This is a genomic window from Lachnobacterium bovis, assembly GCF_900111325.1.
Classification (GTDB): Bacteria; Bacillota; Clostridia; order Lachnospirales; family Lachnospiraceae; genus Roseburia; species Roseburia bovis_A.
In genome coordinates this window covers 1-57671 of record NZ_FOGW01000009.1, presented here as the reverse complement: position 1 = coordinate 57671, position 57671 = coordinate 1, and the positions used below count along the sequence as shown (strand labels likewise).

The window sequence follows — 57671 nt, the reverse complement described above, 5'->3', positions numbered from 1 at the left end:
CATTTGGTCTTAAAGGATGGGTTGCAGTTATTTTACTTGCATTCACAATGATTCCAGTTGACATTGTAAGAAAATTTATTACAAAGTCATATAAAGAAGCATAAAAAGTCTGTTGTTATTAAATAGAATTAAAAAAGATGGCGTGTTAATTTCAAATTGGAGTTAATGCGACATCTTTTTTATGTAAGTGGAGGATAAAGTTATGACAATATTATTTTCAGATTTAGACAAAACATTAATATATTCCTATAAGCATGATATTGGGAAACAAAAAGAATTAGTAGAGATGTATCAAGGCAGAGAAGTATCTTATATGTCGAAAAAGAGTGTTCAAGCAATGAAAAAAATAATGGGGACAAGAAAAATTGCCAAAGAAAATGATGTACTTTTTGTTCCAACAACAACTAGAACAATCATGCAATATAACAGAATAAATTTGCCAATCGAAAATCCTAAATACGCATTAGTTTGTAATGGAGGTATTTTATTAGAAGAAGGAGAAATTAATAAAAAATGGTATCAAGAATCATTAGAGTTAATTGAAGATTCAAATGAAGAAATGAGAAAGGCAATAGAAATATTAGAAAATGACGAATTAGTTAACTTTGAAATTAGATATATTGAAAAATTATTTGTATTTACAAAAAGCAAAGATCCCCAAAAAACTATAGATAAATTAAAAAAGAAAGTAGATTCTGATAAGGTTGATGTATTTTTTAATGGTGTTAAAGTGTATGCTGTGCCTAAAGAACTTACAAAAGGAAATGCTTTAAAAAGATTTGTAGCATTCTATGAGAAATTAAAGGCAGAAAAAAATAATGTAGATAAAAACAACACAAAAAAAATAAATCCGGTAAAATTAAACGGCAAGCATATAAATACGATAGCAGCGGGTGATTCGTTGTTTGATATTTCTATGTTAGAGAGTGCTGATAAAGCTTTTGCGCCGATTAATCTAGCTGATAAAATAAATAAAAAAGTTAACGTGTGCCCTGAAAATGAACTGCTTTCTGAAAGAATACTTTGCTCTATAATAAAAGATATCAGACAATAAAAAAATAAAATTAAAAAAATCAGAAAAAGATGTTGACATTATTAATAATGCATGTTACATTATATATAACAAATCACTTAGTAAAAAGAAAAGAGGTTGAGTTTAGAAAAAGAATAGTTTATTAAATCACTTAGGAATGAAAAAGAAGTACTAAGTGAAATCTAAAAAAGGAGGTACGGTCCAAAAGGAACGTTACTTAGGCAAGAAGCAACCATGTAAACTAAAATCAAATTGGAAACCAATAGACGAAGGAATAATGGAAGATAAAAAGTGATGTTAATGTAGTGATATCATTTGGTAGTAAGTCTATTAGGGGAACGAAAGAAGAGATTTTAGAATGTTTTTTAACTGATGGATGAGACAATACTCAAGCCATTAAGAAAAGGCATAACGGAGGTATAGGCCATTGGAAATAACAGTTAGATAGGCGTCGTTCGAATAAGAATAATTTTCGAACGACGCCTATCTTATTTTGTAAAAAAATGGTACAATTAATCCGATAAATAAAATAACTATTTTTTTTAGGAGACAAATATGAAACTTATATCATGGAACGTTAATGGCCTTAGAGCTTGCGTAAAAAAAGGTTTTGAAGATTTTTTTAATGAAATAGATGCAGATGTTTTTTGTATTCAAGAGTCGAAATTACAAGAGGGTCAAATAGATTTACAACTTGAAGGATACCATCAATATTGGAATTATGCTGAAAAAAAAGGATATTCAGGTACGGCTCTGTTTACTAAAAAGGAACCATTGAGTGTTACTTATGGAATGGGAATAGAAGAACATGATAAGGAAGGACGAGTTATTACAGCAGAATTTGAAGATTTTTATGTAGTAACATGTTATACACCAAATGCAAAAAGAGAATTAGAGCGTCTCGAGTATAGAATGGTTTGGGAAGATGATTTTAGAAAATATTTAAAAAAATTAGAAGAAAATAAACCAGTTATTATGTGTGGAGATTTAAATGTTGCTCATAAAGAGATTGATTTAAAAAATCCAAAAACTAATCGTAAAAATGCCGGTTTCACAGATGAAGAAAGAGGCAAAATGACAGAACTATTAGATGCTGGTTTTATAGATACATTTAGATATTTTTATCCTGATAAGGAAGAAATATATTCATGGTGGTCATATAGATTTAAGGCAAGAGAAAAGAATGCAGGATGGAGAATTGATTATTTTATAACTTCTGATGCATTAAAAGATAAATTAGTTGATGCTAAAATTCATACAGAGATTTTAGGTTCAGATCATTGTCCTGTTGAATTAGATATAAAAGCCGAAAATTAAGTAACAACATTTTTTGGAAAAATAGTCAAGTAAAAAAACAATAATTATACATCGCTTTTTTTGGCAAATAGTCTATAGAAAACTTTTTTCATATAAGATATAATTATTCTCGTTGTGAAAACGAAGAGGAGAGTGTGTATATGACAAAAGAAGTATTAGACGATGTAATGCTTAAAGGAAAATGCAAGGGAAAGGCGGAAGCTGTGGTAAGGTGTCAGTGTAATATTGAAAATGCACCTAAAAATTGTCCACAAGCTCAAAATTGTATGATTTATTCGTATTATAAATGTGCTAAGTATTGGAAAAGATTAGCTTAAGTTTTATAGGAGGCTCTTGAGGTGGCAAAGCGGCCACACAAGGGCTTTTTTTGTAATTTTTTATATATAAAATTTATGATATAACGGAGGAAATAAAAATGAAAATATTAGTATTAAGTGATTCACACGGAGATGTTGCTTCAATGTGCGAAGCAGTAAGACAAGAGATGCCTGATGTCATTTTTCATTTAGGTGATCTTATAAGAGATGCCAAAGAGTTACATAATGAATTTAAAGAGATACCTTTTTTCATGGTGCCAGGAAATTGTGATGGATATGGTTATGATGATATAGAATTATCAGAGAAAGTTGTTGAATTAGAAGGTAAGCGTTTTTTACTTTTGCATGGACATACTAGAGGTGTAAAATTAGGATATATGTCACTTGAATACCGTGCAAGAGAATTAGAAGTCGATGCAGCTTTATTTGGACATACACATGTACCTTATGCAGATTATTTTGGAGAAACATTAATTTTTAATCCGGGTAGCATAGGTCAACCTCATTATGGTCAAGAACCAACCTATGGAATTTTAGAAATAGTTGATGGTGAATTAGAGTATGAGCATGTTGAATTTTCTGGGGTGTGTTCCAGGTAAAAAAAGTTCTCGTAAGCTGTCAGATAAAATAAAAAAGACAATAAAAGGGTTTCTAAAGAAACAATAAAATATTATCGCTCCTTTTAAAAAAATAATTTTATAACCTTAAGTTATAGGCGAAATAACAATAAAAAAATTGACTGTATAGGGTGTTATGGTTTACAATATTGTTTGAATTTTATAAAAATAACGAGGAGCGAAAAATGGTTAAAGTAGTCAAATTTGGTGGAAGCTCTTTGGCAAATGCTGAACAGTTTGCTAAAGTTGGAAAAATAATACGTGCAGATAAAACAAGACAATATGTTGTACCTAGTGCACCTGGAAAAAGACACGCAAAAGATACTAAAGTTACAGATATGCTATATAAATGTTATGGATACGCAGAAGCAGATGAAGACTTTCGTGTTTTATTAATGAAAATAAAGGATCGTTATGATTCTATTATTAATGGTTTGAGAATAAAAGTAAGCTTAGATAAAGAATTTAAGATTATAAGTGATAATTTTAAAAATAAAATTGGAGAAGACTATGCAGCTTCTCGTGGTGAATATCTAAATGGTATTGTAATGGCTGCATATTTAGGATATACATTTATTGATGCAGCAGAAGTAATTTTCTTTAATGAGAATGGTGAACTTGATATGGATAAAACCATAAAAGTTTTAAGAGATAGATTATCAAAAGAAGAAAATGCTGTAATTCCAGGTTTTTATGGAAGTTTACCGGATGGTACAGTAAAAACATTTTCAAGAGGCGGATCAGATATAACTGGATCAATAGTTGCAAGAGCTGTACATGCGAGTTTATATGAGAACTGGACAGATGTATCAGGATGTCTAGTTGCAGATCCTAGAATAATTGATAATCCTGTACCAATTGAAGTTATTACATATAGAGAATTAAGAGAATTATCATACATGGGGGCATCTGTTTTACATGAAGATGCAATTTTCCCTGTAAGAAAAGTTGGTATTCCAATTAATATTAAAAATACAAATGCACCAGAAGATCCAGGTACATTAATCGTGGAAAGCACAGTTCAAAAACCAGACTATACAATAACAGGTATTGCTGGTAAAAAAGGATTCGTAGCTGTAAATATAGATAAAGATATGATGAATGGAGAGATAGGATTCTGCCGTAAAGTATTACAAGCATTTGAAGAGGCAGATATTTCTATCGAGCATATGCCATCAGGAATTGATACTATGACAGTATTTGTTCAGCAAGATGAGTTTAAAGTAAAAGAGCAGCAGATTATTAGTTCAATTAGAAGAAATCTTGAGCCAGACGTAATTGATATGGAAGGTGACTTGGCACTTATAGCTGTTGTTGGGAGAGGAATGAAATCTACAAGAGGTACAGCCGGTAGAATCTTCTCAGCCCTAGCACATTCAAGAATCAATGTAAAAATGATAGATCAAGGTTCATCAGAGCTTAATATCATTATTGGTGTAAGTAATTGTGATTTTGAAGAAGCAATAAAAGCAATTTATGATATCTTTGTTGAAACAAGATTATAAAATAATATATTTTTTATAAGAACCGTTGAGTATAAAAACCGTTGGGTACATAATGTTACTTAGCGGTTTTTTCACATAAATCTATGAAGTCTTATGATTTTTTATTATTTCATTCTAGGATTGTGAAAGTTTTTTTAAAACTTTTTGATTTTTCTGTAAAAAACTATATTTTCTTGCAAAAAAAATAATAATGATGTAAAGTTATAATTTACATAAAAAAGAATCAATTAGCATTTGATTATAAAATAAAAAGGGCTTTAGAAACAGGACTATAAAAGCACGATACAATAAGATTTATAGAAAGAGGAAAAAAATGAAAAAAAAATTTTGTGAAATTACAAGAGAGAAAAGAATCAAGCATAAAATATGTATAATAGTTGCAATTGCTATTATGTGTATTTTTTTTGGAGTATTTTTTTTGGATGCTAAATTAGCGGATGAGGAAAGGCTTAATCTTGACAAGAATTCGATTAATGACTGTAAAAACTATCAAGCAGTAAAATTAACAACAACTTCAGTACCAAATGAAATCGGAGTAAAAGAAAAGTCATCAACAGTATATAGTACAATAGAAGTAAATAAAAAGCTTTATATATTAGAATCCGAAGAAGATGAATTAGCTAATATTAAAGAAGAGATACAAAAACATGGAAAATATGTTATTAAAGGAGCTGTAAGTGAAATATCTGAAGAAAAAGAACTATATGAATTCCTATTAAGGAAATTATATGAGTGGAATGGTAAAGATAGTGACTCATTTATCAGACTTAGAGATATTTTTGGTGAATACTATATTGTGAATGAAAGCACAGGCGAAAGTAAAATAGGATTTTTATCTAGAATAGCATTTAAATTATTAAAATATGATGTTTTGTTTTTAGTGTACGGAGTTTTACGTGTTATGCTTGATAGAAAGTATGGTAAGTACATGAAGAGATATACAGAATATGAAAGAGAAAAAATAGATGCAGAAGTATGTGGCGGCAAAAAAGAGTATATAGGCAAAATATATTTGACACCTACTTATTTCGTTTCAGATTTAGTAGCAGTACCGTATGAAGATATTTGTTGGATGTATTGTAAAACTGTTAAAGTGAATTTTATAAAAGTAAGTGAGCAATTAGTGGTTTCTACAATTGATGGTTTTACTTTTGCAGTAACTTGTTCTAAAAACAGGGATTATGATCCCAAAATTCTTGTAATGAGAAAATGTTTAGAAAAAAATCCAAATATTGCAATAGGATATGACAGACATAAAAAAGCTAGATATTCGAAACTAAAAAAAGAAATAAGAAGACTAAAAAGAGAAGGTAAAGATCCTATTAAGGAATATAGAAACAAGGATTTTGTAGTATATTTTGGATAAGATAATAGAAATTGAATAGTAAAATAATCCCTTATTAATACATATTTTAAATAGCCTATATTTTTACGATAATTTGTAAAAAAAGGATACATATCACTGAAAATATTAGTAAGGGATTTTTTACATAAAGTAATTATTTTTATATGATATTATATACAACTTTATATATAATATTATGCTTGTTTACTTTTTTCATAAGCTTCAAGACATGCGATTGCAAGTTGATCACCACATGATGTGTTTTTAACACCACATTTAATGCCTTTAATACGTTTAACAACTTCTTCAACAGTCATACCTTCAACGAGTTGTGGAATGGCTTGAAGATTACCAGGACATCCACCAGTAAAAGTTACATTTCTGACGATATTTCCATCTAATTCTAATTCGATTTTACTAGAACAAGTACCTTTTGTTTTATAAGTGTATTTAAACATATTTCCTCCTAAGATGAATAGAATTTATGAATCATTATAACAAGCTTTATTGTTTAATACAAGTTATTTATAGTGATATAACAGAATAGACAAAATGTATTTACAAATATGTGAATTGTTAAAAAAAAGTTAACAATTAGTTAATTGCTTTTGGTTGAGAATAAAGTGATAAAGTGTTATAATTTTGTCATTGTTTATGATAGGAGTAGGTATAGTATGAGTACAATTACAAAGATTTTTGGCACACATAGCCAAAGGGAACTTAAACGAATCAAATCTAAGGTAGATAAAATTGAATCATACCACGATTCAATGAGAGCTCTTTCTGATGATGAGTTAAAAGGAAAGACATTAGAGTTTAAAGATAGACTAAAAAAAGGAGAAACCCTAGATGACATTTTGCCAGAAGCATTTGCTACTGTTCGTGAGGCAGCAAAGCGTGTATTAGGCATGGAACATTATAGAGTTCAACTTATTGGTGGTATTATTCTTCACCAAGGTAGAATTGCGGAGATGCGTACTGGTGAAGGTAAGACTTTAGTATCAACATTACCAGCTTATCTAAATGCACTTGAAGAAAAAGGTGTACATATCGTAACAGTAAATGATTACTTGGCAAAACGTGATGCTGAGTGGATGGGAAAAGTACATGAATTCTTAGGACTAAAAGTTGGTGTTGTATTAAATGATATGGACAACGACGAAAGAAGAGAAGCCTATAATTGTGATATTACTTATGTAACTAACAACGAATTAGGTTTTGATTACTTAAGAGACAACATGGTAATCTATAAAGAACAGTTAGTTCAAAGAGGATTACATTATGCTGTAATCGATGAGGTCGATTCTGTATTAATTGATGAGGCAAGAACTCCACTTATTATTTCAGGACAAAGTGGCAAATCTACTAAATTATATGAAGCATGTGATGTTTTAGCCAAACAGTTACAAAGAGGTGAAGACTTACCAGAGTATTCAAAGATGGATGCTTTAATGGGTATCGAGCAAGAAGAAACTGGTGACTTTATCGTTAATGAGAAAGATAAAATTGTTAACTTAACACAAGAAGGTGTTAAGAAAGTTGAAAGATTTTTTAACATAGATAACTTAGCTGATACAGAAAATTTAGAGATTCAGCACAACGTTAACCTTGCACTTAGAGCACATAATTTAATGTTTAAAGATCAAGATTATGTAGTTAAAGATGATGAAGTTTTAATCGTTGATGAATTTACAGGAAGAATTATGCCAGGTCGTCGTTACTCAGATGGATTACATCAGGCGATTGAAGCTAAGGAACATGTAAAAGTTAAACGTGAAAGTAAGACTCTTGCAACTATTACATTCCAGAACTTCTTTAACAAATATGAGAAGAAATCTGGTATGACAGGTACAGCGCTTACAGAAGAAAAAGAGTTTAGAGATATTTATGGAATGGATGTTATTGAAATTCCAACTAATAAACCAATTGCACGTATTGATCATGATGATGCTGTATACAAATCTAAAGATGAGAAATTTAAAGCTGTAGTTGAAGAAGTTGTGGAAGCACACAAAAAAGGACAACCTGTTCTTGTTGGTACAATTACAATTGAAACTTCAGAATTGATTAGTGAAATGCTAAAAAGACGTGGAATTAAGCATACAGTATTAAATGCCAAATTTCATGAGCAGGAAGCTGAAATTGTAGCACAAGCTGGTCAGCATGGTGCGGTTACAATTGCAACAAATATGGCTGGTCGTGGTACAGATATTAAGCTTGATGATGAAGCATTAGCAGCTGGCGGATTAAAAATTATTGGTACAGAAAGACATGAATCTAGACGTATCGATAATCAGTTAAGAGGTCGAGCTGGTCGTCAAGGTGACCCAGGTGAATCACAGTTCTTCTTATCACTTGAAGATGATTTATTAAGATTATTTGGTTCAGAAAGATTAATGTCAATTTTTGAAACATTAGGTGTTCCAGAAGGTGAACAAATCAAACATAAAATGTTAAGCTCTGCAATTGAAAGAGCACAAAAGAAAATTGAAAGTAATAACTATGGTATTCGTAAGAACCTTCTTGAATACGATCAAGTTAATAATGAGCAAAGAGAAATTATGTATGCTGAACGTCGTCGAGTATTAGATGGCGAAAATATGAGAAACGTTATCTTCAAGATGATTCAAGATAGAGTAGAAGCAGCAGTTGATACATGTATTTCTTCAGAAATCGATAGAAGCGACTGGAATCTTAAAGAATTAGATGAATTGTTACTTCCTGTTATTCCAATGGAACCAATAAGACATATGGATTTATCAGAAGTTAAAAATGAAAAACAATTAAAGCAATTCTTAAAAGAAAAAGCAGTAAAATTATACGAAGAAAAAGAAGCTGAATTCCCTGAAATAGAGCAATTTAGAGAATTAGAGCGTGTAGTATTACTTAGAGTAATGGATAGAAAATGGATGGATCATATTGATGATATGGACCAATTACGTCAAGGTATTGGTTTACAAGCATATGGTCAAAGAGATCCAAAAATTGAATACAAAATGGTTGGCTTTGACATGTTCTCAGAAATGACATCAGCTATTCAAGAAGATACAATTAAACTTCTATATCATGTAAATGTAGAAGAAAAAGTTGAAAGAGAAGAAGTAGCTAAAGTTACTGGAACAAATAAAGATGCAGAAGCACCAAGAGTTCCTAAGAAGAGAGAAAATGCTAAAATCTATCCAAATGATCCATGTCCTTGTGGATCAGGTAAAAAATATAAAAACTGCTGTGGCAGAAATTAGAATCTAATATGTGATAATCATGTATTTAAGCTAAAATAAAGTCACAGATAATAATCAAAAATTAATGTAGGATGTGAAATGATATGTTCATGGTTTAAATATGAATATATCGTTTTCACATCTTTTTTTATAGTAATACAGAGGTTTAAAAAGAAGCGTAATTAACAAAAATTTTATAAAAATAAGTCAAATTAACGAAAAATAATAAAAATATCATTAAATTATGTTGCAAAATACCATATAAAGTGATATATTAAAGATATCTTAAAAATATGCCTATGAGAGAAGAGAATGTGGCAGATAGCAGTGATTGTTGTGCATCTTTTTGTTACATTCTCTTTTGTGTTGTAGGAAGAATACTAATAAAAAGATGGAGTAAGGGTTTATGTGTAGGGAGTTTGTAAAAACAGTCGAAAATACGCCAATTGTAGCTGCTATTAAAAATAAAGAGGGTTTGGAGGTGTGTTTAAAAACAGATATTGATGTTATTTTTGTTTTATATGGAGATGTGTGTAGCATACCGCATATAGTAAAAAAAATAAAAGACGCGGGCAAAATTGCAATGGTGCACATTGACTTGATAAATGGTTTAAGTGGGAAAAATGTTGCAGTAGATTATATTAAAAATAACACGCAAGCGGATGGAATAATAACCACAAAAAACAATTTGATAGCACATGCTAAAGAAGTGGGGTTGAATACAATTTTAAGATATTTTGTATTAGATAGTATGGCACTTTTAACAATAGAAAATCAAGCAAAGCAAAGTAACATACAACCAGATATAATTGAAATTATACCAGGGGTAGTTGTTCCAAAAATTATAAAATGCATTGATAAAATAAGTAAAGTTCCGGTTATGGCTGGGGGGCTAATTTCGGACAAAGAGGACGTTATGAATGCATTATCGAGTGGAGCAATTTCAATATCTACAACTAATCAAAATGTCTGGTTCTTAGATTAAATCTCAAGGCAGGTAGAGGAGGAAAAAAATGGCAAAATATGTAATGGCATTGGATGCAGGTACAACTAGTAACAGATGTATTTTATTTAATGAAAAGGGAGAAATGTGTAGTGTTGCTCAAAAAGAATTTACACAATATTTCCCACAGCCAGGTTGGGTTGAGCATGATGCAAATGAAATTTGGCAAACACAATTATCAGTTGCTCGTGCTGCAATGAATAAAATTGGTGCAAAAGCAGAGGACATTGCGGCAATTGGTATTACAAACCAACGTGAAACAACAATTGTTTGGGATAAAAAAACAGGTCAGCCAGTATATCATGCCATTGTATGGCAGTGTCGTAGAACTGCTGATTATGCAGAAAGTTTAAAAGAAAAAGGATTTGTAGATTGCTTTAGAAAGAAAACTGGTTTAGTAATCGATCCTTATTTTTCAGGAACAAAATTAAGATGGATTCTTGAAAATGTTCCAGGTGCTAGAGAAAGAGCTGAAAAGGGAGAATTATTATTTGGTACAGTTGATAGTTGGTTGATTTTTAAATTAACAAAAGGAAAAGTTCATGTAACAGATTATTCAAACGCTTCTAGAACAATGTTATTTAACATTAATACACTTGAATGGGATGAGGACATTTTAAAAGAATTAAATATTCCAAAATCAATGTTGCCAGAAGCAAAACCATCAAGTTGCGTTTATGGAGAATCAGATCCAGAATTCTTTGGAGGACCAATTAAAATTGCAGGAGCTGCAGGAGATCAACAGGCTGCATTATTTGGTCAAACATGTTTTACAGCTGGTGAAGCAAAAAACACATATGGCACAGGTTGCTTTATGTTGATGAATACAGGTGAAAAACCAATTTTCTCTAAAAATGGATTATTAACAACTATTGCATGGGGATTAGATGGAAAAGTTAATTATGCATTAGAGGGTTCAGTATATGTTGCAGGTGCTGCAATTCAATGGTTAAGAGATGAAATGAGAATTATAGATACATCTCCTGATTCAGAATATTTTGCAACACAAGTAAAAGATACAAATGGTTGTTACGTAGTACCAGCTTTTACAGGATTAGGAGCACCATACTGGGATCCATATGCTAGAGGTGTTATTACAGGCTTAACTCGAGGCGTTAATAAATATCATGTAATCAGAGCGACTCTTGAGTCATTAGCTTTCCAGACAAACGATGTTTTACATGCAATGGAACTAGATTCTGGAATTCATCTATCAGCATTAAAAGTTGATGGTGGAGCTTGTAAAAATAACTTCTTAATGCAGTTCCAGTCAGATATTATTGGAGCACCAGTTAGAAGACCTGAGTGTGTAGAAACAACAGCTATGGGAGCATCTTATCTTGCTGGTTTGGCAGTTGGATATTGGAAGAACAAAGAAGATGTTATGAAAAACTGGACAATTGATAAAACTTTTGAACCAGAAATGACAGAAGAACAAAGAAAAGAAGAAATAACTGGATGGGATAAAGCTGTTAAATGTTCATTTAACTGGGCAAAAGAAGAATAATAAATATGGGGGTATAGAATATGCGAATATTTATTTGTGAATTGATAGGAACAGCTATGTTATTGTTATTAGGTAACGGAGTTAACTGTAATGTTTCACTTAATAAATCCGGCCAAAAAGGTGGAGGAAGTGTTCAAACAGGACTTGCATGGGGTCTTGCGGTTTTACTACCTGCTTTTATTTTTGGAAGAACAACAGGAGCGCATTTTAACCCAGCTGTTACATTAGCACTTGCAGTTGAAGGATCTGTAAAAGCTAGTGATATTCCTTACTACCTTTTAGGACAATTTGTAGGAGCATTTATCGGAGCAGCAATTGTTATTTTATTATTCTATGATCACTTTAAAGCAACAGATGATCCAAGTGTTAAACTTGGTTGTTTTGCAACAGGCGGAACAATTAGAAATACTTTTTTGAATTTCTGTTCAGAATTTGTTTGCGGTTTTGTTTTATTGTTTGCAATTAAAGGAATTGGACAGGTTAGTGGCGCTGATAAAGTTGGCTTAAATTACTTACTTGTTTATGCTATCATCGTTTCAATTGGTATGTCACTTGGTGGATTGACAGGATATGCTATGAACCCAGCTAGAGATTTTGGACCAAGACTAGCATATGCAGTTTTACCAGTTCCAGGAAAAGGTGATGCAGATTGGGGTTATGCATGGATTCCGGTTGTAGCACCAGTATTAGGCGGTATTGCGGCAGTATTATTATATTCAGCAATACCATTTGCTTAAAAATATTTTAAATAAATATTGAATTGTGGAGATAGGAGTCAAACAATTATCTACTTGCCTAATAGGCAGGATATTTGTTGACTCCTATTTTTGAAAGGAGAAGGGTATGAGAGACGTAGTAATTATTGGTGCAGGAGTGACAGGATCTGCAGTAGCAAGAGAATTATCAAAATATGATTTAGATGTATGTGTTTTAGAAAAAGAGGAAGATGTATGTTGTGGAACATCAAAAGCTAATAGTGCAATTGTACACGCAGGATTTGATGCTAAGGCCGGGTCATTAATGGCAAAATTAAATGTTAGAGGAAATGAAATGATGGATGAATTAAGCAAAGATCTTGATATTCCGTTCAAAAGAAACGGTTCGTTGGTTGTTTGCATCCATGAGGAAACAAAAGAAGGATTAAAAGATTTATATAATAGAGGAATCGAAAATAATGTCAAAGGACTTAAAATTATAGATAAAGAAGAATTAAGAAAACTTGAGCCAAATATTTCAGATAATGCAGTAGCAGCTTTATACGCACCAACAGGTGGAATTATTTGTCCATTCGAATTAAATATAGCTATGGCAGAAAATGCCAATGAAAATGGTGTTGAGTTTTATTTTAATACGCAAGTAGAAAAAATCTATGCTGATGAAGATGGTATCTATCATATAAAAACAAATAATGGAGAATATAAAACACGTTATGTGGTTAATGCTGCAGGCGTATATGCAGATGTGATTCATAATATGGTAAGTGAGAAAAAAATAAAGATAACTCCAAGAAGAGGAGATTATTGTTTATTAGATAAAGAAGTTGGGGGCCATGTATCTCATACTATTTTTCCACAACCAACAGCGCTTGGTAAAGGCGTTTTGGTATCACCAACAATCCATGGAAATCTAATAGTTGGCCCAACTGCTGTTGATATTGAAGACAAAGAGGGAGTAAATACAATGGCAGATGGTATAAGTGATTTGATTTCAAAAGCTAATGATCATGTCAAAAATTTACCAATGAAAAAGGTGATTACAAGTTTTGCAGGATTAAGAGCGCATGAAGATAATCATGAATTTATTATAAAGGAAGTAGAAGATTCACCTAACTTTATAGACTGTGCGGGAATTGAGTCACCAGGTTTAACAAGTAGTCCTGCAATAGGCGAGATGGTTGGTAATATTTTTAAAGAAAAATTAAATCTAAAAGAGAAAGAAAATTGGAAAAAGACCAGACGTGGTATATTAAACCCAAGTGCGTTATCAATAGAAGAAAGAAATGAGTTGATAAAGAAACAACCAGCATATGGAAACATAATTTGTAGATGCGAGTCAATTTCAGAAGGAGAAATAATTGACGCTATACATAGACCATTAGGAGCTAGATCACTTGATGGTGTAAAGAGAAGAACAAGAGCAGGAATGGGTAGATGCCAAGCAGGTTTTTGTTCCCCTAAAACTATGGAAATTATTAATCGAGAATTAGGATTAAGCTATGAAAAAATTACAAAGTGTGGTGGAAAATCAAATATTGTATTAGGAAGAACAAAGGGGGAAAAATAAATGAAGGCATATGATATTGTTGTAATCGGAGGAGGCCCTGCAGGTTTAGCTGCAGCAGTATCTGCAAGAAAATCTGGGGTTAAAGATATATTAGTTTTAGAAAGAGATAAAGAGTTAGGCGGAATTTTAAACCAGTGTATTCATAATGGATTTGGACTTCATACTTTTAAAGAAGAATTAACAGGTCCTGAATATGCATATAGATTTATGGAGCAGTTATATGAGGAAAAAATACCATACAAACTTAATACAATGGTTATGGATATTTCAAAAGATAAAATTGTAACTGCAATGAATCGAGAAGATGGAGTTTTTCAAATTAAGGCAAAAGCAATTATTTTAGCAATGGGCTGTAGAGAACGTCCAAAAGGAGCATTAAATATTCCTGGATATAGACCAGCTGGAATATATTCTGCTGGAACAGCACAAAGACTAGTAAACATTGAAGGTTATATGCCGGGAAAAGAAATTGTTATTTTAGGTTCAGGTGATATCGGATTAATTATGGCAAGACGTATGACTTTAGAAGGAGCAAAAGTAAAAGTGGTTGCTGAACTTATGCCATATTCAGGTGGGTTAAAGAGAAATATTGTTCAGTGCTTAGACGATTTTAATATTCCTTTAAAATTATCTCACACAGTTGTAGATATTGAAGGAAAAGAAAGAGTAGAAGCCGTAACAATAGCTAAAGTAGATAAAACAGGAAAACCAATAAAAGGAACAGAAGAAAGATATACATGTGATACATTGTTATTATCTTGTGGTTTGATTCCAGAAAATGAATTGTCTAGAAATGCTGGAGTAGAAATGAATCTTGTAACAAATGGTCCAAAGGTGAACGAAAGTTTAGAGACAAATATTGAAGGGATTTTTGCCTGTGGAAATGTTTTACATGTACATGATTTAGTAGATTATGTTTCTGAGGAAGCTAAAAAAGCAGGGGAAAGTGCTGCAAAATACGTCAAAGATGAACAGGTTGAAAGTGATGAAAGCAAAACTATAGAGATTGTTGCAACAGATGGTGTTCGTTATACAGTTCCATCAACATTAAATGTAGATAGAATGGAAGATATGCTTACAGTAAGATTTAGAGTTGGAGCAGTGTATAAAGGCAAATATGTAAGTGTTTATCTTGATGGGGAAAGAATAATGCATAATAAGAAAAAAATCATGGCACCAGGTGAAATGGAGCAGGTGATTTTAATTAAAAATAAATTAAAAGAACAAGATAACTTGAAAACTATAACTGTTAAAATAGAAGAAAATTAGGGGGGAAGATGCTATGGAAAAAAGAGAATTAACTTGCATTGGATGCCCAATGGGCTGCCAAATAACAGTTGAATTAGACGGAAAAGAAGTGAAATCAGTCCAAGGAAATAGTTGTGCAATAGGTGATAAGTATGCAAGAAATGAAGTTGTTAATCCAGAAAGAACAGTGACATCTACTGTTGTAGTTTTGAAAGGAGATAAAACAAGAGTCTCAGTAAAAACGAAAAATAATATACCAAAATCAAAAATATTTGATTGTATGAAAGAAATAGATGCAGTTAGAATTGAGGCTCCAGTAAAAATAGGAGACGTAATAATTGAAAATGTTTGCAATACTGGAGTAGATGTAGTTGCTACTAGAAATATAGAATTGTGTGAAGCAACTAAATAAAAAACGGCCATCTTACAATCCTTAATATATTTAAGTCCCATAGTCGAAAATATGATTATGGGGCTTTTTTTTAAGAAAATAAAAAATTGAATTTCAAACTATTGTTCGAAAAATAATTTTGTGATATACTATTAGTAAATATAAGTTCGGAGGTAATTAAGATATGGAGTTTAAATTACATTCAAAATACAAACCAACGGGTGATCAACCCCAAGCAATAGAACAACTAGTTAGAGGATTTAAAGAGGGTAATCAATTTCAAACACTTTTGGGTGTAACAGGTTCTGGTAAAACATTTACGATGGCAAATGTAATAGAACAGTTGAATAAGCCTACCTTAATTATTTCCCATAATAAGACACTTGCAGGTCAGTTGTACGGTGAAATGAAAGAGTTTTTTCCAGAAAATTCAGTGGAATATTTTGTTTCATATTATGACTATTATCAACCTGAAGCATATGTGCCACAATCAGACACATATATTGCAAAAGATTCAGCAGTTAATGACGAGATAGATAAATTAAGATTGTCAGCAACGGCGGCGTTAGCGGAAAGAAAAGATGTAATTATTGTTGCATCAGTTTCGTGTATATATGGAATTGGTAGTCCGGATGACTATATGAACATGATGGTTTCCTTAAGAGAAGGGATGGAAAAAGATCGAGATGATGTAATAAAAGAATTAATAAATATGCAGTATACGCGTAACGAAATGGACTTTAAAAGAAGTACATTTAGAGTTCGTGGGGATGTTCTAGAAATTTTTCCGGCAAATGCGACTGATACAGCAATACGAGTTGAATTTTTTGGAGATGAAATAGACAGAATAACGGAAGTAGATGTATTAACTGGTGAGATTAAAGCAGAGTTAAAACATATAGCAATTTTTCCAGCATCACACTACGTTGTTCCTATGCAAAAGATGCTAGTTGCATGCGATAAAATAGAACAAGAAATGCAAGAAAGGGTAAAGTTTTTTAAAGGTGAGGATAAATTAATTGAGGCTCAACGAATTGCAGAAAGAACTAATTTCGATGTTGAAATGATGAAAGAAACTGGTTTCTGTAGTGGAATTGAAAATTATTCTAGACATTTGGCAGGAAGAGAAGCTGGAGAAATGCCAGAGACTTTGATGGATTATTTCCCAGATGATTTTTTAATAATTGTAGATGAATCACATATTACTATTCCACAGGTTAGAGGAATGTACGCAGGTGATAGATCAAGAAAACAAACTCTTGTAGACTATGGTTTTAGATTGCCATCTGCATTAGATAATAGACCATTAAATTTCGAAGAATTTGAAAGTAAGATATCACAAATGCTTTTTGTATCAGCAACACCAAATGTATATGAAAAAGAACATGAGCTATTTAGAGCAGAACAGATTATAAGACCAACAGGTTTATTAGATCCAGAGATTTCAGTACGTCCAGTCGAAGGTCAAATAGATGATTTGATATCGGAAGTTAATAAGGAAGTTGCTAATAAGAATAAAGTATTAATTACAACATTAACTAAAAGGATGGCAGAGGATTTAACTCAATATATGACGGAAGTTGGAATTAGGGTTAAATATTTGCACTCAGATATAGATACGCTCGAAAGAGCAGAAATAATTAGAGATTTGAGATTAGATGTTTTTGATGTTTTAGTTGGAATTAACCTATTACGAGAAGGATTAGATATTCCAGAAATTACATTAGTTGCAATTTTAGATGCAGATAAAGAGGGATTCTTAAGATCAGAAACTTCACTTATTCAGACAATAGGTAGAGCCGCAAGAAATAGCCAAGGCCATGTAATAATGTATGCAGATAAAATTACGGATTCTATGCGAGTTGCTATTGATGAGACAGAGCGTAGAAGACAGATTCAAATAGAGTATAATAAAGAACATAATATTACTCCTACTACAATTCAAAAAGAAGTAAGGGATTTAATTTCTATTTCCAAAAGAGTTGCAGCAGAAGAACTTAATTTTTCTAAAGATCCCGAATCAATGGATAAGAAGGAACTTGAAAAACTAATAGCTGACATTCAAAAGAAAATGAAAAAAGCAGCAGCAGAGTTGAATTTTGAGACAGCAGCAGAGTACAGAGATCAGATGGTATCTCTTAAAAAAATGCTAAAAGATATATAATAATTTAGAATAAAGTTGCTAATAAGACAAATAGACCAAATAGCTATTAGAAAGTTGTTATAAAATAGTTTGATATAAGAGGAAGGAAAGAAAATGAGTAAGCCTAAATTAATAAAGATACGTGGTGCGAAGGAACACAACTTAAAGAATGTAAGCATTGACATTCCTAGAGATGAGTTTGTAGTTTTTACAGGATTATCAGGATCAGGTAAATCGTCTCTTGCATTTGATACAATTTATGCGGAAGGACAAAGAAGATATATGGAGTCACTTTCATCATATGCTAGACAGTTCTTAGGACAGATGGAAAAACCAAATGTAGAAAAGATTGAGGGGTTGCCTCCTGCTATATCAATTGATCAAAAAACAACAAATAGAAATCCACGTTCTACAGTTGGAACAGTTACAGAAATATATGATTATTTCAGATTATTATATGCTAGAGTTGGTGTTGTGCATTGTCCAAAATGTGGAAGAGAGATTAAAAAACAATCGATAGATCAAATGGTTGATGCAGTAATGCAATTGCCAGAGAAAAGTAAAATTCAATTACTAGCACCAGTTGTAAGAGGAAGAAAAGGTACGCATCAGAAATTACTAGAAAAAGCAAAAAAAAGTGGCTACGTACGTGTAATTGTAGATGGAGTTTTATATGATTTATCTGAAGAGATTGAACTTGAAAAAAATAAAAAACATGATATTTCAATTGTAGTTGATAGACTTGTCGTAAAAGAGGGAATAGAAAAGAGATTAACAGATTCCTTAGAGACAGTTTTTACTTTAACTGATGCTATTGCAGTTGTAGAAGTTTTAGGAGCTAAAGGAGAAGAGAGCGAATATCTTAATTTTTCACAGAACTTTGCATGTCCAGATTGTGGAATCAGTATAGATGAAGTAGAACCAAGAAGTTTTTCGTTTAATAATCCGTTTGGAGCGTGTCCAATATGTTATGGATTAGGTTATAAAATGGAGTTTGATGAAGATTTAATGATTCCAGATAAGAATCTATCATTTAATGAGGGCGCAATTCAAGTTTTAGGTTGGCAATCATCAAATGATCCTAAGAGTTATACATATGCAACTTTAAAAGCTTTGTCAGAAGAATATGGATTTTCATTAGATACACCATATAAAGATTTGCCAGAAGAAATAAGAACAATGTTTATAAAAGGTGGAGATGGTAGAGTATTAAAAGTTCATTACAAAGGACAAAGAGGAGAAGGTGTATATGATTTAGTATGGGAAGGTCTCGTAAAAAATGTAGAAAGACGTTATAGAGAGACTGGTTCGGATGTTATGAAAGCTGAATATGAACAATTTATGCGAATTACACCTTGCAAAACATGTAAAGGACAACGACTAAAAGAGTCGTCTCTTGCAGTAACAGTGGGAGATAAAAATATTTATGAAATGACCTGTCTTTCAATAAAAGATTTAGTGCAATATTTAGAAAATTTACAATTGAACGAACAACAATTGCTTATAGGAGAACAGATTCTTAAAGAAATTAAAGCAAGAGTTGGATTTTTAAAAGAAGTAGGTCTGGATTATTTATCATTAGCAAGAAGTGCAGGCACATTATCAGGAGGAGAAGCACAAAGAATAAGATTGGCAACACAAATTGGTTCAGGGCTAGTAGGAGTGGCGTATATTTTAGATGAACCAAGTATTGGTCTTCATCAAAGAGATAATGAAAAATTATTAAAAGCGCTTATGAATCTTAAAGATTTAGGAAATACTTTAATTGTAGTAGAACATGATGAAGATACAATGCGTGCAGCTGATTATATAGTAGATGTTGGTCCAAAAGCTGGAGTACATGGCGGTGAGATAGTTGCAACAGGTACATACAAGGATATAATAAATAATCCAAATTCGATAACTGGAGCTTATTTGAGTGGAAAAATTAAAATTCCTGTTCCAACAGAACGAAAAAAACCAACAGGTTGGCTTACTGTAAAAGGTGCTAGGGAGAATAACTTAAAAAATATAGATGTAGATTTTCCGTTAGGAGTATTAACATGTGTTACAGGAGTATCGGGCTCAGGAAAAAGTTCATTAACAAATGAAATTTTATATAAACATCTTGAAAAATCATTAAATAGAGCTAGGACAATAGCTGGAGATCATGATGGAATAGAAGGATTAGAACAATTAGATAAAGTAATAGATATTGATCAATCACCAATAGGTAGAACTCCAAGATCTAATCCGGCAACATATACGGGTGTTTTTGACATAATTAGAGACCTTTTTGCAGCAACAGCAGATGCAAAAGCAAGAGGTTATAAAAAAGGTAGATTTAGTTTTAATGTCAAAGGTGGAAGATGTGAAGCGTGTCGAGGAGATGGTATTCTAAAAATTGAAATGAGATTTTTACCAGATGTTTACGTACCATGTGAAGTATGTGGAGGTAAAAAATATAATAGAGAAACATTAGACATAAAATATAAAGGAAAAAGTATATACGATGTTTTAGAAATGACAGTGGAAGAAGCATTAGAATTTTTTAAAAACGTTCCACGAATTCATTCGAAAATACAAACTTTATATGATGTTGGTTTATCTTACATTAAATTAGGCCAGCCATCAACTGAATTATCAGGAGGAGAAGCGCAAAGAGTTAAATTGGCGACAGAATTAAGTAAGAGAAGTACTGGAAAAACAATATATATTTTGGATGAGCCAACAACTGGTTTGCATTTTTCAGATGTACATAAATTAGTTGAAATTTTAAGAAAATTATCAGAAGGTGGAAATACAGTAGTAGTAATTGAACATAACTTAGAAGTAATTAAAACTGCGGATTACATAATTGATATGGGTCCAGAAGGTGGAGATGGTGGCGGCCAAATTGTGGCGCAAGGTACACCGGAGGAAATATGTAAAGTAAAGGAATCCTATACTGGTAAGTTTTTAAAGCCTTATTTAGAAAAATAGATTTGTTCAAATATGATAAAACAGATATATAATCAATCCTAAATGTGAACAAATTTTAAAAATTCGAATAAATCAAAAAAATTTATTTGAAAAAAAATTATAATCGTATATAATGGTTATTGTATATGTAAAAATTGAAAGCATAGATTTCCATATAATTTATTTTATAAGCACAGCTTGACTGGCATTTTAGTAGGAAGATGGAGCATATATTTAGTATATGCATAGTGTAGAGATAATATTTGGTATTGTTTTATATAACAATATGTACTTCTTTGTAATATATGGAATATAGAATATAAATTTGGACAAATTGAGAAAGGGGCTATAAAATGGTCGGAACAGATATAGGAATTGATTTAGGAACAGCTAGTATTTTAGTATATGTTAAAGGAAAAGGCGTAGTTTTAAAAGAGCCTTCAGTAGTTGCAATTGATAGAAGCACTAGAAAAATTTTAAAATATGGTGAAGATGCTAGACTTATGATTGGTAGAACTCCAGGTAATGTAGTTGCAACAAGACCATTAAGACAAGGTGTTATTTCTGATTATGACACAACAGAGAAAATGATTAAGCACTTCATTCAAAAAGCTGTTGGAAAGAGATGTTTCCGTAAACCAAGAGTAGCAGTTTGTGTACCTTCTGCAATTACAGAAGTTGAAAGAAGAGCAGTTGAAGAAGCTACTTCAGAAGCAGGAGCAAGAGAAGTTAGAATTATTGCTGAGCCAATTGCAGCAGCAATAGGTGCAGGTATAGATATTTCTAAACCATGTGGAAACATGATTGTAGATATAGGTGGTGGTACAGCAGATATCGCCGTTATTTCCTTAGGAGAATCAGTAGTTAGTACATCTATTAAGATAGCTGGAGATAACTTTGATGAAGCTATCGTTAGATATATGCGTAAGAAACATAACTTATTAATTGGTGAGAGAACAGCTGAGAATATCAAGGTTAAGATTGGTACTTGTTATCCACTTGCTGAGCCAGAAACAATGGAAGTAAGAGGTCGTAACCTTGTAACAGGTCTTCCAAGAACAGTTACAGTAAGTTCAGAAGAGACAGAAGAAGCTTTAAGAGAAGCTACTTTAAATATTGTTGAAGCTGTACACACAGTATTAGAAAAAACTCCACCAGAATTAGCTGCAGACGTTGCAGATAGAGGTATCGTATTAACAGGTGGTGGTGCACTTCTTAGAGGATTAGAAGAATTAATTGAGGATAGAACAGGTATCCATACAATGACAGCTGATGATCCAATGACATGTGTAGCCATCGGTACAGGTCAATACGTTGAATTATTAGGAGAAAAATTCTAATTTTTACATAAAAAAATTAATTTTTTATAAATAATAACTTAAATAAATAAAAAATAATAACTTATATATAAGTTTTGCAAGAAAAAGATTTTTTAATTAAATATTGAAAAAAGTATGATTCCACCGGCTATGTTATGTAGGCGGTGGGTTTGTAGTTGAATTAATGCCAAAATTGAGTTAAAAAAGTTAGAGGATTGTAGCTACTTTGCGCTGATTAATTTTTTCATTTCGAGGCTCCGATATACTAAGCAGATATAGCGGTTAGAATAATTATTTGAAAGTAAGGAGCTTTTGAAATGGTAAAAGGACTATATACTGCGCACATGGGCATGGTAAATGAGATGAGGCGACTAGATGTCTTAGCTAATAATTTAGCCAATGCTCAAACAACGGGTTATAAGAAAGAAGGAACCACTTCAAGGACATTTGCAGATGAAATGGCTATTAAATTAAAGGATACATCAGCGTATGGCTTACCAACTAAAATTGGTGAAATAACGTTTGGAGTGCATCTTGGACAAGTATATACAGATTATGGACAAGGAAGTTTTATTGTTACGAATAATGCTTCTGATTTTGCATTAGATGGGAATGGATTCTTTGCTGTATCTTTTACAGATAAGCAGGGCAATACTTCTGTGAAATATACAAGAGATGGAGCTTTTGTCGTTAATACAGAAGGCTATTTGATGACTAAAGATGGAGATTATGTCTTGAATCAAGCTGGTGCAGCTACTGGTGATGCATCTCCAGAAAATTATGTCAGAATAGATCCTAATACAACATATGCTGTAAATACATTAGGTCAGATTTATCAAAATGGACAAATTGTCGGTAATATAGGTGTTACAGATTTTGATAATTATGATTATTTAGAAAAATATGGAGAAAACCTATACAACCTTGTTGAAGGTGGTAATCATATCCAAACTACGGCAAAAGTAAGACAAAGTACACTAGAAGCATCAAATGTCAATGTGGTCTCAGAAATGGTAAATATGATTACGATTCAAAGGGCGTATGAGGCTGGACAAAAGGTAATAGTAACCGAGGATTCAACTTTAGAAAAGGCATGTAATGAAGTTGGTAAAGTTCAGTAGTATAACGAGTAAAAGACGGATATACAATAAGGAGAAAAGCCTATGATGAGAGCATTATATACGGCTGCTAGTGGTATGATTGCTGAGCAGACAAACGTAGATACAATATCTAACAATTTAGCTAATGTTAATACAAATGGTTTTAAAACAGAAAGAACAGAGTTTAAATCTCTTTTATATCAAAATCTTCAAACAAGGACAACAACAGCCAATGGAGCAAATAAGCCAGTTGGAGCACAGGTTGGATTAGGTACAAGGGTTGCCGCTACGACGTCGATGTATACTCAAGGTGCGATGCTAGCAAGTGAAAGTAAAACAGATTTTTGTTTAGATGGAGCTGGTTTTTTTGCAATAAGAGGAATCGATGGTCAAACATATTATACAAGAAATGGTAATTTTACTTGGAATATGAGTGGTGATGGAAGAACTATGTTGACAGACCATAGTGGTCAGGCGGTTTTAGATGCAGGTGGTAACCCTATTTATGTTCCAGAAGGTGTTACTGCAGATTCTGTTGAGGTTTCTCAGACAGGAAAGTTTGCATACCGTAACCCAGATGGAACGGTAGTTGACATGGGAATCTCCTTTGGAGTATTTCAATTTAATAATCCAGCAGGTTTAGAGAAATTATCAGATAGTTTATTACAAGCAACAGGAGCATCAGGAGTTCCATTACAAGAAGGCGTTGCTCAAGGATTGAAACCAACAAAAGTTTTAGCAAATTATTTAGAAGGTTCTAATGTTCAAGTCGCAGATGAAATGGTTAATTTGATTATTGCACAAAGAGCATATGAATTAAATTCTAAAGCAATTACAACATCTGATTCTATGCTTGATACTGCGAATAACTTGAAGAGATAGGAGGTATGACATATGAATGTTTCAAATACTTCTTTGGAATCTATGCTTAACACAGCGAGTAGTAATTTGGCTTCTTCAAGTGCTGATAAACTTGCAGATTCAGCAAAGAATATTTCATCTAAATCTAGCGAAAAAGAATTAAAGCAAGTAATCAAAGATTTTGAATCATATTTTGTTGAGCAGGTTTTAAAAGAAATGAAAAAAACGTTAACTACAGATGATTCAAAGGATAAGTCGATGTCACAATATAAAGATATGTTTATGGATAAGACGATTGAATTGCTAGCAGATGAAATTGTTGATGAAGTTGGTGAAAATTACACAAATCAGTTGTATGAGCAGATGAAACGAAATTATGATATTAAGTGATGGAAATAAATGTTAAGATATAGTTAAAACTTCCTTTGGCGTATGTCGGAGGAAGTTTTTTAGTTAGTAATTTTAGTTGTTCAGAAAGGAAAAATTGAATTGGAAACTATAAGTGGATATGTAGATCATATAATTTTTCGAAATGAAGAAAACGGATATACTGTATTGGTGTTAGTAAGTGATGGAGATGAGATCACTTGTGTTGGCATTTTTACAGATGTTTCAGAAGGTGAAAATATAGAATGTGTAGGAGAATATATAAAACATTCTACTTACGGAGAACAATTTAAAACAGTTTCGTATGAACAAAAAGATCCCGAAGATATTGTCAGTATTGAGCGATATCTTGGTTCTGGTGCAGTAAAGGGACTTGGTAAAGCACTAGCGGCAAGGATTGTAAAAAAATTTAAAGATGATACTTTTAGAATTATTGAAGAAGAACCAGAAAGATTAGCAGAAATAAAAGGTATTAGCCAGCAAAAAGCTATGGATATTGCTAACCAAATTAATGAACGTAAAGATTTGAGAAGAGCAATGATTTATCTTCAAAAATATGGAATTTCGACACTTATGGCGGTTAAAATATACAAAACATATAAACAGGATGTGTTTAAAATTTTGAAAGAAAATCCATACAAATTATCAGAAGATATAGGTGGTATTGGTTTTAAAACTGCCGATTTAATAGCAAGCAAAATTGGAATTAAACCAGATTCAGATTTTAGAATACAAAGTGGAATATTGTATACTTTGCAACAGGCATCATTAGATGGACATACATATTTGCCATTTGATGAAGTTATAGAACAGAGTATCAATGTTTTAAACGTTGAAAAAGAACAAATTGATACTAATATTATGAATTTGGCAATTGAAAGAAAAATAATAATTACAGATAAAAATGATGATAAGCAAGTTTTTTATGCACCTTATTATTACATGGAAGCTAATTCAGCTAGGATGTTAAAAGGAATAAATGACTATTATGAGGTTTCAGAAACAGAATTAGAAAAAGATATTGAAGAAATTCAAAAGAAAACGAAAATGACGCTTGATGAAGCACAAAAAGATGCTGTAAGAGCGGCTGCACAAAATGGTCTGTTAATTATTACAGGTGGTCCTGGTACAGGAAAAACAACAACAATTAATTCTATTATTCAGTATTTTGAAATGAATGGATTAGATATTTTCTTGGCGGCTCCAACGGGAAGAGCGGCTAAAAGAATGAGTGAAACAACAGGTTTTGAAGCAAAAACAATCCATAGAATGTTAGAGTTAAATGGTGGAGTTGAAGGCGCAACGACTTTTGAAAAAAATTCAGATAATCCATTAGAAGCGGATGTAATTATTATTGACGAGATGTCAATGGTCGATATCCACCTGATGAATGCTTTATTGAAGGCTATAATTCCAGGACAGACACGTTTAATTTTAGTTGGAGACGTTAGCCAGCTTCCTAGTGTAGGTCCAGGAAGTGTTTTAAAAGATATTATTGATTCAGAATGTTTTAAAACAGTAGCTTTAACTAAAATTTTTAGACAGGCTAGCACATCTGACATAATTGTTAATGCGCATAAAATTAATGCGGGCGAAATGGTGATGTTAGATAATAAAAGCAAGGATTTCTTTTTCTTAAAAAGATATGAAGCTGAAAAAATTATTAATGTTACATTGCAGCTTATTATTCAAAAATTACCAAAATATGTTGATGCGACGCCTTATGATATACAGGTACTTACTCCAATGCGAAAGGGCTTACTAGGAGTTGAACGCTTAAACGGTATTTTACAAGCATATATAAATCCAAAGTCTGATAAAAAAAGTGAAAAAGAGCATAAAGACAGGATCTTCAGAGAAGGTGACAAAGTTATGCAAATGAAAAATAATTATCAGATGGAGTGGGAAATTAAATCAAAGTATGGTTTAGCTATTGATAAAGGAACTGGTATTTTTAATGGCGATGTGGGTAAAATTGAAAGAATTAATGAATACACAGATAGTATGACAATTGTATTTGACGATAACAAAACGGTTGAATATCCAAATAAATTGTTAGATGATTTAGACTTGGCTTATGCTATAACAATTCATAAATCACAAGGTTCAGAATATCCAGCAATAGTTATTCCGCTTTTGACAGGACCATCGATGTTATTGAATCGAAATTTGTTATATACAGCTGTTACAAGAGCAAAAAAATGTGTTACAATAGTTGGAAATGATAAAACTTTTGATATGATGGTTAAGAATGTATCACAGCAAAAAAGATATAGTGGTTTAATAGAGCGTTTGAAGGAGGATTTTTATGATAACAAGAATGTTTAATCCTAACGAAGCTAGAATGGCGGTTAGGTTTGCGAGGGATGTTTATCAATTAACATTTAACGAAAATTACGAAAGTGTTATTAATAAAGATTTTTTTATGGAATATGCAGATGAGGAACAGATTGCACGTCAAGTTAGTACAGGAGATGTTGTAGTTTTTGGTACAGTTAATCCGTTTGGTGAAATTATGGCTGTTGCAGCGATAGATGCATACAATTACATAACAATGTTATTAGTTGCACCAAAATACACAAATATGGGAATTGGCAAACAGCTATTAGCTAACATTGAAGAATTCGTAAAAAGAAGACCGATTAATGACTGTATAAAAATAAATTTAACAAGAACTAATTTAATAAATTATTTTTTGTCAAAAAGATTTTATGTAGTACAAGATAATAGTGGAATGTGTTATCCATTTATTAGATTATATAAACCTTTAATTTCTAATCCAGGTAATATTATTTATCAAAAGAAACCAGTAGATTGGAAAATTTTTACAATAGAATTAATTGGTGTATTTTTAGTATTAATATTTTTAGTATTATTTGCCATATTATTATAAATATAAATAAAAAACAACTAAACTTCACTTGTTATTGATATGTGTCCAGGATTCTGGGTACATATCATATTAGATAAGTGTTAGTTTAGTTTTTTTATATCATTGGGTTTATAAGTATAGTTAATAATATTATAAAAATAAATTCTAAAATTATGTCTTGAAAAAAAATACATTGTGTGATAAGATTTTTACAATTTAAGTATGAACAAGAAAAAGTTTTTATATGCAAAAAAAGAGATTCCCTCTTTTTTTTTGCCAAGATTTAGACAATGGAATGAAGGGCAGGGAAAGAAATGAAATCATTTTTGATACTTGAGGATGGAACCGTGTTTACTGGACAAAATGTTGGGTCAACACGAGATGTAATTAGTGAGATAGTGTTTAATACCTCTATGACAGGATACTTAGAAGTTTTGACTGATCCGTCATATGCAGGCCAGGCAGTTGTAATGACATATCCTTTAATTGGTAATTATGGTATTACTCCTGATATGGAATCTAATAAACCGTGGCCAATGGGGTATGTAGTAAGGGAATTGTCTAGAATTCCTAGTAATTTCCGTTCGGAAGGTACCATTCAGGACTTCCTGCAGAAAAATAATATTCATGGTATAACAGGTATTGATACTCGTGCATTGACTAAAATTCTTCGTGAGAAGGGTACAATGAACGGTTTATTTACGACCGACGAAAACTATAATATTGACGAAATTATTCCTAAATTAAAAAAATATCACACTGGTGATGTTGTTTCTAAAGTTACATGTGAAGAAAAATCTATTTTAAAAGGCAATGGAAAGAAAGTTGCTCTATTAGATCTTGGAGCAAAGAGAAACATTGCTAAATCTTTAAATGATCGAGGCTGTGAAGTTGTTATTTATCCAGCACATACTACAGCGGAAGAAATCTTAAATTCTAATCCAGATGGAATTATGTTAAGTAATGGCCCTGGAGATCCAAAAGATTGCCAAACAATAATTGATGAGATTAAAAAATTATATAATTCAGACGTTCCTATATTTGCTATATGTTTAGGACATCAGCTTATGGCACTAGCTACAGGAGCAGATACTCATAAGATGAAATATGGTCATAGAGGTGGAAATCATCCAGTAAAAGATTTAGCAACTGGAAGAGTTTATATATCATCACAAAATCATGGTTATGTTGTTGATACAAATACATTAGATGATAAAATTGCTAAACCAGCATTTGTAAATGTAAATGATGGAACAAATGAGGGATTAAGTTATATTGGAAAGAACATTTTTACTGTTCAATTCCATCCAGAAGCATGTCCAGGACCACAAGATACATCATATTTATTTGATAGATTTATTAATATGATGGGAGGAGAAAAATAATGCCAAAGAATAATGCAATAAAAAAAGTTTTAGTTATAGGATCAGGCCCAATCGTTATTGGACAAGCTGCTGAGTTTGATTATGCCGGAACACAGGCATGTAGATCACTTAAAGAGGAAGGAATCGAGGTTTGTTTAGTAAATTCAAATCCAGCTACAATTATGACAGATAAAGAAATAGCGGATCAAGTTTACATCGAACCATTAGATATAAAAGTTTTAAAAGAAATTATTATTAAAGAAAAACCAGATAGTATTTTACCTACATTAGGTGGACAAGCCGGTTTGAACTTAGGTATGGAATTAGCAGAGTCTGGATTTTTAGAAGAACATAATGTTAAATTAATTGGTACAACAGCTGAAACTATTTTCAAAGCAGAAGATAGACAGGCGTTTAAAGATACAATGGAAAAAATTGGAGAGCCAGTTGCTGCATCTTTAGTAGTTAAAAATGTAGAGGAAGGTATTAAATTTACTAATACAATTGGTTATCCAGTAGTACTTCGTCCAGCCTTTACATTAGGCGGAAGTGGTGGCGGTATCGCTCACAACGAACAGGAACTTGTTGATATTTTAACAAACGGTTTGAGATTAAGTAGAGTTGGAGAAGTACTTGTAGAGCGCTGTATTGCCGGATGGAAAGAAGTAGAGTATGAAGTAATGCGTGATGCAAATGGAAACTGCATTACAGTATGTAACATGGAAAATATTGATCCAGTTGGAGTTCATACAGGTGATTCAATAGTAGTTGCACCTTCACAAACTCTTTCTGATAAAGAATACCAAATGCTCAGAAGTTCAGCTTTGAATATTATTGATGAATTAAAAATCACAGGTGGATGTAATGTGCAGTATGCTTTAAATCCAGATTCATTTGAGTATTGTGTAATTGAAGTTAACCCTCGTGTATCTAGATCATCAGCATTAGCTTCAAAAGCAACAGGTTATCCAATCGCTAAAGTAACAGCAAAAATTGCTTTAGGATATAACTTAGACGAAATTGAAAATGCAATTACTAAAAAAACATTTGCAAGTTTTGAGCCAATGCTTGATTATTGTGTAGTTAAGATTCCAAGACTTCCATTTGATAAATTCATAACAGCTAAGAGAACACTTACAACACAGATGAAAGCTACTGGTGAAGTTATGAGTATTTGTGATAACTTCGAAGGTGCATTAATGAAAGCTATAAGATCGCTTGAACAACATGTAGATTCAATGAGATCATATGATTTTACACAGCTTTCTAAAGAAGAAATTTTAGAACAATTAAAAATAGTTGATGATAGAAGAATTTGGGTAATTGCGGAAGCCTTAAGAAAAGGAATAAGTTATGAGCAAATTCATGAAATTACAAAAATTGATTTCTGGTTTATTGATAAGATTGCAATTCTTGTTGAAATGGAAGATAGATTAGAAAGTGAAGAATTGACAGTTGACTTGTTAAGAGAAGCAAAAAGAATGCAGTTCCCTGATAATGTGATTGCTCAATTAACAAAAATTAATGAAGAAAAAATTAGACATATGCGTTACGAAAATAATATCGTAGCTGCTTTCAAAATGGTAGATACATGTGCAGCTGAGTTTGAAGCTGAAACACCATACTACTACTCAGTATACGGAAGTGAAAATGAAGCAATAGAAACTAAACCAGAAAAAAAAGTATTAGTTTTAGGATCTGGTCCTATTAGAATCGGTCAAGGTGTAGAGTTTGACTATTGTTCAGTACATTGTACATGGGCTTTTGCTAAAGAAGGTTGGGAAACTGTTATTGTAAATAATAATCCTGAAACTGTTTCTACAGATTTTGATATTGCGGATAAATTATACTTTGAACCATTAACAGCAGAAGATGTTGAAAGTATTGTAAATATTGAAAAACCAGATGGTGCAGTAGTTCAATTTGGTGGACAAACAGCTATCAAATTAACAGAAGCACTTATGAAAATGGGTGTAAAAATTTTAGGAACAAAAGCAGAAGATGTAGATGCTGCAGAAGATAGAGAATTATTTGATAAAATTCTTGAAGAAACACATATTCCAAGAGCTGCAGGTGGAACAGTGTTTACAGCGGATGAGGCAAAAGAAGTTGCTAATAGATTAGGTTATCCTGTATTAGTTCGTCCTTCATATGTTTTAGGTGGACAAGGTATGCAGATTGCATTCTCAGATGAAGAAATCGAAGAATATATGGGCATTATCAATAGATATGCACAGGATCACCCAATTTTAGTTGATAAATATTTACAGGGAAAAGAAATCGAAGTTGATGCAGTTTGTGATGGAGAAGATATATTGATTCCTGGAATAATGGAACATATTGAAAGAACGGGTGTGCATTCAGGTGATTCAATTTCCGTATATCCTGCACCAACTATTTCCGATAAAGTTAGAGAAACTATCGTAGAATATACTAAACGTTTAGCAAAAGCGTTACATGTTAAAGGTTTAATTAATATTCAGTTTATTGATATGGATGATGAGGTTTATGTAATTGAAGTTAACCCACGTTCATCAAGAACTGTGCCATATATTAGTAAAGTTACAGGTATTCCAATTGTTGATCTTGCTACAAAAGTAATTTTAGGTGAAACAATTAGAAGTTTAGGATATGAACCTGGATTAGCACCAACAGCAGATTATATTGCAATTAAGATGCCAGTATTCTCTTTTGAAAAATTAAGAGGAGCAGAGATCTCACTTGGACCAGAAATGAAATCTACTGGTGAATGTTTAGGCATTGCAAAAGACTTCAATGAAGCTTTATATAAGGCGTTTTTAGGAGCTGGAGTAGTATTACCAAAACATAAACAAATGATTATGACTGTAAAAGATGCAGACAAGGAAGAAGCAGTTGGTGTTGCAAGAAGATTTGCAAATTTAGGTTATAAAATCTATGCTACAAGAAGTACTGCAAAATATTTAAATGATAATGGAATTGAGGCTTTAAGAATTAACAAAATTACACAGGAATCACCAAATGTAATGGATTTAATCTTAGGACACAAAATTGATTTAGTAATTGATACTCCTACACAAGGTGGAGATAAATCAAGAGACGGATTCCTTATAAGAAGAAACGCTATTGAAACAGGAGTTAATTGTTTAACATCGCTTGATACAGCAAATGCATTAGCACTTGCGATGGAAACAGCAAATGGAAAATTAACACCAGTTGATATTGCAAAAGTAAAAAATGCATAATATTGAATAAATAGAATCCTATAACTAGAAGATGATATAGGAAATATAAAATTGGATAATGTAAAAATCTCCCTATAATATACTTTATAAAGTATGTAGAGGGAGATTTTTTTAGACTATGCTCTATTAACTAGAACGTTTAAATTTATTTAGAGTAGAAATTAAAAGAGGATCCGAATGAAATTGTTTTAAAGTGTCATTATCTATCCGAATTCTATTATCCATCGTTTTCATAGTGTCGTAAATTTGAATATACCTATAAGTTTTTGGGTCACTTAAATCGTATATTTTATTATCGATTAATCTTAAAATAATAGGCTTCATGAAATTATCAGAGTTTTCATCAATTACAATGGCTGAATCACCTGTAGTTAAATCAATACTAGCGCCTCTAGGCATAATATGAATAACTTTAGAAAGAGCATCAATAACCTTTTTACTGTATTTCTTTTGTTCTGTATATAAAAACTTCATTGCAGTGATATCTGAAAGTGGAGAGTGGTTAATATTCATTGCAGTTAATTGATCAAAAGTATTTGCAGCTCGTAAAATATTAGATAAGTGCTCAATCATTTTTGATGGCCGAGGAGCATTTTTATTTTTGCTAGTTGATAAAACATAGTATTCAACTAGATCGATGGAATCAGGTGGCAAAACTAGAAGTTTATCTTTTTGTTTTAAGGTGGATAAGCCTTTTTCCATTGCAAGTTGAATAGAATCTTTGTCTGATTCACTTAACCAAGTCCCTTTTTTTGATATGTTATCTGGAATAAAAAGATAACCTAAATTGGTTAAAAAATCCGCTGTAACGAGATTTTTTTGATGTCTATAATCAAGCTTTAAATATTTAGTAATTAAAGCACATAAAATAGCAACACTCACGCCATGTTTATATACATAATCATCAGGTGCACGCATATTTTGTATAAAATTTATTGGATGATTTAACGTGCCATATTCTTTTATAACAAGTTCTACAAGAGAATTCAATTTTCCGGGAATTTTACCTTTTTTTAAATTATCAAGTATTTCTTTATAGGTAAAAACAAAAATTGTTTGATTTTTTTCAAATTCTAAATCCTCTTCAGTAATAGGTGGAAGTGGTTCTGCTGGTTCGAGAACATAAATTCCAATTAAACCAAAATTCGATATACTTTTAATTATTGAAGGAGTTATTTTAGAATCTCTTTCATAGAGTAAAACACCAGACTTGTTATAAATAGGTTTGGCTAATCTCATATTTGGGACTAAATTTTCAGATCGAATAAACTGCACTAAGTATACCTCCTTTATAAATTTATAGTATATCTTTGATTAGATTGCCATGTTGAAAGAAAATCGACAATCTGTTATTATATCTAGTGAATAATTTATTTCGATAATTGAAAGTTTACATTTTATGTATCGGTAATTTTTCGAAATGAATGAAAATGTAACTTGTAATTTAGGCTAGAAAGAAGATAGGTAGGGAATGAAAAAAAAATTAGTCATATCAACATTAGTGTTAAGCATTATATTTAGTTGCAATTGTTATACTGCAAGAATCAATGCTGCTGGCGTAGGATCAATTTCTAAAGATGAGTTAATTAAGCAAAAAAAAGCGTCCGATCAAAAAGCATCAGAATTAGCACAGCAAAAAGATTTGCACAAGCAAAAATTAAATGATGTTAATTCGCAAATGGGACAGGTTTCAGATTCAATACAAAAAACGAATGATAATATATCCAAAGTTCAAAAGGAAATAAGAGATACCCAAGAAAAAATAAAAAAAGCAAAGAAAGAAGCAAATGAAAGATATGAAGAGATGAAATATCGTATAAAATACATATACGAAAATTCATCTGCTAATACATTATCTGAATTACTTTATTCAAAATCTATGGCTGAGTTTTTAAACAAGATGCAATTTACAGCGGATGTTTATAATTTTGACAAAAAAGCGATAGTTGAGTATCAAAAAAAATTAGAGCAAATTGATGAGTATCAAAAAAAATTGAAAAATAATCAAGCAGAATTAAAAAAGAAACAAGATGATTTAAAGAAGCAAGAAGCTACACTTAATGAAAGTATTAAAACACAAAGAGATAACCTTCAAAATGCTCAAAATGCATATAACAATCAGCTTAATCAGTCAAATGCATTAGACAAGAAAATAAAAGAGTTAGAAGCCTATGAAAAAAAATTAGAAGAAGAAAGAGCAAAGGCGGTTGCAAGGGCTCAGCAGCAACAAAAAAATAATATACCACAAAATGTTCCAAGTTATAGTGGGGTTGCAACTAATGTTAGTGCTTCAGAAGAATTTTTACTAGGAGCTATTATACAGTGTGAAGCTGGTGGAGAGCCATATGAAGGTAAGCTAGCTGTAGGTAGTGTAATATTAAATCGTGTACATAGTCCCAAATTTCCAAATTCATTAACTGGTGTTATATATCAAAGTGGACAATTTACACCAGCAAGAAGTGGAAGATTAGCAATGGTACTACAAAGTGGAAGAGTAGATGCTAGTTGTATGCAAGCTGCAAGAGAAGTTTTATCTGGAAAAATTACTATAAACTGTTTATATTTTTGTATGAACTACGGAAATATACGTGGAACAGTTATTGGTAAACAAGTCTTTTATAATTTATAAAAAATTTATATTTTAAACTATAATAGTAATACGCATCGCATCCGATAGGCAGTTTAGGAGAATTATTTGTCAACGAATTAGCCTAGTGTTTAAAGGAGGCGATGTGTATGTATAGTGTATCAATTCGTTCAAATAATATTCAAGATCGGCAACAATACATAAAGACTCCCGAGAACAAAGACAGTAAAAAAAGAAAAATTAACAAGCAGATAAATTCGATAAATGCTAATGATGTAAAGTCTCTTACAAATATTAGTGTAGAGAACAGAAAAAATAATGCGAGAAGAAAAGCATGGAAGATTGTATCTGATGCATGGAAAAAAGATCAAAGTTTACAGTCAACTAAGCAAAAAATTGAAGATAAAATGAGTTTGTTGAGTAGAGAGATTAATGAAGAATATAATAAAATTTCTTCAATAAAAGAAAAAAAGGATGCACTGAAAAAAGAATACGGTATATCAGAGGAATCAGAAGAACAAAAAACATTAGAATTATTGTATAAGTATCAAAATAATATGTTTGGTGTTAGTCATGATTCGTTTACAGATGAAGAAAAGGAAAAACTAAGAAGTATTAATACAGGTGAGTTAACAGAATACCAAAAAAGAGCATTAAGTTTTCATGCATCAGAAGTTGTATCGCGACAAAAGATTAGCGATAAAGAACTTATAAGAATTGAGTATGTACACGTTAGAAGAGATTTGCGTCAGACCGAATTAAAGAGTCAAGACATGATAAAGGCATCTAAAGCATCAGAAGAAATAGAGGAATTAGCAAATAAAGATTTGATTGCATTTTTGACTAACGAAGTAAAGAATAAGATTGAAGCAGATAATAAAGAAAAACAAAAAGAGATTCAGGAAGCAAAAGAAAAGAAGATTGAGGAGAAGGCTAATTCTAATATTAGTAAAGAAGAACAAAGGAGATTAAGGGAAGAAGTAGCAAAAGAAGAAATAATAACCAATGCATCATATTCATCAAATGAATTTAGTAATGTTGGATATCAAAAGAATGAAATAAATAGAGTGAATGATATTCAAACACAAATTGATGAAGTGGTAAGAGATAATAAGATTTTGAATGAGGATTTGAAGGGAATAGAAATTGATTTAAGTTTTTAATATAATATATAAATGTTTGGCATATAAATATGTGAAAATACATAAAAATATAGAGTTTATTTATGCGATAGCGCTAAAAGAACACTCGGATAAAGTAATTATTCGAGTGTTCTTTTTTGTGCAAATATCGTACCTTGTATATTGTATACAAGAAATTTGATAATACTATTATCAAATATGTTGAAATGAAAAAATATAAAAATAATACTTTCTACAAATGTTACAAAAAATATAAAATAAATATAAAATAAATATAAAAAATATACAATGTGCAAACTTAAAAAAAAGCGAAAACAACAATCTCATGATAAAAAATTAACAAAAATTAGTGCTAAAATTTGCCAAAAAGGTAGGTATTTAAAACAAAAATCGATATTTAAGCCTGTATTTTCTGATAATTCAAATTGATTTTGAAAAGTAAATGTGGTAAAATTCAATTGTTAAAAAATTAACAGCAGAACAATAAATTAGGTATGTAATTAGTAAAAAGGAGAAGAGCATATGGCAAAGAAAGTTGTAATTGCAGGCGCATGTCGTACTGCTATTGGAAAAATGGGTGGACAGTTTGCTTCAGTCCCAGCTGTAGATTTAGGTGCTGCAGTTATTAAAGAAGCATTAAATAGAGCAGGTGTTAAACCTGAACAAGTAGATGAAGTTAAAATGGGTTGCGTAATTCAAGCTGGTCTTGGACAAAACGTTGCAAGACAGGCTGCTATCAAAGCAGGACTTCCAGTTGAAGTTCCAGCAATCACATTAAATGTTGTTTGTGGTTCTGGTCTTAAATGTGTAAATGAAGCAGCTAATATGATTATGGCAGGTCAGGCTGATATAGTAGTAGCTGGTGGTATGGAGTCAATGTCTCGCGCACCTTTTGCATTAGATAAAGCACGTTTTGGTTATCGTATGAACAATGGTAAATTAATCGATACAATGATTAATGATGCATTATGGGATGCATTCAATCAGTATCATATGATGATTACAGCAGAAAATGTTGCAGAAAAATATGGTATTACTCGTGAAGAGTTAGATCAATTCTCAGCAAACAGCCAGCAGAAATGTGAAAAAGCTATGGCTGAAGGTAAATTCAAAGATGAGATTGTACCTTTCGTTATCCACGATCGTAAGAAAGGTGATATTGTTATTGATACAGATGAAGGACCTCGTGCAGGTACAACAGTTGAGTCACTTGCTAAATTAAAATGCTGTTCTGGAAAAGAAGGCGGCTTAATTACAGCAGGTAATGCATCAGGTATCAATGATGGTGCAGCAGCAGTTGTTGTAATGTCTGAAGAAAAAGCAAAAGAATTAGGTGTTACACCAATGGCAACATTTGTTGGCGGAGCAATGGGTGGTGTTGATCCTTCAATTATGGGTGTTGGCCCAGTTGCAGCAGTTAAAAATGTTATGAAACGTACAGGTTTAACAGTTGATGATATGGATTTAATTGAAGCAAATGAAGCGTTTGCTGCACAGTCAGTTGCAGTAGCTCGTGACTTAGGATTTGATATGAATAAAGTAAACGTAAACGGTGGTGCTATCGCTTTAGGTCATCCAGTAGGTGCATCAGGTTGCCGTATTTTAGTTACATTACTTCATGAAATGCAGAAGAGACAGGATGCTAATAAAGGTCTTGCAACATTATGTATTGGTGGCGGAATGGGTTGTGCCACAGTTGTTGAAAAATATAACTAATAAAATATAAAATAAAAAATCCTATGGGGCGTAACAATTTATACGCCCTTTGGGATTTATGAACAAACATAGAAAATTTTACCATTTTTGGTATTAAAATAAATTGAAAGTAAAAAGGAGAAAGTAAAATGAAAGTAGGAGTAATCGGAGCAGGAACAATGGGTTCTGGCATTGCACAGGCTTTTGCACAGACAGAAGGATATGAAGTATATTTATGTGATATTAATGAAGAATTCGCAGCAAACGGAAAAAATAAAATCAAAAAATCATTAGATAGAATGGTTACAAAGGGAAAAATGGCACAAGAAGATGCTGATAAGATTTTAGGAAAAATCACAACAGGTGTTAAAACAATTTGTACAGATGCAGATTTAATCGTTGAAGCAGCTCTTGAAGTAATGAAAGTAAAACAAGATACATTCAAAGAATTACAGGATATTGTACCTGCAGAATGTATTTTTGCATCAAATACATCATCATTATCAATCACAGAAATCGGTGCAGGATTAGATAGACCAGTTATCGGTATGCATTTCTTTAACCCAGCACCAGTAATGAAATTAATCGAAGTAATCAAAGGTGAGAATACACCAGATGATCTTAATGACAAAATCGTTGCTATCGCAAAAGAAATTGGAAAAACTCCAGTAGAAGTTAAAGAAGCTCCAGGCTTTGTTGTAAATAGAATATTAATTCCAATGATTAATGAAGCAATTGGAATTTACGCAGATGGAGTAGCATCAGTTGAAGGAATTGATACAGCTATGAAGTTAGGCGCTAATCATCCAATGGGACCTTTGGCATTAGGAGATTTAGTTGGATTAGATATCTGCCTTGCTATCATGAACGTATTATATGATGAGACAGGTGATCCTAAATATCGTCCACATGTTTTATTAAAGAAAATGGTTCGTGCAGGAAAATTAGGACGTAAAACAGGTATCGGATTCTACGATTATAGCAAATAAAAAATTCAGAAAAAAACGGAGGAATTAAATCATGGATTTTACTTTAGACAAGAAACATGAGATGGCTCGCAACTTATTCAAAGAGTTTGCAGAGACAGAAGTAAAACCTCTTGCGCAGGAAGTTGATGAAACAGAAGTTTTCCCACGTGAGACAGTTACTAAAATGCAAAAATACGGATTCATGGGAATCCCAGTACCAAAAGAATATGGCGGACAAGGATGCGATCCTTTAACATATGTTATGTGCGTTGAAGAATTATCAAAAGTATGTGCAACAACTGGTGTTATTGTTTCGGCACACACATCACTTTGTATTGATCCTATCATGACATTTGGCACACCAGAACAAAAAGAAAAATATGTTAGACCACTTGCAACAGGTGAAAAGCTTGGAGCATTTGCTTTAACAGAACCAGGTGCTGGTACAGATGCACAGGGAGCACAGACAAAGGCAGTATTGGATGGTGATGAATGGGTATTAAACGGATCAAAATGTTTCATTACAAACGGTAAAGAAGCAGACGTTTATATCGTAATTGCCGTTACATCTGTAACAGAAGATAAGAGAGGAAGAAAGAAAAAGAATTTTTCTGCTTTCATCGTTGATAAAGACGCTCCAGGATTTTCATTTGGTACAAAAGAAAAGAAAATGGGTATCCGTGGCTCTTCAACATATGAATTAATTTTTGAAGATTGCAGAATTCCAAAAGAAAACTTATTAGGTGCTGAAGGTAAGGGATTTAGTATCGCAATGCATACACTTGATGGTGGACGTATTGGTATTGCAGCACAGGCACTTGGAATTGCAGAAGGTGCATTAGAGCGTTGTATTGAATATACAAAAGAAAGAAAACAGTTTGGTCGTTCAATTGCTCAGCAGCAGAATACACAGTTTAAACTTGCTGATATGGCTGCAAGAGTAGAAGCTGCTAAATTATTAGTATATAAAGCTGCTCAGGCTAAAGCTACACAGAAGAGATACTCTTTAGAAGCCGCTAAAGCAAAATTATTTGCAGCAGAGACTGCAATGGCTGTAACAACAGAAGTTGTTCAGTTATTCGGTGGATACGGTTACATCAGAGAATATGATGTAGAGCGTATGATGAGAGATGCTAAGATTACTGAAATTTATGAAGGAACATCAGAAGTTCAAAGAATGGTAATTGCAGGTAACTTATTAGCATAGGTTTTTAGGATATATGTTGATTGATGAAAAAATAACAATTGACATATTTTAAGAAAAATAAAAGGAGAAAAAATACATGAAAATTGTAGTATGTATTAAACAAGTTCCTGATACAAAAGGTGGCGTAAAGTTTAACCCTGATGGAACTCTAGATAGAACAGCTATGCTTGCTATCATGAACCCAGATGATAAAGCTGGACTTGAAGCAGCACTTAGAATAAAAGATGAAATTGGAGCAGAAGTAACAGTACTCACAATGGGTATTCCAAAAGCAGAAGATGTATTACGTGAAGCTTTAGCAATGGGTGCTGATAATGCAATTCTTGTAACAGATAGAGTACTTGGTGGAGCTGATACTTGGGCAACATCAACAACAATTGCTGGTGCACTTAGAAATCTTGATTATGATTTAATTATCACAGGTCGTCAAGCAATTGATGGTGATACAGCACAGGTTGGACCACAAATTGCAGAACACCTTGGACTTCCAGTTGTTTCATACGCAGAAGATATTAAATTAGATGGCGATTCAGTTGTTGTAAAACGTCAGTTTGAAGATAGATATCATGAATTAAAAGTTCAAATGCCATGTTTGATTACAGCACTTTCTGAATTAAATGAGCCAAGATATATGACTCCAGGTGGAATTTGGGATGCGTTTGATAAAGATATCACAATCTGGGGAAGAAACGATCTTAAAGATGTTGATGATGCAGATTTAGGTTTAAAAGGATCACCAACTAAGATCGCAAAAGCATCAGATAAAGTACGTAAAGGTGCAGGTGAAAAAGTAAATCTTGATGCAAAAGAATCAGTTGAGTATCTTGTAGGCAAATTAAAAGAGAAACATATTATTTAAAATAAAAAAGAAAAGTGGTGAAAAAAATGGGCTTAGAAGAATATAGAGGCGTATTCGTATATGCGCAACAAGTAGATAATAAAATTAGTTCTATTTCTTATGAATTAATAGGAAAGGGAAAAGAATTAGCAGCAGATCTTGGAACAGAAGTAACAGCGGTATTACTTGGTTCAGACGTAAAAGGTTTAGCTGATCAATTAGGTGAACATGGAGCAGATAAAGTTATTGTTGTTGATAACAAAGCTCTTGAAACATATAGAACAGAACCATATGCAGAAGCATTAGCAGCAGTAATTAATGAGTTCAAACCAGAAATTATGTTAGTAGGTGCGACAGCAATTGGTAGAGATCTTGGACCAACAGTATCAGCAAGAGTAAAAACAGGACTTACAGCTGACTGTACAAAACTTGAGATTGGTGATTTCCCAATCAATCCAATGCCAGGAAAAGAACAGAAACACAATCAATTATTAATGACAAGACCAGCATTTGGTGGAAACACAATTGCAACAATTGCGTGTCCTGATAATCGTCCACAAATGGCAACAGTACGTCCAGGTGTTATGCAGGCTCTTAAGAAAGAGGCTGGTAGAAAAGCAGAAGTTATTGAGTTTAATCCAGAGTTAAAAGAATCAAGAAGATGGGTTGAGATTCTTAACGTTGTAAAAGCAGTAGGACATGTTGAAAACATCATGGATGCAAAAATTCTTGTATCAGGTGGTCGTGGAGTTGGAAGCGAAGAAGGATTCAAGGATTTAAGAGAATTAGCAGATGTTTTAGGAGGAATGGTAAGCTGTTCTCGTGCAGTTGTTGAAAACGGTTGGTTAGCTCAGGATTATCAGGTTGGACAGACTGGTAAGACAGTTAGACCAAATGTATATTTTGCAATAGGTATTTCTGGAGCAATTCAGCACACAGCTGGTATGGAAGATTCAGATATTATCATAGCAATCAATAAAGATGAAGATGCTCCAATCTTTGATGTTGCTGACTACGGTATCGTTGGTGACTTACATAAGATAGTTCCAGCTCTTACAGCTGCTTTAAAAGAAGAATTAGCAAAATAATAAGTATTTAATATAATTAAAATAAAAGGCTCTATATCATAAAAATGATTCTAAAATGCTAGATTTCATTATGATATAGAGCTTTTTTGCTGTAATAATCTTAAAAAAGAATGTAAGCATAAAATGTAGATATATTTCTGAATGTTAATAAAATTAATGAAATTATTAAATAGAAAAAAGTATTCAAAAAATATTGACAACAAAAGAGAAAGTTGTATACTTTTAGGAAAGGTATTTAGTTTTTTGCGACTATGCAAACGAGTTGCTAGAAAAGTAATACACTTTAGGAAGAGGAGGACAATTTATGAAAAAAGTTTTTAGGGAAACTTTTAAGCAAGTAAGTGCAATTGCGCTTGCTTTAGGAGTTGTTGTTACTTCAGCTGGATTCAATAAATTACCTGTATATGCACAGCAGGGAGAAAAGAAAACGACTGATAGTAAAACGATTGAAGATTTGAATAAAACAGCACTTTCGGTTTTATCAAATTCAAAGAACAAATTAAGTAAAGAAGAAGGGAAAAAAGATCCAAAAGAAGTAGTTCGAATAATTGTAGAGTTAAATGAAGAACCTGCAATTGAAAAAACAAAAGATGATGATTACACAAATCAGACTAAAAAAATTGAAAAAGAAGTAAAGAATAATCAAAGTGATGTAATCAAAAAAGTTGAGGAGTTAACAGGAGCATCGGTTATTAATCGATCATCATATCTTGTGAACAGTTTTTCAATAGAAGCTGCTAGAGGCTATATTGATCAAATCAAATCTCTAAAGGGTGTAAAGAATGTTTATGAAGCTTCTTCAGTAAAAACAGAGATGGATTCTGCACTTGAAATAGGAAATGTTTTAAATGCATGGAAAAATGGCAAAAAAACAGGCTATCAAGGTGAAGGCGTTGTAGTTTCCATAATAGATACTGGAGTAAACTATGAACATAAAGATATGGCATTAGAGAAAAATGTCAAAACAAAACACTCTAAATCATGGTGGGAAAACCAAATAAAATTATTAGGATATGGAAAATATTATTCAAAAAAAGTTCCATTCGGATACAGTTATAGCAATGGAAACGATGAAGTATTAAATGATCGTTCAACTCATGGCTATCACGTTGCAGGTATTACTGCCGCAAATGGAAAAGCAAATGATGGAATGGAATCTATACAAGGTGTAGCACCAAAGGCACAGGTTATCGGAATGCAAGTATTTACAGCAGATCCAAATAACTCAAGTGCTTATACTGATGATATAGTAAAAGCTATAGAAGATTCAGTAAAATTAGATGCAGACGTTATTAACATGAGTTTAGGCTCAGATAGTGGTTTTGATACTGACGCAGATTTTATAGAAGCAGCAGTAGAAAAAGCATATCAAGCAGGTGTAGTATCAGCCATTTCAGCTGGAAACTCAGGAACAAGTGATTCACTAAGAGGTGATAATACTTCTTATAAAGAAGCAATAAATTTAGTAGACGATGCAATGATAGGTTCACCTTCTGCGTATAAAAATTCTTTGTCAGTTGCTTCATATAACAACAATAGTGTTTACCAGGATGTATTAAAAATCAAACAAAACGGTAAAGAAATTGGCTCTTATCCAGCTACAACAGTAGATGGAGATAAGAAATGGAGTGACTTAAAAGACACATATGAACTCGTAGATTGTGGCAAGGGAAATAAAGAAGAATGTGAAAAAGTAGATGTAAAAGGAAAAATTGCAGTAATCAAACGTGGTGATATTACTTTTACACAAAAGGCAGCAAATGCAACAGATGCAGGAGCTATCGGAGTTGTTTTATATAATTCAGATGCATATCCAAATGCATATATTGCACCAAGTGTTGACAGTAAAATTCCATTTGTTTCAATTTCAAACAATGCTGGTAAGGAATTGTTAAAAAATATGAAAGATAATGGAACAACAGGCTATTCGTTTACACAAGGAAAAGATTTTAAAGAAAATGTAAATGCCGGACAAAACAAAGAAGAAATGTCTGATTTTTCTTCATGGGGTCCAACACCAACATTAGATATTAAGCCAGAAATCTCAGCTCCTGGTGGAATGATTTATTCCTTAAATTCAGGAAAAGCAGGATATCAGTACATGAGTGGTACTTCAATGGCATCACCATATGTTGCAGGTGCAGAAGCTCTTATCAAGCAGTCAATGAATAAAAGAAAACTTTCATTTGCAGGAAGCAAAAATGTTGACTTCATGAAAGAAGTTATAATGAACACTGCAAAACCTGTAATTAATAAAAATTCACAGACACCATATTCAGTAAGATATCAAGGTGCAGGCTTACTTGATGTAGCAGACGCTACTGAAGTAAATGTTACTGCTACATATAAAGGAGAAGCTTGTGTTGAATTAAGACAAATTCCAAAAGGAACAAAAGATGTAAACTTTGATATTACTTTTACAAACTATGGTTCTAAGAAAGAAACATATAATTTTGCTCCAGATAAAGTATATATAAATGATGTTAGCGACTCTGATGAAGATGTCATTAAAGAGGTACAAGGAGCTAGTGTAACATATAATCAAAGTCAGATAACAGTTCCTAAAAAAGGAAAAGTAACTGTAACAGCAACATTACATTTGACAAAAGATTACACAGAAAATTCTTATGTTGAATCATTTTTACATTTTGAAAATACAGACGGAATCAGCTTAGGAATGCCAGTTTTAGGCTTTTATGGCAACTGGGGAACAGAAAAAATAATCGACAGTCCAATTTATGAAGAAGATTCATATTATGGAAAAACAGGATTGACAGATGGTAATAATACTTATCTTGGAGAAGATTATTTTGCAACACAAAATGAAGGACAAATTAACAAAGACTATATTTCAATTTCTCCAAATAATGATGGAGTATTAGACGGTGCTTATCCATATTTAACAATGCTTAGAAATGCTAATCAAATGTCAATGCGAATCGAAGATGCTAATGGTGCTCTTGTATCGGATTTAGGAACAATTGATTATATTCAAAAATCAGCATTAGAACATGAAGGACAAGGATCTTTTGCAACATTAATCAATAATAAGATTGGTTGGGATGGAACCGTATATAATCAAGCCACAGGTAAGCCTGTAACAGTAAAAGATGGTCAATATTATTTTGTTATAAAAGCAAATATTGGTTTTGCAGAAACAGATGCACAAGAACTTAAAATTCCAATTAAAGTAGACACAGTTAAACCTGTAATTTCTACAACAGTTGGAAAAATTGGTGACAAATACTACGCATATATTACTGGATCAGATGATAGTTCAGGTTTAGCAGGTCAGATGTATGTTGCAGTTGGTAGTAAGAATCAAAAAGAAGGCCAAAAAGTTCTATTAAAAGATTTAGATAGTATAGAAAACGCTGATGGAACAAAAACATATACATACGATATTACACAACAGGTTAACAAGAATCAAGGAAAAGAAAATTACTTATATGTAATGGGATTAGATAATGCAGGTAATATTTCAGATAATTATAGTATATTCATTCCAAGTAAAATTAAGACAGTAACTTTTGATAATTTAGAAGATCAAATGACTGTTGAAAAAGATGGTGTTTATACATTTACAGGAAGCCTACCAGCAGGTTCAGCACTTACAATGACAACAGCAGATGGAACTGTTTCAAATGCAACAGTATCTGGAACAAACTTTACTTGTGATGTTGCATTAGTAAAAGGTGATAACACTATTGTTGTAAAAGCAACAAAGGATAATAAATCAATATTTGAAAAGACATATAAAGTAAAAGTTGAGGCAAAAGATAAAAAAGCTCCAACGGTAGATGTTGATTTACAAGATAGCTCAGCAAAGGTTGTAACTACAGACAAGAAGACATCAAAGAATGCAACAGTTAATTTGATATATGTTGCAGATAACGGGGCAGATAAGATTAATGCTCGAGTTAAAGCTAATGATGAAAATGAATTTAGTATTGAAGCAGTGTCAGATATCACAAAAGAACAGTTGATTAAAGACACAGCTAAGGGACAGTTTATTACAGATATTCTTTTAAAAGATAAATCAAAAGATTATGATTTGTATGTGTTCCATGTAAAAGATGTAGCAGGTAATGAAGCTGAGTATGATTATTACGTTTATCATGGTTCAGTAAGTGATGCAAAGAAATTCTTTAATCTTTCATTTAAGATGACATCAGAGAATTTCTCATCAGTGATGAAATTAAATCCATCAAAATTAAATAATGATGGAACTTATACTATTGAAGGAAAAGTAAATTTTGAGCCAAGTGTATTCACAATTGGTGAAACACCTGTAAAAGTAAATAAAGACGGAACATTTACTCATACAGTACCACTTAATGATGGATTAAATAGAGTATATATCTACGCAGCTGATGTAAAACCAGATGGAAATGTAGAAAAATTATATTCAAATTATGCATATAGACTTTATTATAGTAAATATGCACCACAAATTAATATTACTAACATAGTTGATGCACAAACTAAAAATGTAAATCAGCAAAATGGAACAGATTTGAATATATCACATGATAAAGATGTATACGTAAAGAATGAGGATGGTGTAGTATACACAAATAATTCAAATTACGTAATCAAAGGAAATGTTACAGATACATATAACAACATAGAAGTTTCATTAAATCAAAAAGTACTATACAGATCGATGGATATGTGTGAAGGAAAAGCTGATTACAAAATTGATTATCATGCTAAATTACAAGAAGGCGATAATTACTTTACAATAACAGCATCAAATATTGGTGGAATGGTTGCACAAAAAGTAGTAAAAGTTAAACTTGATACAAAAGCACCAGAAAAACCTGTAGTAAATATTGATGAAAATGGTAAAGTGATTTTAGCAGCAGCAGATGTTGATACAGCTAAAGTTTATTATTCAGTAAACGGTGGCGAATATCAAGAATATCAAGGTAACTTTATGTTGAAAGATGGAGATGAAATAGTAGTAAAATCTGTAGATAATGCAGGAAATGAGACATTTTCAGATAAGTACAAAGTTACTGTAGCAAAAGAAAACAAAAAAGTAAAAGTTGATTTAAAGGATGCCGAAGTCAGTGATATTCCAACACAGCTTTACACAGGTAAATCAATAAAACCATCAGTAGCAGTATTTTATAAAGATGAACTTCTTAAAAAAGGCAAAGATTATTCAGTAAGCTACAAGAATAATAAAAAAGAAGGAACTGCCACAGTAGTTATAACCGGAAAAGGTAAATATAAAGGTAAAGTGACTAAGACATTTAAAATTCAAAAGTCATCGAACCAAACTAAAAAAGAAAAAACAAAAAAAGAAAACAAAAAAAATAGATAATAGAATATCTATTTGTATAAAAACTAGGTTTTAAGAGACGGCTTCGGTCGTCTCTTTTTAAAGTGAGCCGTGTTGAATTTGTCACGAAGGAATTTTATTAAAAAAATTATCTAATCATGATATAATAGTTGAGAAGTATCAAAAGAGGAGATTTAAATTATGTTAAAAGGCAAAACTATAGTTTTAGGAGTTACGGGGAGTATAGCAGCATATAAAATTGCAAATTTAGCAAGTTCATTGGTTAAATTACATGCAGATGTACATGTAATAATGACAAAAAATGCGACTAATTTTATAACACCAATAACTTTTGAAACATTAACAAGCAATAAATGTATAGTAGATACATTTGATAGAAACTTTAATTATGAAGTAGAACATATATCATTGGCTAAAAAAGCTGATATTTTTATGGTTGCACCAGCATCAGCAAATATAATAGGAAAAATTGCAAATGGAATAGCTGATGATATGTTAAGTACAACAATTATGGCGACTAAAGCACCTAAAATTATTTCACCAGCAATGAATACAAATATGTTTTTAAACCCAATAGTTCAAGATAATTTAAAAAAACTAGAACACTATGGCTATGAAATAATACAACCGGTATGTGGTTATTTAGCGTGCAAAGATACAGGTGCAGGTAAGATGCCAGAACCAGAATTTTTAAAAGAATATATTTTAAAAACAATAGCAAGAAAAAAAGATTTAAAAGGAAAAAAAATCTTGATTACAGCAGGTTCCACCCAAGAAAAAATAGATCCAGTTAGATATATAACTAATCATTCAACAGGAAAGATGGGATATGCATTAGCTAAAATAGCAATGCAAAGGGGGGCAAAAGTCACCTTAGTAAGTGGAAAAACATCGTTATCAGATGTAAATTTTGTGGATAAAATAGATGTAACAAGTGCAAAAGATATGTTTGAGGAGGTCAAAAAATTAGAACCAAGTCAGGATATAATAATCAAGGCGGCAGCAGTGGCAGATTTTCGTCCTAAAAATCCTAAAGATGAAAAAATAAAGAAAAAAAATTCATCAAATGTTATAGAATTAGAAAAAACAGATGATATTTTACAATATTTAGGTCAAAATAAAAAAGCTAATCAATTTTTATGTGGTTTTTCCATGGAAACAGAAAATATGATAGAAAATTCTAAAGCAAAACTCGAACGCAAAAATGCAGATTTAATAGTTGCAAATAATTTAAAAACAAAAGGCGCAGGTTTTGGGACAGATACTAATGTTGTAACATTTATAACAAAGGATGCAACAAAAGAATTAGAAATAATGTCTAAAGAAGAGGTCGCAAATGAAATATTAAATGAAATACTATCAAAAATAGACAAATAAATAATTAAGGAGATTATAATGGATATAATTAATGAAATAGCCCAAGAGTTACAAATTAGAAACGAGCAGGTAGTTGCAACTGTAAAACTTATAGATGAAGGAAATACAATTCCTTTTATTGCAAGATATCGAAAAGAAGTAACAGGTGCACTAAATGATGAAGTCTTAAGAAATTTGTATGAGCGATTAATTTATCTTCGTAATTTAGAAGAAAAAAAGGCGACAGTATTAAAGAGTATAAGCGAACAAGAAAAATTAACACCAGAACTTGAAAAACAAATTAAAGAAGCTAAAACTCAGATTGCTGTTGATGACCTATATCGTCCATATAGACCAAAGAGAAGAACAAGAGCAACAATTGCTAAAGAAAAAGGTTTAGAGCCATTAGCTAATATTATTTTGCTTCAAAATAATTCTACAAATATCGAATTGGAAGCCCAAAAATATATCAATTCAGAAAAAGAAGTAAATTCTTTAGAAGAAGCATTAAGTGGAGCAAAAGATATAATTGCAGAGAGTATCTCAGAAGAGGCTAAATATAGAGAAAAAATTAGAAAAGATACTTTTGAAAAAGGATTAATAATATCAAAAGCCAAAGAAGAAAACGTAGAATCTGTATATGAAAAATATTATGATCACGTAGAACCTTTAAAAAAATTACCTGGACACAGAGTTCTAGCTCTTAATCGTGGAGAAAAAGAAAAGATACTTAATATAAAAATAGAAGCACCAGAAGATGAAATTTTAAATTACCTAAAGAAACAAGTTATTCATACTTCAAATAGCGAAATACAATCAATTTTAACAGAAACAATAGAAGACGCATATAGTAGATTAATTGCTCCTTCAGTAGAAAGAGAGCTTAGAAATGATTGTACAGAAAAAGCTGAAGAAAGTGCAACAAAAGTATTTGGAAAAAACTTAGAGCAGTTGTTAATGCAACCACCAATTGCAGGTAAAGTTGTATTAGGATGGGATCCAGCATTTAGAACAGGATGTAAAATTGCAATTGTAGATCCAATTGGAAAAGTATTAGATACAACAGTTGTTTTCCCTACAGCACCACAGAATAAAGTGGAAGAAACTAAAGCAATAATCAAAAAATTAATTGAAAAATATAACGTTTCTCTAATATCATTAGGAAATGGTACAGCATCAAGGGAATCTGAACAAGTAATTGTAGAGATTATCAAAGAAATACCAAAGGACGTTCAATATATAATAGTAAACGAGGCAGGAGCATCAGTTTATTCTGCTAGTAAATTGGCAACAGAAGAATTTCCAAATTTTGATGTAGGTCAAAGAAGTGCGACATCTATGGCTAGGAGGTTGCAGGATCCTCTTGCAGAATTAGTAAAAATAGATCCAAAATCCATTGGTGTAGGTCAATATCAGCATGATATGAACCAGAAAAATCTAAGTGAAGCATTAGGAAATGTAGTAGAAGATTGTGTAAATAAAGTTGGTATAGACTTAAATACTGCATCAGTTTCATTATTAGAATACGTATCTGGTATTTCAAAAGCTGTAGCGAAAAACATTGTAACTTATAGAGAAGAAAACGGTAAATTTACAAATAGAAAGCAATTATTAAAAGTTGCAAAATTAGGACCAAAAGCATTTGAACAATGTGCAGGATTTATGAGAATATTAGATGGAGATAATCCATTAGATTCAACAGCCGTTCATCCAGAATCATATGAAGCTGCATCTAATTTATTAACAAAATTAGGATATACAACAGAAGATATAAAGGCAAGACAACTAGGTTCACTTCATACTAAAATAAAAAATTATGAAGAATTATCAAAAGAACTTGGAATTGGTGTAATGACATTACAAGATATTGTAAAAGAATTAGAAAAACCAGCACGAGATCCAAGAGAAGATATGCCAAAGCCTATATTACGAAGTGATATATTAGAATTAGAAGATTTAAAACCAGGAATGATTCTAAAAGGTACAGTAAGAAATGTTATCGATTTTGGCGCATTTATAGATATAGGTGTTCACCAAGATGGATTAGTTCATATTTCAGAAATAAGTAATAAATTTATAAAGCATCCACTTGAAGCAGTAAGTGTAGGCGACATTGTAGATGTTAAAGTGTTAAGTGTAGATGTTAAGAAAAAAAGAATACAATTGTCTATGAAATTATAAAAAATGTTTGACATTAAAAAGAAAATGAGATAATATTTTCTTATAAAAAAGAATAAAGTCTTCAGGGCAGGGTGTAATTCCCGACCGGCGGTAAAGTCCGCGAGCCATAATGGCTGATTTGGTGTGATTCCAAAACCGACAGTAGAGTCTGGATGGAAGAAGATAGATGAATGTTTATAAATCGCAATGCATAATAAGTTATAGACTTTAAAGGTTAAAGATTATAATAGGTGTTGTAATATTTATAAGACTCAATATTAAAGTAATTAGTGCCCTGATACATAAGTATTAGGGCTTTTTTATTTTGAAGACTTCATTCTGTAAAAGAAAGGAGAAGATCATACAACAGTTATGATCAAGTAAAAAATGGATAATATATATCAAGAGAAAAAATCAAAAATTACAGTAAGAAGTTTATGTTCAGTAGCAATGCTATCTGCAATAGCATTTGTATTAATGTATTTAGAAATTCCAGCATTGCTTATGCCATCATTTATTAAGTTTGATGTTTCAGATTTGCCAGCATTAATCGGAACATTTACATTTGGACCAGTTGCAGGATGTTTAATAGAAATTGTAAAGAATTTACTCCATATGCCACAAACACAGACAGCAGGTGTAGGAGAGTTATCTAATATGTTGCTAGGAATAGTATTTGTAGGATCAGCAGGTTTGATTTATAAAAAAAATAAAACAAAGAAAAATGCGATATTTGCTGCAGTTGTTGGAGCAATTTTGATGGCAGTTTTAAGTTTTCCAATTAATTTCTTTGTTGTATATCCAACATATTATAACTTCGTATCAAAGGATGCAATTTTAGCGTCTTACAAAATAATTTGCCCATTAGTAACAGATATTAAGCAGTGTTTATTAGTATTTAATGTTCCATTTACATTTGTAAAAGCAATGGTTTGTGTAGGTATAACAATATGTGTATATAAACCACTTGCACCATTGTTAAGAGGAAATAAATAAAAAACGATAACAAGATAATTAAATAATAAAATAACCTTTTTATTAGTAAAACTAGTATGATATGTACCCTCTTTACTGGACAAACTGAGGTGACCCCAAAAGTTAGACCTATAAAATCTAACTTTTTGGGGTCGGTTCAAACCAGTAAGGAGGGTATTTTTATATTACAAAAAACCTCTTGACTTTTCTTTTTAATTTACAAATGATATAATAAACATGGAATAGTTTGTTTTGAGTAAGATCCTTTGAAATAAAAATTTAGGAAAGGAAAAGCTATTTTAATAGCAGAGGACAAATGAAAGTAGAATTTAAAACACGATTACAAAGTAAAAATCTATTCAGGTTTAATATGTATCAGATTTACACAAGTTCACAAGGAATAATATCTATTATTGCAGCAATTTTTGTTATTGTAGTAGGTTTTTACAATTTGCAAAAAGTTCCATTACAGAAAACAATATTAACATTTGCAATAGGATTATTATTTCTATTTTATTTGCCGATTACTCTTTATAGACGAGCAAAAGTCTCAATTAAACAAAATGAGATATTGGCAGGTGAGATTAACTATACACTATCTAAAGAAGGTGTAAAGGTTAAGTGTAATGAAGAAGAAGCAGTTTTACCATGGGAAAGCGTATATAAAGTGGTAGAGACTAAAACAAATATTTTGATTTATTCAACAAGGGTAAATGCATACGTTATTCCAAGAGAACAAGTTAAAGATATTTATGATGATATTTTCGCTGTAGTAAATGAAAATTTGGAAAAATATCGTATTAGCATGAAACCACATAAAGCGTAAGGGAGTAAAAATGTTAGTAATAGAGACAAGGTCTGCAGAAGAGACATATGAACTAGGAAAAAAACTAGGAGAAAAAGCCCAAAAAGGTGAAGTCTATACACTTATAGGTGACTTAGGTGTTGGAAAAACGGTTTTTACACAGGGGCTTGCAAAAGGTTTACAAATAGATGAACCAATCAATAGTCCTACTTTTACGATAGTACAAGAGTATGATGAAGGAAGAATGCCATTTTATCACTTTGACGTATATAGAATAGGTGATGTTGAAGAAATGGAAGAAATTGGATATGAAGATTATTTCTATGGTGAAGGTTTAACAATGATAGAATGGTCTAATTTGATAGAAGAAATCTTACCAGAACATCGTAAAGAGATAACAATAGAAAAAGATTTAGAAAAAGGTTTTGATTATAGGAAAATTACTATAAAAGACCTATAGAAATAAGAGGTTTTATAAATGAAGTTATTAGCAATTGATAGTTCAGGCGTAGTTGCGTCTGTAGCAGTAGTTGATGAAGACAAGGTTTTAGCTGAATACACAATAAATAATAAAAAAACACATTCTCAAACATTATTACCAATGATTGATGAAATCGTAAAAATGCTAGAATTAGACTTAGAAGAGATTGACGCAATAGCAATTTCAGAAGGACCAGGATCGTTTACAGGTTTAAGAATAGGTTCAGCAACAGCAAAAGGTATGGGATTAGCACTAGGTAAAAGAATAGTTGAAGTACCTACAGTTGATGCGTTAGCATGGAATGTTTGGCCTACTAGCTCTTTGATTTGTCCATTAATGGATGCAAGAAGACAACAGACATATACAGGTTTATACAAAAGAAAAGACAACGATATTGAAGTTGTAAAGGCACAGTGTGTTGTAAAAATAGAAGAGATAGTAGAACAGATTAATGAACTTGGCCAAGAAGTTATATTTTTAGGGGATGGCGTTAAAGTATTCAAAGAATACATAAAAGAAAATGTTAAAGTTCCATTTATGTTTGCACCAGTGAGTATAAATGAACAAAGAGCATCATCAGTAGCCTGTCTTGGTATGAAATTGATAAAAGAAGGTAAGACATGTAGCGCTAGTGAACATAAACCAAACTATCTAAGATTATCTCAAGCAGAAAGAGAAAGACAACAAAAAGTTAGAGATTTCAAGATTTGCTAAGAAAACTAGATATTTAGGAAAAGAAAAATGATAATTAGACAAATGCGAGAGTCAGATTCGCAAGGAGTAGCATTAATTGAAAAAGAAAATTTTTCTCAGCCATGGAGTGCAAATGCTTTTTGTGAATCTATAAAGAATAATAGTACTGTTTTTTTGGTTGCAGAAGAAGTTGGTGAAATCCTAGGATATATAGGAATGTATATATCCTTAGATGAAGGTGAAATTACTAATGTATCAGTATCGCTTAAACATCGCAGGAAGCATGTAGCAACCAAGTTGATAGAAGAATTAAAAAGAATAGCACTTGAACGAAAGGTATCAAGAATTATATTAGAGGTTAGAGTGACTAATGCCTCGGCGATAAAAACTTACAAAAAGCAGGGGTTTAAAATATTAGGAACTCGTAAGAACTTCTATGAAAAACCTGTAGAGGATGCTTATATAATGGACGTTCAGATATAGTATAAAATTTAAATTAATATATAAAAGTAATTAAGAAAGTTGGAAAGAAATGTTAGATGTATGCCTATTAGGAACAGCAGGAATGATGCCATTACCAAAAAGATGGTTAACATCACTTTTGCTTAGATACAACGGAAGTTGTTTATTGATTGATTGTGGAGAAGGCACACAAATTGCAATGAAAGAGCAAGGACATAGTTTTAAACCGATAGATATACTGTGTATCACACATTTTCATGCAGATCACATTAGTGGACTCCCAGGGTTATTGCTTACGATGGGTAATGCAGACCGAAGAGAACCACTAACAATTATAGGACCCAAGGGACTAACTAAAGTAGTAGGAGCGTTAAGGTCTATTGCTCCGGGCTTGCCATTTCAAATAAATTGTATTGAAATGACAGAACAAGATGAATATTTTGAAATAAATGGATATAACATTCATGCATTTAAAGTAAAACATAATGTAACATGTTATGGATATTCAGTAGAAATTAAAAGAGCTGGTAAATTTTCAGTAGAAAGTGCTAAAAAACATCAAATTCCAATGAAATATTGGAATCCATTGCAACGTGGACAAACAATAGAAGACGGAGACAAAACATATACTCCAGAAATGGTACTAGGTCCACAGCGTAAAGGAATAAAATTGACATATTGTACAGATTCAAGACCGACGGAAGTAATTGTTAATGCAGCCCATAAGTCTGATTTGTTTATATGTGAGGGTATGTACGCTGAAAAAGATAAGATAGAAAAGGCAAAACAGTATAAACATATGACGTTTTATGAAGCTGCAAGGATGGCAAGAGATGCTGAAGTAGAAGAAATGTGGTTAACACATTTTTCACCTTCCTTGGTTCATGGAGAAAGTTACATTCCGGAAGTAAGAACAATTTTCCCCAATTCACATTTAGGGCGTGATGGGAAAACAAAAGAATTATTATTCCAGGAGGATTAAGTATGAAGAAAACAGTAGGTTGGATAATTGCAGCAGTACTTTTAGTCGCCATAGTGTGTGGAGCATTTTGGGGAATATCAAAAAATAAAAATGATGATGTTGAAAAAAATGTTAATATTACTAAAATTGATGAGGTAGTTAATAAAGATTTACAAAGACAATATCCTAAAACACCTCGAGAAGTAGTAAAACATTATAATAAAATACTAGAGTGTTTTTATAACGAAAATCCAACGGATAAGCAGGTAAAGAAACTCTGTAAAAAATCATTAGAACTATTTGACGATGATTTAAAAAAAGAAAATCCAATAGATTCATATGTATCTTCAGTCAAAAGTGACATTAAAAAATATAAAGATGAATCAAAAACAATAAAACAATCAACAGTATGTAGTAGTAATGATGTAATGTACAAAGAAGATAAAGGCGCAGAAATTGCATATGTTGATGCATCATATTTTATGAAAGATAAAAAAGGTTTTGCTAAAACATTTCAAACCTACGTTTTGCGAAAAGATAAAAACAGCCAATGGAAGATTCTTGTGTGGTATAAAATAGACAAAAGTTCATCTATACAAGAATAGTGAGTAAAAACCATAAACTAACAAAAACCATAAACTAACAAAAACAACTATGTAACCTGAAAAATAAACTATAATTAAGTAAGAAGTGTAAAAATGGAAAAAGAAGTAAAAATTTTAGCAATAGAAAGTTCATGCGATGAAACAGCAGCAGCAGTTGTTGTAAATGGAAGAGATGTAAGATCAAATGTAATTTCATCTCAAATAGATATTCACACATTATATGGAGGTGTTGTTCCTGAAATAGCATCAAGAAACCATATAGAAAGAATAAACCAGGTAATAGAACAGGCATTAAAAGATGCAAATACAACTCTAGACGAAATAGACGCAATTGGAGTAACATATGGTCCAGGTTTAGTAGGTGCTTTATTAGTTGGAGTAGCAGAGGCAAAAGCATTAGCATATGCAGCTCATAAACCACTAGTAGGAGTACATCATATTGAAGGCCATATATGTGCTAATTTTATAGAAAATAAAGAGTTAGAGCCACCATTTTTATGTTTAGTCGTTTCTGGTGGACATACTCATTTAGTAAAAGTATTAGATTACGGAAAATATGAGATACTTGGAAAAACAAGAGACGATGCAGCAGGAGAGGCTTTCGATAAAGTTGCAAGATCTATTGGATTAGGTTATCCAGGTGGTCCAAAAATTGAAAAAGTATCACATGAAGGAAATCCAAAAGCAATAGATTTTCCAAGAGCAAAAATCGTAGATGGAGAATACGATTTTAGTTTTAGTGGATTAAAATCTGCAGTTTTGAATTACCTAAATGGTTGCAAAATGAAAAACATAGAGATTAATCAAGCAGATGTCGCAGCATCATTCCAGTGTGCTGTCACAGATGTACTTGTAGATCACGTTAGACATGCTATAGACGAGTATAAGATGGATAAATTTGCAATAGCAGGTGGAGTAGCTTCAAATGGTATAATTAGAGAAGCATTAAGAGAATTGTGTAAAGAAAAAGGAGTAGAATTTTACCATCCATCACCAATTTTTTGTACAGATAATGCGGCTATGATAGGTGTGGCGGCTTATTATGAATATATTAATGGAAAGCGCGATGATTTAACATTAAATGCAATTCCAAACCTAAAATTAGGTGAAAGATAATAAATTCGCTTATAATAACCAATCACAAAAAAGGTAAAAAGAAAAAGCTTAAATAACATAACAATTCAAAAAGACAAAACAACAAATAAAACGAACAACAAATAAAAAACGAACAACAAATAAAAAACGAACAATAAATAAAACGAACAACAAATAAAACGAACAACAAATAAAACGAATAACAAATAAAACGAACAACAAATAAAAAACGAATAACAAATGAACGAATAAAAAATATAATTTAAAATGAGTTCGAATTAGAGCCAGAACCGAGTAAATAATTATAATGAATAAATATTTACAAGGTTCGGCTCTATTTGTATAGATATATACGCTTATAAGGAAAGGAACATATGCAAATATGAGAGAAGCAAAACATATAGCAATAGTGCTAGCAGCAGGAAAAGGAAGTCGAATGAAAAGCGATATACCCAAACAATATATGTTAATTGGTGAAAAACCAATATTATATTATAGTTTACAAGCTTTTCAAAAAAACACAAAAATTTCAGAGATAATATTAGTGACACGCATAGAAGATTTAGAATATTGTAAAGAAAAAATTGTAAAAAAATATAATTTTACAAAGGTAAAAGAAATAGTCGCGGGGGGAAAAGAAAGATATAACTCCGTTTACGAAGCACTTAAAGTTATTTCTAAAAAAGAAAATCTTAATAATGATATTAAAACAAATTGTTATGTTCATATTCACGATGGAGCACGCCCAATGCTAACTCAAACGATTATCGATAATTGCATAGAAAACGTTGAAAAATATGAAGCAATAGTAACCGCAGTTAAGGTAAAAGATACAATAAAAGTAGTCAAAGACAATCAAATAGAATCAACTCCTGATAGAAATACACTATGGCAAATACAAACGCCACAATCGTTTGAAGTTAATATGATAAAATCAGCGTACAAAGATATAATACAAAAGATACAAAATAAAGACGACAATCTTCCAACAATTACAGATGATGCAATGATACTAGAAAATTATAACAATAGAAAAATAACAATATCAGAAGGTGATTATAAAAATATAAAAGTAACAACACCAGAAGATATAATAATAGCAGAATGCTTCATAGCATCAGATAACAAATAATAGAGATTAGAATAAAAGCACAGTAAATAAATGTAGAAGTAGAAGCAAAATAGAATAAACACACAGTAAATAAATGTAGAAGTAGAAGCAAAATAGAATAAACACACAGTAAA

General features: G+C 31.7%; 45 protein-coding genes and 1 riboswitch (1 of these 46 running past the window's edge). Of the genes, 43 read left to right on the top strand and 2 right to left on the bottom strand.

Going from position 1 to position 57671, the window contains the following annotated elements; genetic code table 11:
- The 7 genes from BMY79_RS04750 to BMY79_RS04725 form a co-directional block, all read left to right on the top strand.
- A protein-coding gene (locus tag BMY79_RS04750; protein WP_074730495.1) for a calcium-translocating P-type ATPase, PMCA-type crosses the window boundary here: on the top strand, positions 1-104 show its 3' end. The gene continues 2614 nt to the left of window position 1, outside the view; 104 of the gene's 2718 nt are visible here — the last part of the coding sequence; the start codon falls outside the window, past its left edge; it ends in the stop codon at positions 102-104.
- Between the two features lie 98 nt (positions 105-202).
- Positions 203-1054, top strand: a complete 852-nt coding sequence (locus BMY79_RS04745) for an HAD hydrolase family protein (RefSeq protein WP_074730494.1) — start codon at positions 203-205, stop codon at positions 1052-1054.
- 534 nt (positions 1055-1588) lie between these two features.
- Positions 1589-2350 carry an exodeoxyribonuclease III gene (locus BMY79_RS04740; RefSeq protein WP_022748461.1) on the top strand — a complete coding sequence of 254 codons (762 nt, stop codon included), beginning with the start codon at positions 1589-1591 and terminating at the stop codon, positions 2348-2350.
- Between the two features lie 140 nt (positions 2351-2490).
- A complete protein-coding gene (locus tag BMY79_RS12150) occupies positions 2491-2667 on the top strand; it encodes a hypothetical protein (RefSeq protein WP_022748459.1) in 177 nt (58 codons plus the stop codon).
- 98 nt (positions 2668-2765) lie between these two features.
- Positions 2766-3266 carry a metallophosphoesterase family protein gene (locus tag BMY79_RS04735; protein ID WP_022748458.1) on the top strand — a complete coding sequence of 167 codons (501 nt, stop codon included), beginning with the start codon at positions 2766-2768 and terminating at the stop codon, positions 3264-3266.
- A gap of 203 nt (positions 3267-3469) precedes the next feature.
- Positions 3470-4789 carry an aspartate kinase gene (locus BMY79_RS04730; RefSeq protein WP_022748457.1) on the top strand — a complete coding sequence of 440 codons (1320 nt, stop codon included), beginning with the start codon at positions 3470-3472 and terminating at the stop codon, positions 4787-4789.
- Between the two features lie 313 nt (positions 4790-5102).
- Positions 5103-6155, top strand: coding sequence for a hypothetical protein (locus tag BMY79_RS04725; protein ID WP_074730493.1), 1053 nt, complete (start codon positions 5103-5105; stop codon positions 6153-6155).
- Positions 6156-6328: 173 nt separating this feature from the next.
- On the opposite strand, the gene BMY79_RS04720 is transcribed toward BMY79_RS04725, so the two are convergent.
- Entirely contained in the window at positions 6329-6592 is a 264-nt protein-coding gene (locus BMY79_RS04720; protein ID WP_034229875.1) for a TIGR03905 family TSCPD domain-containing protein, read from the bottom strand.
- A gap of 216 nt (positions 6593-6808) precedes the next feature.
- Between BMY79_RS04720 and secA the strand changes: the two genes are divergently transcribed.
- From secA to carB, 17 genes are all read left to right on the top strand, one after another.
- On the top strand, positions 6809-9376 hold the full coding sequence (secA, locus tag BMY79_RS04715; protein ID WP_022748451.1) for a preprotein translocase subunit SecA: 2568 nt from the start codon (positions 6809-6811) through the stop codon (positions 9374-9376).
- A 385-nt stretch (positions 9377-9761) separates the two neighbouring features.
- Positions 9762-10340 (top strand): glycerol-3-phosphate responsive antiterminator, encoded by a 579-nt coding sequence (locus BMY79_RS04710; protein ID WP_022748450.1) that lies wholly within the window; start codon positions 9762-9764, stop codon positions 10338-10340.
- 28 nt (positions 10341-10368) lie between these two features.
- Positions 10369-11865, top strand: a complete 1497-nt coding sequence (glpK, locus tag BMY79_RS04705) for a glycerol kinase GlpK (RefSeq protein ID WP_074730492.1) — start codon at positions 10369-10371, stop codon at positions 11863-11865.
- 20 nt (positions 11866-11885) lie between these two features.
- Positions 11886-12602, top strand: a complete 717-nt coding sequence (locus BMY79_RS04700; protein ID WP_022748447.1) for an MIP/aquaporin family protein — start codon at positions 11886-11888, stop codon at positions 12600-12602.
- Positions 12603-12708: 106 nt separating this feature from the next.
- On the top strand, positions 12709-14148 hold the full coding sequence (locus BMY79_RS04695) for an NAD(P)/FAD-dependent oxidoreductase (RefSeq protein WP_027422256.1): 1440 nt from the start codon (positions 12709-12711) through the stop codon (positions 14146-14148).
- On the top strand, positions 14149-15417 hold the full coding sequence (locus BMY79_RS04690; protein WP_022748444.1) for an NAD(P)/FAD-dependent oxidoreductase: 1269 nt from the start codon (positions 14149-14151) through the stop codon (positions 15415-15417).
- A 13-nt stretch (positions 15418-15430) separates the two neighbouring features.
- Positions 15431-15808, top strand: a complete 378-nt coding sequence (locus tag BMY79_RS04685) for a DUF1667 domain-containing protein (RefSeq protein ID WP_029067120.1) — start codon at positions 15431-15433, stop codon at positions 15806-15808.
- A gap of 163 nt (positions 15809-15971) precedes the next feature.
- Positions 15972-17951 carry an excinuclease ABC subunit UvrB gene (gene uvrB, locus BMY79_RS04680; RefSeq protein WP_029067121.1) on the top strand — a complete coding sequence of 660 codons (1980 nt, stop codon included), beginning with the start codon at positions 15972-15974 and terminating at the stop codon, positions 17949-17951.
- Between the two features lie 93 nt (positions 17952-18044).
- Complete coding sequence (gene uvrA / locus BMY79_RS04675; protein WP_022748439.1) at positions 18045-20891, top strand: excinuclease ABC subunit UvrA; 2847 nt, start codon at positions 18045-18047, stop codon at positions 20889-20891.
- Positions 20892-21223: 332 nt separating this feature from the next.
- Positions 21224-22210, top strand: a complete 987-nt coding sequence (locus tag BMY79_RS04670) for a rod shape-determining protein (RefSeq protein WP_022748438.1) — start codon at positions 21224-21226, stop codon at positions 22208-22210.
- Positions 22211-22506: 296 nt separating this feature from the next.
- The gene (locus BMY79_RS04665; RefSeq protein ID WP_074730491.1) at positions 22507-23310 is read left to right on the top strand and encodes a flagellar hook-basal body protein; all 804 of its coding nucleotides are present in this window, start codon (positions 22507-22509) and stop codon (positions 23308-23310) included.
- Positions 23311-23352: 42 nt separating this feature from the next.
- A complete protein-coding gene (locus BMY79_RS04660) occupies positions 23353-24171 on the top strand; it encodes a flagellar hook-basal body protein (protein ID WP_022748435.1) in 819 nt (272 codons plus the stop codon).
- Between the two features lie 12 nt (positions 24172-24183).
- Positions 24184-24540 (top strand): hypothetical protein, encoded by a 357-nt coding sequence (locus BMY79_RS04655; protein ID WP_022748434.1) that lies wholly within the window; start codon positions 24184-24186, stop codon positions 24538-24540.
- Positions 24541-24639: 99 nt separating this feature from the next.
- Positions 24640-26865, top strand: a complete 2226-nt coding sequence (locus BMY79_RS04650; RefSeq protein ID WP_022748432.1) for an SF1B family DNA helicase RecD2 — start codon at positions 24640-24642, stop codon at positions 26863-26865.
- A complete protein-coding gene (locus BMY79_RS04645) occupies positions 26846-27430 on the top strand; it encodes a GNAT family N-acetyltransferase (RefSeq protein WP_022748431.1) in 585 nt (194 codons plus the stop codon). The genes BMY79_RS04650 and BMY79_RS04645 overlap by 20 nt, the downstream gene beginning before the upstream one ends.
- A 293-nt stretch (positions 27431-27723) precedes the next feature.
- Entirely contained in the window at positions 27724-28794 is a 1071-nt protein-coding gene (locus BMY79_RS04640; protein WP_022748429.1) for a carbamoyl phosphate synthase small subunit, read from the top strand.
- A complete protein-coding gene (gene carB, locus BMY79_RS04635) occupies positions 28794-31997 on the top strand; it encodes a carbamoyl-phosphate synthase large subunit (RefSeq protein ID WP_074730490.1) in 3204 nt (1067 codons plus the stop codon). Before BMY79_RS04640 ends, carB begins: the two co-directional genes overlap by 1 nt.
- 126 nt (positions 31998-32123) lie before the next feature.
- On the opposite strand, the gene BMY79_RS04630 is transcribed toward carB, so the two are convergent.
- Positions 32124-33272, bottom strand: a complete 1149-nt coding sequence (locus BMY79_RS04630; protein ID WP_074730489.1) for an HD-GYP domain-containing protein — start codon at positions 33270-33272, stop codon at positions 32124-32126.
- A 196-nt stretch (positions 33273-33468) separates the two neighbouring features.
- Between BMY79_RS04630 and BMY79_RS04625 the strand changes: the two genes are divergently transcribed.
- The 19 genes from BMY79_RS04625 (at position 33469) to ispD (ending at position 57558) form a co-directional block, all read left to right on the top strand.
- A complete protein-coding gene (locus BMY79_RS04625) occupies positions 33469-34626 on the top strand; it encodes a cell wall hydrolase (protein ID WP_022748425.1) in 1158 nt (385 codons plus the stop codon).
- 107 nt (positions 34627-34733) lie between these two features.
- The gene (locus BMY79_RS04620; RefSeq protein WP_074730488.1) at positions 34734-35747 is read left to right on the top strand and encodes a hypothetical protein; all 1014 of its coding nucleotides are present in this window, start codon (positions 34734-34736) and stop codon (positions 35745-35747) included.
- Between the two features lie 501 nt (positions 35748-36248).
- Positions 36249-37442: an acetyl-CoA C-acetyltransferase gene (locus tag BMY79_RS04615; protein WP_022748422.1), complete on the top strand. Its 1194-nt coding sequence runs from the start codon at positions 36249-36251 to the stop codon at positions 37440-37442.
- 128 nt (positions 37443-37570) lie between these two features.
- On the top strand, positions 37571-38410 hold the full coding sequence (locus BMY79_RS04610; RefSeq protein WP_022748421.1) for a 3-hydroxyacyl-CoA dehydrogenase family protein: 840 nt from the start codon (positions 37571-37573) through the stop codon (positions 38408-38410).
- A gap of 31 nt (positions 38411-38441) precedes the next feature.
- Positions 38442-39596 (top strand): acyl-CoA dehydrogenase, encoded by a 1155-nt coding sequence (locus tag BMY79_RS04605; RefSeq protein ID WP_022748420.1) that lies wholly within the window; start codon positions 38442-38444, stop codon positions 39594-39596.
- Positions 39597-39672: 76 nt separating this feature from the next.
- Entirely contained in the window at positions 39673-40455 is a 783-nt protein-coding gene (locus tag BMY79_RS04600) for an electron transfer flavoprotein subunit beta/FixA family protein (RefSeq protein WP_022748418.1), read from the top strand.
- 26 nt (positions 40456-40481) lie between these two features.
- On the top strand, positions 40482-41522 hold the full coding sequence (locus BMY79_RS04595; RefSeq protein ID WP_022748417.1) for an electron transfer flavoprotein subunit alpha/FixB family protein: 1041 nt from the start codon (positions 40482-40484) through the stop codon (positions 41520-41522).
- Positions 41523-41826: 304 nt separating this feature from the next.
- Positions 41827-46854 (top strand): S8 family serine peptidase, encoded by a 5028-nt coding sequence (locus tag BMY79_RS04590; RefSeq protein ID WP_074730487.1) that lies wholly within the window; start codon positions 41827-41829, stop codon positions 46852-46854.
- 159 nt (positions 46855-47013) lie between these two features.
- Positions 47014-48210, top strand: coding sequence for a bifunctional phosphopantothenoylcysteine decarboxylase/phosphopantothenate--cysteine ligase CoaBC (gene coaBC / locus BMY79_RS04585; protein ID WP_074730486.1), 1197 nt, complete (start codon positions 47014-47016; stop codon positions 48208-48210).
- Positions 48211-48228: 18 nt separating this feature from the next.
- The gene (locus BMY79_RS04580) at positions 48229-50370 is read left to right on the top strand and encodes a Tex family protein (RefSeq protein ID WP_074730485.1); all 2142 of its coding nucleotides are present in this window, start codon (positions 48229-48231) and stop codon (positions 50368-50370) included.
- A gap of 53 nt (positions 50371-50423) precedes the next feature.
- Positions 50424-50538: riboswitch (FMN riboswitch) on the top strand.
- A 198-nt stretch (positions 50539-50736) separates the two neighbouring features.
- Positions 50737-51345, top strand: a complete 609-nt coding sequence (locus BMY79_RS04575) for an ECF transporter S component (protein ID WP_022748412.1) — start codon at positions 50737-50739, stop codon at positions 51343-51345.
- Positions 51346-51640: 295 nt separating this feature from the next.
- Positions 51641-52150 (top strand): YcxB family protein, encoded by a 510-nt coding sequence (locus BMY79_RS04570; RefSeq protein WP_029067128.1) that lies wholly within the window; start codon positions 51641-51643, stop codon positions 52148-52150.
- A gap of 10 nt (positions 52151-52160) precedes the next feature.
- Entirely contained in the window at positions 52161-52589 is a 429-nt protein-coding gene (gene tsaE, locus BMY79_RS04565; protein ID WP_034226316.1) for a tRNA (adenosine(37)-N6)-threonylcarbamoyltransferase complex ATPase subunit type 1 TsaE, read from the top strand.
- An 18-nt stretch (positions 52590-52607) separates the two neighbouring features.
- Positions 52608-53324, top strand: a complete 717-nt coding sequence (tsaB, locus tag BMY79_RS04560) for a tRNA (adenosine(37)-N6)-threonylcarbamoyltransferase complex dimerization subunit type 1 TsaB (RefSeq protein ID WP_074730484.1) — start codon at positions 52608-52610, stop codon at positions 53322-53324.
- Between the two features lie 27 nt (positions 53325-53351).
- Positions 53352-53786 carry a ribosomal protein S18-alanine N-acetyltransferase gene (rimI, locus tag BMY79_RS04555; protein ID WP_074730483.1) on the top strand — a complete coding sequence of 145 codons (435 nt, stop codon included), beginning with the start codon at positions 53352-53354 and terminating at the stop codon, positions 53784-53786.
- A gap of 49 nt (positions 53787-53835) precedes the next feature.
- On the top strand, positions 53836-54747 hold the full coding sequence (locus BMY79_RS04550) for a ribonuclease Z (RefSeq protein ID WP_074730482.1): 912 nt from the start codon (positions 53836-53838) through the stop codon (positions 54745-54747).
- A gap of 2 nt (positions 54748-54749) precedes the next feature.
- Positions 54750-55331, top strand: coding sequence for a DUF6715 family protein (locus tag BMY79_RS04545; RefSeq protein WP_022748404.1), 582 nt, complete (start codon positions 54750-54752; stop codon positions 55329-55331).
- A gap of 93 nt (positions 55332-55424) precedes the next feature.
- Positions 55425-56447: a tRNA (adenosine(37)-N6)-threonylcarbamoyltransferase complex transferase subunit TsaD gene (gene tsaD / locus BMY79_RS04540; protein ID WP_022748402.1), complete on the top strand. Its 1023-nt coding sequence runs from the start codon at positions 55425-55427 to the stop codon at positions 56445-56447.
- 361 nt (positions 56448-56808) lie between these two features.
- Complete coding sequence (gene ispD / locus BMY79_RS04535; protein WP_022748401.1) at positions 56809-57558, top strand: 2-C-methyl-D-erythritol 4-phosphate cytidylyltransferase; 750 nt, start codon at positions 56809-56811, stop codon at positions 57556-57558.
- Positions 57559-57671: the final 113 nt, after the last annotated feature.

What these genes read in the sequence shown, in the direction of transcription:
- BMY79_RS04745 (WP_074730494.1), top strand. Translation starts at nt 203, where the DNA reads ATGACAATATTATTTTCAGATTTAGACAAAACATTAATATATTCCTAT.
- BMY79_RS04740 (WP_022748461.1), top strand. Translation starts at nt 1,589, where the DNA reads ATGAAACTTATATCATGGAACGTTAATGGCCTTAGAGCTTGCGTAAAA.
- BMY79_RS12150 (WP_022748459.1), top strand. Translation starts at nt 2,491, where the DNA reads ATGACAAAAGAAGTATTAGACGATGTAATGCTTAAAGGAAAATGCAAG.
- BMY79_RS04735 (WP_022748458.1), top strand. Translation starts at nt 2,766, where the DNA reads ATGAAAATATTAGTATTAAGTGATTCACACGGAGATGTTGCTTCAATG.
- BMY79_RS04730 (WP_022748457.1), top strand. Translation starts at nt 3,470, where the DNA reads ATGGTTAAAGTAGTCAAATTTGGTGGAAGCTCTTTGGCAAATGCTGAA.
- BMY79_RS04725 (WP_074730493.1), top strand. Translation starts at nt 5,103, where the DNA reads ATGAAAAAAAAATTTTGTGAAATTACAAGAGAGAAAAGAATCAAGCAT.
- BMY79_RS04720 (WP_034229875.1), bottom strand. Translation starts at nt 6,592, where the DNA reads ATGTTTAAATACACTTATAAAACAAAAGGTACTTGTTCTAGTAAAATC.
- secA (WP_022748451.1), top strand. Translation starts at nt 6,809, where the DNA reads ATGAGTACAATTACAAAGATTTTTGGCACACATAGCCAAAGGGAACTT.
- BMY79_RS04710 (WP_022748450.1), top strand. Translation starts at nt 9,762, where the DNA reads ATGTGTAGGGAGTTTGTAAAAACAGTCGAAAATACGCCAATTGTAGCT.
- glpK (WP_074730492.1), top strand. Translation starts at nt 10,369, where the DNA reads ATGGCAAAATATGTAATGGCATTGGATGCAGGTACAACTAGTAACAGA.
- BMY79_RS04700 (WP_022748447.1), top strand. Translation starts at nt 11,886, where the DNA reads ATGCGAATATTTATTTGTGAATTGATAGGAACAGCTATGTTATTGTTA.
- BMY79_RS04695 (WP_027422256.1), top strand. Translation starts at nt 12,709, where the DNA reads ATGAGAGACGTAGTAATTATTGGTGCAGGAGTGACAGGATCTGCAGTA.
- BMY79_RS04690 (WP_022748444.1), top strand. Translation starts at nt 14,149, where the DNA reads ATGAAGGCATATGATATTGTTGTAATCGGAGGAGGCCCTGCAGGTTTA.
- BMY79_RS04685 (WP_029067120.1), top strand. Translation starts at nt 15,431, where the DNA reads ATGGAAAAAAGAGAATTAACTTGCATTGGATGCCCAATGGGCTGCCAA.
- uvrB (WP_029067121.1), top strand. Translation starts at nt 15,972, where the DNA reads ATGGAGTTTAAATTACATTCAAAATACAAACCAACGGGTGATCAACCC.
- uvrA (WP_022748439.1), top strand. Translation starts at nt 18,045, where the DNA reads ATGAGTAAGCCTAAATTAATAAAGATACGTGGTGCGAAGGAACACAAC.
- BMY79_RS04670 (WP_022748438.1), top strand. Translation starts at nt 21,224, where the DNA reads ATGGTCGGAACAGATATAGGAATTGATTTAGGAACAGCTAGTATTTTA.
- BMY79_RS04665 (WP_074730491.1), top strand. Translation starts at nt 22,507, where the DNA reads ATGGTAAAAGGACTATATACTGCGCACATGGGCATGGTAAATGAGATG.
- BMY79_RS04660 (WP_022748435.1), top strand. Translation starts at nt 23,353, where the DNA reads ATGATGAGAGCATTATATACGGCTGCTAGTGGTATGATTGCTGAGCAG.
- BMY79_RS04655 (WP_022748434.1), top strand. Translation starts at nt 24,184, where the DNA reads ATGAATGTTTCAAATACTTCTTTGGAATCTATGCTTAACACAGCGAGT.
- BMY79_RS04645 (WP_022748431.1), top strand. Translation starts at nt 26,846, where the DNA reads ATGATAACAAGAATGTTTAATCCTAACGAAGCTAGAATGGCGGTTAGG.
- BMY79_RS04640 (WP_022748429.1), top strand. Translation starts at nt 27,724, where the DNA reads ATGAAATCATTTTTGATACTTGAGGATGGAACCGTGTTTACTGGACAA.
- carB (WP_074730490.1), top strand. Translation starts at nt 28,794, where the DNA reads ATGCCAAAGAATAATGCAATAAAAAAAGTTTTAGTTATAGGATCAGGC.
- BMY79_RS04625 (WP_022748425.1), top strand. Translation starts at nt 33,469, where the DNA reads ATGAAAAAAAAATTAGTCATATCAACATTAGTGTTAAGCATTATATTT.
- BMY79_RS04620 (WP_074730488.1), top strand. Translation starts at nt 34,734, where the DNA reads ATGTATAGTGTATCAATTCGTTCAAATAATATTCAAGATCGGCAACAA.
- BMY79_RS04615 (WP_022748422.1), top strand. Translation starts at nt 36,249, where the DNA reads ATGGCAAAGAAAGTTGTAATTGCAGGCGCATGTCGTACTGCTATTGGA.
- BMY79_RS04610 (WP_022748421.1), top strand. Translation starts at nt 37,571, where the DNA reads ATGAAAGTAGGAGTAATCGGAGCAGGAACAATGGGTTCTGGCATTGCA.
- BMY79_RS04605 (WP_022748420.1), top strand. Translation starts at nt 38,442, where the DNA reads ATGGATTTTACTTTAGACAAGAAACATGAGATGGCTCGCAACTTATTC.
- BMY79_RS04600 (WP_022748418.1), top strand. Translation starts at nt 39,673, where the DNA reads ATGAAAATTGTAGTATGTATTAAACAAGTTCCTGATACAAAAGGTGGC.
- BMY79_RS04595 (WP_022748417.1), top strand. Translation starts at nt 40,482, where the DNA reads ATGGGCTTAGAAGAATATAGAGGCGTATTCGTATATGCGCAACAAGTA.
- BMY79_RS04590 (WP_074730487.1), top strand. Translation starts at nt 41,827, where the DNA reads ATGAAAAAAGTTTTTAGGGAAACTTTTAAGCAAGTAAGTGCAATTGCG.
- coaBC (WP_074730486.1), top strand. Translation starts at nt 47,014, where the DNA reads ATGTTAAAAGGCAAAACTATAGTTTTAGGAGTTACGGGGAGTATAGCA.
- BMY79_RS04580 (WP_074730485.1), top strand. Translation starts at nt 48,229, where the DNA reads ATGGATATAATTAATGAAATAGCCCAAGAGTTACAAATTAGAAACGAG.
- BMY79_RS04575 (WP_022748412.1), top strand. Translation starts at nt 50,737, where the DNA reads ATGGATAATATATATCAAGAGAAAAAATCAAAAATTACAGTAAGAAGT.
- BMY79_RS04570 (WP_029067128.1), top strand. Translation starts at nt 51,641, where the DNA reads ATGAAAGTAGAATTTAAAACACGATTACAAAGTAAAAATCTATTCAGG.
- tsaE (WP_034226316.1), top strand. Translation starts at nt 52,161, where the DNA reads ATGTTAGTAATAGAGACAAGGTCTGCAGAAGAGACATATGAACTAGGA.
- tsaB (WP_074730484.1), top strand. Translation starts at nt 52,608, where the DNA reads ATGAAGTTATTAGCAATTGATAGTTCAGGCGTAGTTGCGTCTGTAGCA.
- rimI (WP_074730483.1), top strand. Translation starts at nt 53,352, where the DNA reads ATGATAATTAGACAAATGCGAGAGTCAGATTCGCAAGGAGTAGCATTA.
- BMY79_RS04550 (WP_074730482.1), top strand. Translation starts at nt 53,836, where the DNA reads ATGTTAGATGTATGCCTATTAGGAACAGCAGGAATGATGCCATTACCA.
- BMY79_RS04545 (WP_022748404.1), top strand. Translation starts at nt 54,750, where the DNA reads ATGAAGAAAACAGTAGGTTGGATAATTGCAGCAGTACTTTTAGTCGCC.
- tsaD (WP_022748402.1), top strand. Translation starts at nt 55,425, where the DNA reads ATGGAAAAAGAAGTAAAAATTTTAGCAATAGAAAGTTCATGCGATGAA.
- ispD (WP_022748401.1), top strand. Translation starts at nt 56,809, where the DNA reads ATGAGAGAAGCAAAACATATAGCAATAGTGCTAGCAGCAGGAAAAGGA.